The organism is Sphingomonas flavida (assembly GCF_036663655.1).
In the GTDB taxonomy this organism is placed as follows: Bacteria; Pseudomonadota; Alphaproteobacteria; order Sphingomonadales; family Sphingomonadaceae; genus Sphingomonas.
Genome location: NZ_JAXOJH010000016.1, coordinates 1 through 57,671, shown reverse-complemented (window position 1 = coordinate 57,671; position 57,671 = coordinate 1). Strand labels below are relative to the sequence as shown.

41 protein-coding genes and 4 pseudogenes (1 of these 45 running past the window's edge) are annotated in these 57,671 nt (G+C 64.6%); 28 read left to right on the top strand and 17 right to left on the bottom strand.

The annotated features are described in order from the left end of the window. The 10 genes from U1703_RS15740 to U1703_RS15695 all read left to right on the top strand — a co-directional run. On the top strand, positions 1–488 hold the 3' portion of the coding sequence (locus tag U1703_RS15740; RefSeq protein WP_332786445.1) for a glycosyltransferase family protein. Its footprint begins 466 nt before the window's first position; the window shows 488 of its 954 coding nt (coding positions 467–954); its start codon lies beyond the left edge, outside the window; the stop codon is at positions 486–488. Next, on the top strand, positions 475–1,842 hold the full coding sequence (locus tag U1703_RS15735; protein ID WP_332786444.1) for a flippase: 1,368 nt from the start codon (positions 475–477) through the stop codon (positions 1,840–1,842). Before U1703_RS15740 ends, U1703_RS15735 begins: the two co-directional genes overlap by 14 nt. A 138-nt stretch (positions 1,843–1,980) precedes the next feature. Further along, complete coding sequence (locus tag U1703_RS15730; protein ID WP_332786443.1) at positions 1,981–3,279, top strand: O-antigen ligase family protein; 1,299 nt, start codon at positions 1,981–1,983, stop codon at positions 3,277–3,279. 55 nt (positions 3,280–3,334) lie between these two features. Further along, on the top strand, positions 3,335–4,045 hold the full coding sequence (locus tag U1703_RS15725) for a polysaccharide biosynthesis/export family protein (protein ID WP_332786442.1): 711 nt from the start codon (positions 3,335–3,337) through the stop codon (positions 4,043–4,045). Positions 4,046–4,054: 9 nt separating this feature from the next. Beyond that, positions 4,055–6,238, top strand: a complete 2,184-nt coding sequence (locus U1703_RS15720) for a GumC family protein (protein WP_332786441.1) — start codon at positions 4,055–4,057, stop codon at positions 6,236–6,238. Positions 6,239–6,303: 65 nt separating this feature from the next. Then, positions 6,304–7,488 (top strand): tetratricopeptide repeat protein, encoded by a 1,185-nt coding sequence (locus U1703_RS15715; protein ID WP_332786440.1) that lies wholly within the window; start codon positions 6,304–6,306, stop codon positions 7,486–7,488. 277 nt (positions 7,489–7,765) lie between these two features. After that, the gene (gene gmd, locus U1703_RS15710) at positions 7,766–8,893 is read left to right on the top strand and encodes a GDP-mannose 4,6-dehydratase (RefSeq protein ID WP_332786439.1); all 1,128 of its coding nucleotides are present in this window, start codon (positions 7,766–7,768) and stop codon (positions 8,891–8,893) included. Between the two features lie 11 nt (positions 8,894–8,904). Then, positions 8,905–9,858, top strand: coding sequence for a GDP-L-fucose synthase (fcl, locus tag U1703_RS15705; protein WP_332786438.1), 954 nt, complete (start codon positions 8,905–8,907; stop codon positions 9,856–9,858). A 52-nt stretch (positions 9,859–9,910) separates the two neighbouring features. Then, on the top strand, positions 9,911–10,282 hold the full coding sequence (locus U1703_RS15700) for a hypothetical protein (protein WP_332786437.1): 372 nt from the start codon (positions 9,911–9,913) through the stop codon (positions 10,280–10,282). Positions 10,283–10,684: 402 nt separating this feature from the next. Beyond that, entirely contained in the window at positions 10,685–10,984 is a 300-nt protein-coding gene (locus U1703_RS15695; RefSeq protein WP_332786436.1) for a hypothetical protein, read from the top strand. Positions 10,985–11,096: 112 nt separating this feature from the next. Here the strand turns inward: U1703_RS15695 and U1703_RS15690 are convergent, their stop codons facing one another. Beyond that, complete coding sequence (locus U1703_RS15690; protein WP_332786435.1) at positions 11,097–12,578, bottom strand: ArnT family glycosyltransferase; 1,482 nt, start codon at positions 12,576–12,578, stop codon at positions 11,097–11,099. Between the two features lie 206 nt (positions 12,579–12,784). Here U1703_RS15690 and U1703_RS15685 point away from each other — a divergent pair, with 206 nt between their 5' ends. The 3 genes from U1703_RS15685 to U1703_RS15675 all read left to right on the top strand — a co-directional run bounded on the left by U1703_RS15685 (position 12,785) and on the right by U1703_RS15675 (position 17,579). Beyond that, positions 12,785–13,951 carry a glycosyltransferase gene (locus tag U1703_RS15685; RefSeq protein ID WP_332786434.1) on the top strand — a complete coding sequence of 389 codons (1,167 nt, stop codon included), beginning with the start codon at positions 12,785–12,787 and terminating at the stop codon, positions 13,949–13,951. A gap of 183 nt (positions 13,952–14,134) precedes the next feature. Beyond that, positions 14,135–16,786: a TonB-dependent receptor domain-containing protein gene (locus U1703_RS15680; RefSeq protein ID WP_332786433.1), complete on the top strand. Its 2,652-nt coding sequence runs from the start codon at positions 14,135–14,137 to the stop codon at positions 16,784–16,786. 259 nt (positions 16,787–17,045) lie between these two features. Next, positions 17,046–17,579 carry a GNAT family N-acetyltransferase gene (locus U1703_RS15675; protein ID WP_332786432.1) on the top strand — a complete coding sequence of 178 codons (534 nt, stop codon included), beginning with the start codon at positions 17,046–17,048 and terminating at the stop codon, positions 17,577–17,579. Positions 17,580–18,020: 441 nt separating this feature from the next. Here U1703_RS15675 and U1703_RS15670 read toward each other — a convergent pair whose 3' ends face one another. The 6 genes from U1703_RS15670 to U1703_RS15645 form a co-directional block, all read right to left on the bottom strand. After that, positions 18,021–19,187: a nucleotide sugar dehydrogenase gene (locus U1703_RS15670; RefSeq protein WP_332786431.1), complete on the bottom strand. Its 1,167-nt coding sequence runs from the start codon at positions 19,185–19,187 to the stop codon at positions 18,021–18,023. A 283-nt stretch (positions 19,188–19,470) separates the two neighbouring features. Beyond that, the gene (locus U1703_RS15665; RefSeq protein WP_332786456.1) at positions 19,471–20,481 is read right to left on the bottom strand and encodes a phytase; all 1,011 of its coding nucleotides are present in this window, start codon (positions 20,479–20,481) and stop codon (positions 19,471–19,473) included. A gap of 5 nt (positions 20,482–20,486) precedes the next feature. Further along, positions 20,487–23,285 (bottom strand): TonB-dependent receptor, encoded by a 2,799-nt coding sequence (locus U1703_RS15660; RefSeq protein WP_332786430.1) that lies wholly within the window; start codon positions 23,283–23,285, stop codon positions 20,487–20,489. 274 nt (positions 23,286–23,559) lie between these two features. After that, complete coding sequence (locus U1703_RS15655) at positions 23,560–24,399, bottom strand: tyrosine-protein phosphatase (protein WP_332786429.1); 840 nt, start codon at positions 24,397–24,399, stop codon at positions 23,560–23,562. Beyond that, on the bottom strand, positions 24,399–26,765 hold the full coding sequence (locus U1703_RS15650) for a TonB-dependent receptor (protein WP_332786428.1): 2,367 nt from the start codon (positions 26,763–26,765) through the stop codon (positions 24,399–24,401). The genes U1703_RS15655 and U1703_RS15650 overlap by 1 nt, the downstream gene beginning before the upstream one ends. A gap of 152 nt (positions 26,766–26,917) precedes the next feature. After that, positions 26,918–34,354, bottom strand: coding sequence for an autotransporter outer membrane beta-barrel domain-containing protein (locus tag U1703_RS15645; protein WP_332786427.1), 7,437 nt, complete (start codon positions 34,352–34,354; stop codon positions 26,918–26,920). 376 nt (positions 34,355–34,730) lie between these two features. Here U1703_RS15645 and U1703_RS15640 point away from each other — a divergent pair, with 376 nt between their 5' ends. Further along, positions 34,731–35,717: a helix-turn-helix domain-containing protein gene (locus tag U1703_RS15640; protein WP_332786426.1), complete on the top strand. Its 987-nt coding sequence runs from the start codon at positions 34,731–34,733 to the stop codon at positions 35,715–35,717. Here the strand turns inward: U1703_RS15640 and U1703_RS15635 are convergent. From U1703_RS15635 to U1703_RS15615, 5 genes are all read right to left on the bottom strand, one after another. After that, the gene (locus U1703_RS15635; protein WP_332786425.1) at positions 35,714–36,964 is read right to left on the bottom strand and encodes an MFS transporter; all 1,251 of its coding nucleotides are present in this window, start codon (positions 36,962–36,964) and stop codon (positions 35,714–35,716) included. The genes U1703_RS15640 and U1703_RS15635 overlap by 4 nt on opposite strands. A 42-nt stretch (positions 36,965–37,006) precedes the next feature. After that, positions 37,007–37,684 carry an SOS response-associated peptidase family protein gene (locus U1703_RS15630; protein WP_332786424.1) on the bottom strand — a complete coding sequence of 226 codons (678 nt, stop codon included), beginning with the start codon at positions 37,682–37,684 and terminating at the stop codon, positions 37,007–37,009. Between the two features lie 17 nt (positions 37,685–37,701). Continuing rightward, positions 37,702–37,893 carry a hypothetical protein gene (locus tag U1703_RS15625; RefSeq protein ID WP_332786423.1) on the bottom strand — a complete coding sequence of 64 codons (192 nt, stop codon included), beginning with the start codon at positions 37,891–37,893 and terminating at the stop codon, positions 37,702–37,704. A 166-nt stretch (positions 37,894–38,059) separates the two neighbouring features. Continuing rightward, positions 38,060–39,421 carry an ABC1 kinase family protein gene (locus U1703_RS15620; protein WP_332786422.1) on the bottom strand — a complete coding sequence of 454 codons (1,362 nt, stop codon included), beginning with the start codon at positions 39,419–39,421 and terminating at the stop codon, positions 38,060–38,062. Further along, positions 39,411–40,673, bottom strand: coding sequence for an ArnT family glycosyltransferase (locus U1703_RS15615; protein ID WP_332786421.1), 1,263 nt, complete (start codon positions 40,671–40,673; stop codon positions 39,411–39,413). Before U1703_RS15615 ends, U1703_RS15620 begins: the two co-directional genes overlap by 11 nt. Positions 40,674–40,945: 272 nt before the next feature. On the opposite strand from U1703_RS15615, the gene U1703_RS15610 reads away from it, so the two are divergent. After that, on the top strand, positions 40,946–41,665 hold the full coding sequence (locus U1703_RS15610) for a tetratricopeptide repeat protein (RefSeq protein WP_332786420.1): 720 nt from the start codon (positions 40,946–40,948) through the stop codon (positions 41,663–41,665). A gap of 73 nt (positions 41,666–41,738) precedes the next feature. Here the strand turns inward: U1703_RS15610 and U1703_RS15605 are convergent, their stop codons facing one another. Beyond that, the gene (locus U1703_RS15605) at positions 41,739–42,149 is read right to left on the bottom strand and encodes a MerR family DNA-binding protein (RefSeq protein WP_332786419.1); all 411 of its coding nucleotides are present in this window, start codon (positions 42,147–42,149) and stop codon (positions 41,739–41,741) included. A 63-nt stretch (positions 42,150–42,212) separates the two neighbouring features. On the opposite strand from U1703_RS15605, the gene U1703_RS15600 reads away from it, so the two are divergent. The 6 genes from U1703_RS15600 to U1703_RS15575 all read left to right on the top strand — a co-directional run bounded on the left by U1703_RS15600 (position 42,213) and on the right by U1703_RS15575 (position 48,502). Then, the gene (locus tag U1703_RS15600) at positions 42,213–42,950 is read left to right on the top strand and encodes a MauE/DoxX family redox-associated membrane protein (RefSeq protein ID WP_332786418.1); all 738 of its coding nucleotides are present in this window, start codon (positions 42,213–42,215) and stop codon (positions 42,948–42,950) included. 182 nt (positions 42,951–43,132) lie between these two features. Further along, entirely contained in the window at positions 43,133–44,281 is a 1,149-nt protein-coding gene (locus U1703_RS15595; RefSeq protein ID WP_332786455.1) for an AAA family ATPase, read from the top strand. Positions 44,282–44,337: 56 nt separating this feature from the next. Continuing rightward, positions 44,338–45,381, top strand: a complete 1,044-nt coding sequence (locus U1703_RS15590; protein WP_332786417.1) for a ParB/RepB/Spo0J family partition protein — start codon at positions 44,338–44,340, stop codon at positions 45,379–45,381. Positions 45,382–45,602: 221 nt separating this feature from the next. Beyond that, a complete protein-coding gene (locus U1703_RS15585; protein ID WP_332786416.1) occupies positions 45,603–46,121 on the top strand; it encodes a hypothetical protein in 519 nt (172 codons plus the stop codon). A gap of 197 nt (positions 46,122–46,318) precedes the next feature. Further along, entirely contained in the window at positions 46,319–47,263 is a 945-nt protein-coding gene (locus U1703_RS15580) for a replication initiator protein A (RefSeq protein ID WP_443025824.1), read from the top strand. A 420-nt stretch (positions 47,264–47,683) separates the two neighbouring features. Continuing rightward, the gene (locus U1703_RS15575; RefSeq protein ID WP_332786415.1) at positions 47,684–48,502 is read left to right on the top strand and encodes a helix-turn-helix domain-containing protein; all 819 of its coding nucleotides are present in this window, start codon (positions 47,684–47,686) and stop codon (positions 48,500–48,502) included. A gap of 170 nt (positions 48,503–48,672) precedes the next feature. Here the strand turns inward: U1703_RS15575 and U1703_RS15570 are convergent. Next, positions 48,673–48,936 (bottom strand): annotated as a pseudogene (locus U1703_RS15570) (Tn3 family transposase); the annotation flags it as partial. Here U1703_RS15570 and U1703_RS15565 point away from each other — a divergent pair. The 3 genes from U1703_RS15565 to U1703_RS15555 all read left to right on the top strand — a co-directional run bounded on the left by U1703_RS15565 (position 48,936) and on the right by U1703_RS15555 (position 50,457). After that, entirely contained in the window at positions 48,936–49,097 is a 162-nt protein-coding gene (locus U1703_RS15565; RefSeq protein ID WP_332786414.1) for a hypothetical protein, read from the top strand. The pseudogene U1703_RS15570 and the gene U1703_RS15565 sit on opposite strands and share 1 nt — an antisense overlap. Positions 49,098–49,288: 191 nt before the next feature. Continuing rightward, positions 49,289–49,510 carry a hypothetical protein gene (locus U1703_RS15560; RefSeq protein WP_332786413.1) on the top strand — a complete coding sequence of 74 codons (222 nt, stop codon included), beginning with the start codon at positions 49,289–49,291 and terminating at the stop codon, positions 49,508–49,510. Next, positions 49,510–50,457 carry an AAA family ATPase gene (locus U1703_RS15555; protein WP_332786412.1) on the top strand — a complete coding sequence of 316 codons (948 nt, stop codon included), beginning with the start codon at positions 49,510–49,512 and terminating at the stop codon, positions 50,455–50,457. Before U1703_RS15560 ends, U1703_RS15555 begins: the two co-directional genes overlap by 1 nt. 272 nt (positions 50,458–50,729) lie before the next feature. Here the strand turns inward: U1703_RS15555 and U1703_RS15550 are convergent. Then, positions 50,730–51,583: pseudogene (locus tag U1703_RS15550) on the bottom strand (transposase). A gap of 161 nt (positions 51,584–51,744) precedes the next feature. After that, a pseudogene (locus U1703_RS15545) lies at positions 51,745–52,536 on the bottom strand (DUF4158 domain-containing protein). A 107-nt stretch (positions 52,537–52,643) separates the two neighbouring features. Between U1703_RS15545 and U1703_RS15540 the strand changes: the two are divergent. Then, entirely contained in the window at positions 52,644–53,270 is a 627-nt protein-coding gene (locus tag U1703_RS15540) for a recombinase family protein (RefSeq protein ID WP_332786411.1), read from the top strand. Positions 53,271–53,277: 7 nt separating this feature from the next. Here U1703_RS15540 and U1703_RS15535 read toward each other — a convergent pair whose 3' ends face one another. Beyond that, on the bottom strand, positions 53,278–54,561 hold the full coding sequence (locus tag U1703_RS15535; RefSeq protein WP_332786410.1) for a hypothetical protein: 1,284 nt from the start codon (positions 54,559–54,561) through the stop codon (positions 53,278–53,280). 141 nt (positions 54,562–54,702) lie between these two features. Here U1703_RS15535 and U1703_RS15530 point away from each other — a divergent pair, with 141 nt between their 5' ends. From U1703_RS15530 to U1703_RS15520, 3 genes and pseudogenes are all read left to right on the top strand, one after another. Then, the gene (locus tag U1703_RS15530) at positions 54,703–55,395 is read left to right on the top strand and encodes a response regulator (protein ID WP_332786409.1); all 693 of its coding nucleotides are present in this window, start codon (positions 54,703–54,705) and stop codon (positions 55,393–55,395) included. Positions 55,396–55,421: 26 nt separating this feature from the next. Next, the gene (locus tag U1703_RS15525; protein WP_332786408.1) at positions 55,422–56,756 is read left to right on the top strand and encodes a sensor histidine kinase; all 1,335 of its coding nucleotides are present in this window, start codon (positions 55,422–55,424) and stop codon (positions 56,754–56,756) included. A gap of 491 nt (positions 56,757–57,247) precedes the next feature. Further along, positions 57,248–57,671 (top strand): annotated as a pseudogene (locus tag U1703_RS15520) (transposase); the annotation flags it as partial.

The window sequence follows — 57,671 nt, the reverse complement described above, 5'->3', positions numbered from 1 at the left end:
CTATATTGAAAAGATGGCCTAATCTGGCGAAAAGCCGGTGGTTTCATCTTTTTGCCCGATCCCCCTTGCGACGATTGTTGCGTCGAAACTTCAACACCACGAAGGGGGGGCGGCGCGTCGTCATGTTCACGGACGGCTTTGGGCTGGGTTTGAGCCGAAGCGAATATGGCATGATGCTTGCCGACAGTCAGATCGTGCTGGCGCCACGGGGCTTTGTCAGTGCGGAAACCTTCCGGCATCTCGAGGCGCTGCGGGCCGGCAGCGTCGTCGTGTCCGAGCGTCTTCCCGATACGTTTCTGTATCGCGACTCTCCAATCCAATGTATCGACAGTTGGGCGCAAGGCTTGCGGCATATCGATACGCTGTTGCGCGACCCCGCACGACTGCAGGCGCTGCAAGACCAAGGCTTGCGGTGGTATGAAGACGTGTTGTCCCCACGGGCCGCAGCGCTGCGGATGATCGAAACGGTGCGCAATGTCGACGCTTGATGAGGAAACCGGCGGGACGCCCACGGGATTGGCGGCGCAGTTGGCTCGCTTGCGGCCCAGCGCGTTGCGCGCGATGTTCATGGAGCGCGCCGTGTTGCGTAGCCTGATCACCAATGCAAGTTGGCTGGTTGCGGATCGCGTCGTCCGGCTTGGGGTCGGCCTGTTCATCAATATCTGGATCGCCCGTTATCTTGGACCAACCAAATTCGGTTTGTTCAACTATGCGCAAGCGATTGCCACCATGTTTTCGTTCGCATCGACTCTCGGATTGCCGGAGATTCTCATGCGGGATCTGGTGGGGTGGCCCGATCGCAAGCGACTGATCCTCGCCAGTGCCTTCATCCTGCGCGTCGGTGGGGCGGTAATAGTATTGATATTGTCGATGGTTTTCATCGTCGGTACGCGTCCAACCGAACCGTCGACCTGGTTGATAATGGCATTTTTGGCAAGTGCGCAGATCGCGCAGGCAATGGATGTTGTGGATTCCGAATACCAAAGTGCCGGTAAAGTCAGCCGGATTGTCCTATTGCGCAACCTGAACTTTTTATTCTTCTCGGTGGTCAAGGTCGTTGCAATCCTGATGGGGGCAGGGGTAATTACTTTTGCGCTTTTATACTCTCTAGAGCTGTTTATCGTTGCCTTATTGATGTATATTGTCGCTATCCATGATGGATATGGCTTTTCGATCAGTGATGCCAAGACCGAAGAAATGCGACGCTTGTTTCGAGAGGTCGCGCCTCAAATACTGCGCCTTGCGATCATTGGCGTCTATATGCGTGCCGATCAACTGTTGATCGGTCAGTTTTTGGGCGACACCGAGGTCGGAATTTATACCGCAGCTACCCGTTTGATCGAGGCCTGGTATCTGGTCATCACCGCGGTCATGCTGGCAGCGACGCCCCGTCTGGCACATACGTTCCACTTCAACCGGGAGCGCTATGACGCGGCATTGACCTTGGTGGTCCGGGTCTTGGTATGGGGATCGGTAGCGGTGGCTTTGGTCGTCACTGCGGTGGCACCGACAGCAGTCCGAATTCTTTATGGCAATGCGTTTGTGGCGGCTGGCCCGGTGCTGATGGTCCATGCTTGGGCGACGGTCTTCAGTTCGCTAGGCCAGGCGGTGAGCGGCGCCTTGGTCAATCGCCGTCTTCTCCACATCGGCGTTTACCAGGCCCTCGTCGGGGCGGCGGTGAATGTCGGTGCGTGTTTGGTGTTGATCCCGCTGCTCGGCGTGATCGGGGCGGCATTGGCAGCCGTCATGACCCAGGTCGCAACTGGGCTGCTGCTCAATGCCTGCTTCCGCGAGACGCGGCCGATTTTGAGGGTTCAGCTCCGGGCTATTTTCTTTCGCTAGCTTCGGGATTTGTCATTTGGATCTGCTCTGCAGTTTGGATTTTCGGGGCGATGGGGTAACGGGATTGGCATGATGTCTTCGCGATCGGCCCGCTGGCCGTCTTTCCAGGCCAGCCTATCCTTCATACTCGCAACCGCGATGATCGTGCTCTTGTGGATCGCGGGCGGTGCCTCGCGCGCCGAGGTGATGGGGCAGGTCGTCGTGCGGGCCGGGGCATGGGCGATCTTGGTCGTCCTGCTGCTCGCGGGGCCACGGCCGACGCTGGCGAATGTGCGGCCGGTCCTGTGGCTGCTCGCGGTGACGGTGGCGTTGCCGCTGCTCCAGCTGATCCCGCTGCCCCCGGTTATTTGGCAGGCTTTGCCGGGTCGGGAGATACTGGTCATCCCTGGAGAATCCTTGCCATGGCGACCTTGGACCATGACACCGGGAGCCACGCGCAATGCGCTATTCTCGTTGATCGTTCCGGCAACCATGTTTGCCCTGCTGGTGACGGCAAATATCCGATTGTATCGCTGGCTACCGGCCACTTTGCTGATCATGACAGGCGCAGCGGTCCTCCTTGGACTGTTGCAGTTTTCTGGGGCAGGTTTCAACAGCCCTCTGCTCAACGACACGCCTGGTACGGTCAGCAGCACCTTTGCCAATCGCAATCACTTTGCCTTGTTTCTGGCGATCGGGTGTCTCATTGCACCGGTGTGGGCGTTCCTGGACAGCCGGTCGTTGCGTTGGCGTGGCCCGCTGGCCGTCGCGCTCGTGCTGCTGTTTATCCTGATGATCCTGGCAACGGGATCGCGCAGTGGGATGCTGCTGGGTGGCCTGGCGCTCGCGCTTGGTGCGGTGCTCACCGGCAAGCGCCTACGCCGACAATTGCGGCGAGGGCCACGATGGCTGCTGCCTGCCCTGGTCGTCCTTGGGGTCCTGATAATCCTGACCTTTGTTGGATTGAGCGTCGCCGCCAATCGGGCCAATGCGATCAATCGTCTGATCGCCCTTGAGGGGGTAGAGGATTTGCGCGCACGGGCGATGCCGACGATAATGTCTATGATCGGGCACTATATGCCGTTTGGATCCGGGCTCGGTGGTTTCGATCCGGTGTTTCGTATTCACGAACCGCTGAACCTTCTTCGGTTGAGCTACCTCAACGAAGCACACAATGACTTTCTGGGAATCGCCCTCGACGCCGGAGTTTTCGGAATTGCGGTGCTGATGGCGGCTATGCTCTGGTGGGTGGTAGCGACGATCAGGGTTTGGCGCGCTGATGCCGACGACGATATGTACCTGGGGCGCCTCGGCTCTACGATCATTTTCCTCGTTCTTGTCGCCAGCGTCACCGATTATCCGGCACGGACGCCGACAATCATGGCTATCATCGTCATTGCTGCGGTCTGGCTGGCACGGGCGTCGGCCATCTCCAAGCAGCCCGCTTTACCGTTATGATCTCCAAAACTATAGAGCTACGGCCTTCTCACCCATTTCGCGGAATTTTTAGCGCATGCGCCTGACGATATCTGCCCTATGCCTTGCGCTCCTGACAACCGGCTGTGCCTCTCAGACGCCGATCCAGTCGAGTAGCCGCCTGACCGTCGTCGAAGGGACGGGCGTGTTGCCGCCACCGAACCGCGGAGACTTGACCGCGGCCGACCGGCCCGCGCTGATCGGTCCACTCGATACGATCGATGTTAGTGTCTTTGGTATCCCCGATCTGGACCGCGAGATGCAGGTGGATGCCAGCGGTCGGATTGCAATGCCACTGGCTGGTACGATCGACGCACGGGGCAAAACGGCCGAAGAGCTGGCAAGCGTGATCGCAGCGGCGCTGAAGGCGCATTATGTCCGCAATCCTCAGGTGATCGTGAACATCAAAAGCTCGGTCAGTCAGGTTGTGACCATTGACGGGGCGGTCGTCGAACCGGGTCTTTATCCGGTCACCAACCAGATGACGTTGATGCGCGTCGTGGCATCGGCCAAGGGCCTTACCGAATTCGCGCGACAGGAAGACGTGGTCATCCTGCGTACCGTCGGCGAAAAGCATATGGCGGGCCTTTACAATATCGCCGAGATCCGCCGTGGAGCCTATGGCGACCCGCCGGTCTACGCGAACGATGTTATCGTCGTCGGTGACTCGCCGCAGCGTCGCCTGTTCCGTGATTTCGTTTCGCTGTCGCCGCTTATCGCGGCACCGCTGATCGCCGTGCTGCAATAAGGCTTATCGATGAACACGCTCAGTTCCCCGCTCCGTCCCGGTATGCCGCCTGCGCTGACGGCGACGGCCAATATCGACAAAATGCCGATCATTCGCCAGTATCTGCGCATTGCCTTGCGGTGGCGCTATGTCATCCTCGGTGCGATCGCGACCTGTGTGGTGATCGGTCTCATCGTCACGCTGTTGATGACGCCCAAATTCACGGCGACATCGACGATCGAAATATCGCGTGAATCCAGCCAAGTCACCAACTTCCAGGGGGTCGAACGGGAGGCCGGGGTGGCCGACCAGGAATTCTACCAGACGCAATATGGCCTGCTGCGCTCCCGGATGTTGGCCGAACGTGTCGCTAACCAGCTTCGACTTATAGATGACAAAGCATTTTTTGAACGTTTCGGTGTCAATCAGGATGCTCCGGCATTCCGACAGGTCAACGGGCGCTATGCCGCTGCAGGCCGTGCCGAGCGTCAGCGTATTGCGGGTGAGATCCTTCTCAACAGCCTCGTCATCGCGCCTGCACGCCTGTCGCGGCTCGTGGAGATTCACTTCACGAGCCCGGATCCCGTGTTTTCGCAAAAGATCGCCAATGCCTGGGCCGAAAACTTCATCCAAACCAATCTAGAACGTAAGGTTCAGGCAACATCCTATGGCCGCAATCTTCTGCAGCGGGAGTTGACCCAGGCCAAGGAGCGACTGGATGAATCGCAGCGGCAGCTCGTCGGGTATGCCGAAAAGCAGCGGATCATCAATCTGCCGGCTCAGGGGAGTGGTGAAAATCAGACGAGCGAACGGTCCATCATTGCCGATGATCTGGCGTCTCTGAACAGCGCCTTGTCCCAAGCGACCGCTGACCGAATTGCTGCAGAAGCAAAATATCGGGGTCCTGGAAACGGTGGTGCTTCGAGTGAGGCGCTGAGGAACCAGGCAATCAATTCATTGCGTCAACGTCGTGCCGAATTAGCAGCTGAATATCAGCGGCTGCTGGTGCAGTTCGAGCCCGGTTATCCGGCTGCACGTGCGATCCAATCGCAGATCAATCAGTTGGATGCGTCGATCCGTCGCGAGGAAAGTCGTGTAGTCGGCGCGGCTCAAGCCGAATATCAGCAAGCCACCCAACGTGAGGACGCGTTGCGTCAGCGGGTGGAAGGGCTGAAGTCCAATTATCTCGATCTACGCCGTCGCAGCATTCAATATAATATCTATCAGCAGGAAGTGGACACGAACCGCGCTCTGTACGACGGGTTACTACAGCGTTTTAAGGAGATCGGTGTTGCTGGGGGCGTTGATGTCAACAATGTCTCGATCGTTGATCCGGCCGATGTGCCCCAGAAGCCGTCAAGCCCTCGCCTGATATTGAACCTCTTCGTCTCGCTGCTCGCTGGCGTCGCGATTGGTTGCATCCTTGCCTTTGCCTTGGAGCAAATGGATGAGGCTATCGCTGATCCAGGTGAAGTCGAGCGGCGGCTCGGCCTGCCGCTGCTTGGTTCCGTACCGTTAGTCGGGGATATCGAGCCGCGCGATGCTCTGCTCGATCGCAAATCTGATCTCGTCGATGCCTACTTGGCAATTCAGACCAGTCTGGGCTTTACTACGGAACACGGCGTGCCTCGTTCGCTATCCGTCACCTCAACACGGCCGGCGGAAGGCAAATCGACCACGGCGCTCGCCATTGCCACGCTGCTGGCCCGTTCACAGAAGAGGGTTATTCTGGTTGACGGTGATATGCGTTCTCCCTCAATCCACTTTCTTGGCGGAGTCGATCATGATCATGGTCTTTCGAACTTCCTCGCCGGGCAGGACGATATCGAACGGCTGACCTTCGAAATGCGTGATCTAGGCTTCACGGCAATGTCGGCGGGGCCGATTCCACCGAATGCTGCGGAGTTGTTGACCAGCCATAGGCTGGAATTGCTGATCGCACGCCTGCTCGAAGTCTATGATCACGTCATCATCGACAGTCCCCCTGTCATGGGTCTGGCCGATGCGCCGCTTATTGCGAGCCGGGTGGAAGGTGTTGTCTATGCCGTCGAATCTCACGGCATCCGATCCAGCTTGGTCAAGACCGCCCTTCAACGCCTTCTTGGCGCGAATGCGCACATATTGGGCGGCGTCCTTACAAAGTTTGAGGCACGTAAGGCGCATTACGGCTATGGCTATGACTATGGCTATGGCTATGGCCGCGAAAAAAAATGAAGTCGAAGGTCCAGCCCATCCGTCGTTCAACAAAGCGATCTCGCTTTGAGTGGACTATTCGCTGTGTGCTGGCCATCGCTGCAGTCGCGCTCGGCGGCCTATCGACCACGCAGACAATCGCCTTCGCGTTGCGCAAGGTGAACGCCGAGCGCGCCTATGCGCTTGCACCCTATGACGGACGGGTCGCGGGCGAACTGGCGCAGCACATCGCGGCTGGCGATGTCTCGACCGAACAGCGGGCGAGGGCGACTGCGATTGCACAGCAGGCCCTGGTGGATGAACCTCTCGCCATTCCGGCGCTGACGGCCTTGGGGATCAATACCCAGCTTCGGGGCGATACCGTCGAGGCCCGTGAGCTGTTCGCACATTCCGACGCTCTATCGCGCCGCGAGCTCGGTACCCGTCTTTGGCTCATCGAAGATGCGGTCGGTCGCGGCGATACCGCCGGTGCATTGCGAAATTACGATATTGCATTGAGGACGGAAAAGGGAGCATCTGAACTACTGTTTCCGATTCTCGCGCAGGCTATTTCCGATAGCAGACTGGCTTCGGCCTTGGCCGATACGATGGCTGCCCGACCTGCATGGAGCGAGCCGTTCATTGGCTATCTGGCTGCGGTTAGCACAACGCCGGACATAAGCGCGCCGTTTTTGCAGCAACTCGCAAAACGCGGCGTACCCATTTCCGAAGCTGCGCGGATCAGCATGGTCAATGCCCTTGTGAACATAGGCAAGATGGATGCAGGCTGGTCCTATTACGCGTCTTTTCACAAAGGGGCGGCACGCGACCGCTCACGGGATCCGAACTTTGCATTCAGTCGGGAGACGCCAGCGGCATTCGACTGGGTGCCAGTGACGAGCGAAGCCGGTATCAACGCTTCCATACAGAGCACGTCTACGGGCGGAGTTTTTGACTTTGCCGTATCCTCGTCTGTCGGGGGGACGGTTCTTCAGCAGACCCAGCTCCTGCCCCCGGGGCGCTATCGGCTTGAGGGTATCAGTGCCGGTATCCAGCAGGCACCCAGTACGCGGCCTTATTGGCAACTTACCTGCAGCGATGGGCATGAAGCCGGGCGGGTCGAGCTTCCTAATTCCACCGAGAACGGCGGCAGGTTCACCGGAGAGGTAACCGTCGGCGCTGGCTGTCCCACACAGGTTTTACGCCTCGTCGTAAGACCTTCACTGGAAGTCGGCGGGGTCGGCGGTCAGATCGAACGCGCTGCTCTTGTTCCCGTCGCGGCTGGCCGATGAGTATGATTGTGAAACAAGTGGACGTCAGCCAGATGGAATAACGCCACGTTGGCCTTCCGATTTGCGATTGGCGGAAAAAAAGCGTGCCATTGTCGGCCACAAGGCGATTATTCGCTTGGCAAAGGTCACCAAGCGCATTCATTCCGGCTAGGAAGGCAGTTGTTGATAATTGTCTCGATACCGCTATCGAGCGGAGCGAGTAGATGATTTGTGCGCATTCCTGGTCGGTGGCGGGGCAGGGCATAACGGATCACGAGATACGCAAAGGGAATGTACGTTGAGCGGTAAAAAAGTCGCACTCATCACCGGCATCACGGGCCAGGACGGTTCTTATCTGGCCGAACTGCTGCTCGAAAAGGGCTATGAGGTACACGGGATCAAGCGGCGTGCATCGCTGTTCAACACACAGCGTATCGACCACATTTACCAGGATCCCCATGCGCCCTCACCCGATCTGAAACTGCATTATGGTGACTTGTCGGATACGTCCAACCTCACCCGGATCATCCAGGAAATTCAACCGGACGAGGTCTACAACCTCGGCGCGCAAAGCCATGTCGCGGTAAGCTTCGAGGCTCCAGAATACACGGCGGATGTCGACGGCTTGGGCACCTTACGCCTGTTGGAGGCCATTCGCTTCCTAGGCCTGGAGAAGAAGACGCGGTTTTATCAGGCATCGACCTCGGAACTGTACGGGTTGGTGCAGGAAATCCCGCAGCGTGAGACGACGCCATTCTATCCGCGCTCACCCTATGCGGTGGCCAAACTCTATGCCTACTGGATAACGGTTAATTACCGCGAAGCCTATGGGATGTATGCCTGCAACGGAGTGCTCTTCAACCACGAGAGTCCGCGCCGCGGGGAGACGTTCGTAACCCGCAAGATTACCCGTGGACTTGCCAATATCGCACAGGGACTCGAGCCCTGCCTGTATATGGGCAATATCGATTCGCTGCGTGACTGGGGGCACGCGCGTGACTATGTCCATATGCAGTGGTTGATGCTTCAGCAGGACGTCGCCGAGGATTTCGTGATCGCCACGGGCGTCCAGTATTCGGTGCGGGAATTCATCACCTGGTCGGCAAAGCACCTGGGCATAACGCTGCGTTTCGAAGGTGCAGGTGAAGCCGAGATTGGCATTGTCGAGGCCATCGAGGGCGACGAGGCGCCGGCGGTGAAGGTAGGCGACGTGATTGTGCGTATTGACCCGCGTTACTTCCGTCCGGCCGAAGTCGATACGCTACTGGGCGATCCGACCCGGGCTAAAGAAAAACTCGGTTGGGTTCCTGAAACCAGCGTGCAGAATATGTGTGCTGAAATGGTTGCGGAGGATCTCAAGTCCGCCAAGCGCCATGCCCTGCTCAAGCAGCATGGTTATCAACTGCCAGTTTCGCTCGAATCGTAAGGAAGCCTGTCATGCGGATATTCGTGGCCGGGCATCGCGGCATGGTCGGTGGTGCAATAGCGCGCAAGTTGACTGTGCGTGGCGTCACAGTAGTGACGCGCACTCGCACCGAGTTGGACCTGACCGATCAGCACGCAGTGCGCGAGTTCTTCGCTGCCGAGCCGCTTGATGGCGTCATCCTGGCTGCAGCGAAAGTCGGGGGTATTTACGCCAACAATACCTATCCTGCCGACTTCATCTATGAAAACCTCATGATTGAATGTAACGTCATTCATCAGGCGTTCGCTAGCGGAGTCCGCCGACTGCTGTTTCTAGGCTCTTCTTGCATCTATCCGCGCGCCGTAGCGCAGCCGATGCGCGAAAATGCCCTGTTGACGGGAATTCTCGAGCCGACCAACGAACCGTATGCGGTCGCGAAGATTGCCGGGATCAAACTCTGCGAAAGTTATAATCGCCAGCATGATACCGATTACCGTAGTGTCATGCCCACCAATTTATATGGTCCTGGCGACAATTTTCATCCTGAGAACAGCCATGTGATGCCTGCTCTTATCCGGCGATTCCACGAGGCGGTCCAGACGGGTGCGGAGCAGGTGACGATTTGGGGCACGGGAACGCCGAGGCGCGAGTTCCTGAATGTCGACGATATGGCCGATGCATCGCTCTTCGTTTTCGATCTGCCGCTCGATCAGTATCAGGCCAATACCGACCCGATGCTGAGCCATATCAATGTCGGCTATGGCGAGGACGTGACAATCGCCGAGCTTGCACACCTTGTGGCGAATGTGACCGGCTATGAGGGCAAGATCGTTTTTGATACCACCAAGCCAGACGGTACGATGCGTAAGTTGATGGACTCCAGCCGACTTGCCGCGATGGGCTGGACCCCATCGATCGGACTGGCCGATGGCGTCCGCAAGACCTATCGCTGGTTCCTTGATCACGTTGCAACGGCAGGGCGTTGAAAATGCTAAGGCTGATTAGTGCATAGCTAAGGCGACGAGTGTTGACTGGCCTATGATGATCTCGATGAATCCTATTCTGTCCATTGCGTTGTTCGCTGTCTCTGCATCTAACGTAGGGCAAGAGCGGGACCCTGAGCAGGAGCAAGCGCCGCTGGTTTCCGTTCAATCGACGCCCGTCCAGACGCGCCAGGGCGAAACTCCTCCTCTGGCGGCGGGGCAGACCGGGTTGCGGCAGAGCCGAGAGCAGGTAGCGGCCGATACAGGCATTATGCCGATGGGGCGGATTGATGCGCGGATACAGAACCGCGTACAGATGCGCATCCGTAACCGGATCGATCGCTATTACGATCCCACCGCCAATACGACTTCGCCATTTGCCGTGGCGGCCGAACAGGCAAATCAAGCCGGACGCTCCGCCCGATAGAAGAATTTTCGTAATGCATCATGCCCCAATATATATTTCGTTGCGGCATGATTTAAATTTTTATGAGTATAGCTTAAAGTGGTTCGAACAAATTTAAGATAAACAGCTTTTGGTTCGTTCAGCTATGGCTGTCGATTGCCGAATAGGATGTGGTATCACGCCGTTGTGTGGGGGCGCTGGCACAGCCGATACCGGTTTATGGAGAGGCTAATTTACCCAGGCGTGAGGGATGAACGGCGCTGAAGCGGTCTGCGGGCAATATTGGAACCGCTTTTTCCACCATTATAAACATAACACTTATTATCAATCTGGTCGAACGCTGTATCAGGAGGGGGGAGATAACGCTCCAGCGCTATGCATAATGGTGTTCGGTTCGGGTAGACGCTGATCGGAAGGAACACGGTGGCCAACCTATTCTCCGCCGGCCACCTGAAGCTGGTCCAGTTGGGCAGTGACAGGCTGCTCCAGTTCGACTGCGACGGCAGCACCGCCTCTTCCTACCGTCTGGCCACCCTCCTCACCCTATCCAAGACCATCGCCTCTGCCTTCACCGCCCAGGATCTGGGCTTTACGCTCAATGCGACACGGGCTGCTTTCGAAGATGACGGAGGAACGGATATGAGCCTATCGGACGGTCATGCCGCAGCGTATATGGATAGGCCGGTCCTACTGATGGCGGACATGGGCTTCATTCATGCATGATGGAGTTGGAGTGGCCGAAAGGCGGATGCGGAGGCGTCTTTGGAATAATGATGGGGACGACCGATTGCGCCGTGTAATCGGTCGTCAAATGACTTTTTAGGAGGGGGATACTCTACCGGTCCAGCATCTCGGACGTCGGACACCCCGAAGGAAACACCCCCGCCCCTGGCCGATAGACCAGCCGCACCCGCTCCGGCCCGGTCCGCACGCACGCCGCCAGGTGGTATTCCCGCGCCAGCACCTGCTGCAATACCCCCCGCGTCGCGGGGTTGCCGAAGGCGAAGCGGGGGTAATCGTCGACGATCGCGCCGGGCCGGGTCGCCAGGATGCGGCGGATCTCCGCGACCGGATCGACACCGATCGCGGCCGCGCTGGCTTCGTCGCGGGTGTTGAGGTGGCCGGGGAAGACCCATTTCGACGGCAGGCAGCTGTGCGTCAGCAGGTAGAGCGCCGGATAGCCGTCATAGACATAGAGGCACCCGCGTGCCGGTGTCGCGGCGCGGGCGACCGCCTGGGCCTCGGCCGCGCTGCCCTTGGCGCGTTCGCTCAAGGCCAGGACGATCTGCCCGGCCGCGACGATCGCCAGCACGAACGCGGCGATCCCGCCTTGGCGCCAGCGGGCCAGCGCGGGGGCGACGACCAGTGTGGCGGGGAGCGTAATGGGCAGCGCGTAATGCGGGCTGCCGAACCGGCCATAGGCCAGGACCGCGACGATGCTGACCGCCAGCCAGATCAGCAGGAAGCGGAACCCCTCGCGCCGCTCCGCCGGGATATATTGCCAGGGCCGCCCGAAGCCGATGACCAGCGCCAGCGGGAGGAGGATCCCGACACATACGGCCAGCCCCTCCAGCTCGTCGGCGAACGGCCGGGCCGCCTGTCCGCCGAGCGAGACGATATTGGCGAAGATCCACGCCTGCCCATGCCTTAACGCACCATAGGTGCCGAAGGCGGCCAGCGTCGGCAGAAGCGCCAGCGCCACCCAGGCCAGCGCCATTCCCGCTAGCCGCACCGGCGCCACCCGCCTGCGCCAGCCCTGCCACAACAGGATGCAGCCGAATGCGAACCCCTCGGGCAGCACGGCGTATTTGATTTGGAGCGCGATCCCCACCGCACCCATCGTCACGACGCCCTGCCCGAATAGCGACCCGCGCCGCTCGACCGCGCGGAGCGTTGCCGCCCCGGCGACCAGCATCAGCGCATTGTAGAAGACCGGCGACTGGCCCCCTTCCCCCTCCATCAGGTTCAGCCACAGGATATAGAGGATCGCCGCCACGGTCGCGGCAACCGGCCCAGTAAACCCGCGCGCCAGCCGCTGAATGCCGAAGGCGGTGCCCACCACGAACCCGGTCGCCAGCAGCTTATAGGCCAGGAACGGATCGCCCCCAAAGGCTTGCGCCCCGGCATAGAGCAGGAACAGCCCGATCGGCTTACGATCGAAAATATCGACATAGGGCAGCGCGCCGTCCCACATCCGGTTGCCGACCAGTAGATAGAATTGCTCGTCGAAACCGATCACCGGATTGCCGAACGTCTGCGCCCGCGCGACGAGCGCGACCAGAGTTAGCAGCAGCAGGAGGCCGCCTGCCCCCCGCATGGATGCTGCCCGTGCGCTGTGCCCCTGTCGTATCGTCATTGACCGCGCGCGTGGTTCGCTTTGGCGGTGAAGGCAAGCGCAAAGCGGAGCGGTCATGATGAATACGTCACGATGGGGTATATTTTCTGCCCCTGGCCATGCTATCGATCGGAAATATGGGCGGGATTTCGGTGCATACTCTGCTGCGATCGAGGCGATAGGCGGCTTTGCGCGTCCTGACCTTCCTGCACAGTTTCGAGCCCGGCGGGGTCGAGCGGATCGCGTTGCGGCTGGTGCGGCACTGGCGCGCGAGTGGTGTCGATGCGCCGCTGTTCCTGGGGCGGACCGATGGCGCGATGGCGCGCGATGTCGGGGACGATCTGGATTTCATCACACCGCGACGGCGCTGGCCGGGGATCGCGCATTGGGAGACGATCTGGATGATCGCCACCCTGCCGCGCATCGTGCGTGCGCTGCGCCCCGACATCCTGTTCTGCGCGGGCAATACCTATACCGTCGTGGCGGTGATGCTGAAGCTGGTGCTGGGGCGCGACTGTCCGCCGATCGTGGCCAAGATCAGCAACAATCTGGACCGCACCGACGCCTCATGGCTGTACCGCCTGTTCTATGGCTTGTGGCTGCGGATCCAGGGGCTGGCGATCGACCATTTCGTCGGCATGGAAAAGCCGATGCGTGCCGAGATCGTGCAGGGCGTGCGGGTGTCGCCGGCGCGCGTCGCGATCATCCCCGACCCCGCTTTGTCCGAGGCGCAGATATTGGGCTTGCGCGAACCCGTGGCGGCGCGGCCGGCTGAAGAGGGGCGGCGGTTCGTCACCATCGCCCGGCTGGCGGCACAGAAGAACCTGGCGCTGATGCTGCGCGGCTTTGCCGGTGGATGCCGCCCCGGCGACACGCTGACCCTGTTCGGCGACGGGCCCGAGCGCGCCATGCTGGAGGCGCTGGCGATGGAGCTGGGCATCGCCGACCGGGTGGTGTTTCGCGGCTATGTCACCAATCCGGCCGCGCTGCTGGCGCAGTATGACACGTTGTTGTTGTCCTCGCATTACGAGGGCGTGCCCGCGGTGATCCTGGAGGGGCTGGCCGCCAATATCGGTATCGTCGCCACCGATTGCAGCCGGTCGATGGCCGCGCTGTTGCAGCAGGGGCGGCTGGGCACATTGGTCCCGGTCGGCGACGAGGCGGGCTTTGCCGCCGCGATCGCGGCTGCGCGGCCCCAGGCGCAGGATGCGCAGCGTACGCTGCACCAGGCGCGGCGCTTTGCCATTGAACAGGGTGCGGACCATTATCTGCGGGTGATGCGCAGCGTCTTGCATCGCCGCGTCGCGCGCGCGCACGCGCCGCTGGTCGTCGATCCGGTCCTGCCGCTGCTCTGAAACGCCCGGCGGGGCCGATACGACGAATGGAGTGGGGTATAAACCCCTTGATCGGCGGTGAATTTCATCTGTGCCGATTAAAACCGATCAAAAAGTCAATCCTGCCTTAAAAATTCGCCTTAATTGCGACATCATTGCCACACTATCCTTGGCCTTCACGTCGGCGATGGGAGTGGCTGGACGATGCGATACGGGGGGAAGGCGCGGGCCAGGGCCGGCGCGGCAGCGATGGCGATCGTCTTCGGGACAGGCGGGCCGGGCACGGCGTCCGCACAGGAACAGCCGCCCTCCGCTACTCCGGTCCAGTCCGCCCCGGCCCCGGACGACGCCCCGCCCCCGACCCGCGACCTGCCCCCGGCCGAGGTGACGGTCACCGGCAAGCGTATCCCCGGCTCCGCGATCGGCGCGGTCGCGCCCGTCGCGGTGCTGGATGCCCAGGCGCTGGAAGCGATGGGCGCGACGAGCCTCAGCGACCTTCTGAAAAAGATGAAGGCGCTGACCGGTTCGTCGAGCGGGGGCGAACCGATCATGCTGCTGAACGGGCGGCGGATCGCGGGTTTCGCCGACATACAGGCCCTGCCCTATGAAGCGATGGAAAAGGTCGAGGTGCTGCCCGAGCAGGAGGCGGCGCGCTTCGGCTATCCGCCGACCGTGCGGGTGCTGAACTTCATCACCAAGAAGAAATTTCGCGCGGTCACGGTCAATGTGCTGCCCGGCCTGGCCACCGATGGGGGCGGGCAAACCAACATGGCCGAGGTGACCTCGGCGCGGATCGATGGCCCGCGCCGCCTGACCTTCAGCGCGTCGCATTTCCGCCAGAACCCGGTGCTGCAAAGCCAGCGCGCGATCGCGCCCGATCCCGATACGCTGTACGCGACGACGGGCAATGTCACCGGCGTGAACGGGGCCAGCCTGGATCCCCGGCTCGACGCGCTGGCAGGACGCAGCGTCACGCTGGCGGGGGTGCCGGGCGATCCGGCCGCGCGGGGTGTGCTCGGCGCCTATGCGAACAGCCCGGCGGGGATCACCGATCTGGGCCCCTATCGTACGCTCCAGCAACGGACCGACACCATCCATGCCGAGGCGGGACTGGCCTCGCCGCTAACGAAATCAGTGTCGGGGGCGCTAACGCTGTCGATGGATGCCACCCGGAACAAGGGGCTGAACGGTCTGGCGCCCGCCCTGTTGCGCGTGCCGGGCGGGCTGGGGGTGTTTCCCTTCGCCGACGATACGCTCCTCTATCGCTATCTGCCCGACAGCGTGCTGCATCAGCGCAGCACCAGCATGACGCTGCATGCGGGGGGCACGCTGACCGGGAATATCCGCCGCTGGAGCTGGGCGGTGACGGGCAATTACGACCGGCTGGTGGCGCGCAACACCTCGGAAACCGGGGTGCCGCTGGGCGGCCTGCAGGATGCGATCGCGGCGGGCGGCAATCCGATGGCCGCGATCGACCCCGTGACCGCGGCCTTGCGCACCCGCAATCGCAGCCGGGCGGCGTCCGACACGATCGGGATCAAGGCGACCGCCAACGGCCCCGCCTTCCGCCTGCCCGCCGGGGAGGCGCAGCTGACCGTCACCACCGATTACTCGCGGATCGACAGCAGCGCGACGACCAACCTGGCCCTTGTGGCAGGAGGGGCGGCTGCTGCACCGATCGAGGGCGTCGGCCGCACGATACGCGGGGCCAGCGTCAATGCCGCGGTCCCGCTGGCCTCGGCCCGCGAGGGTTCGCTGTCGTTCCTGGGCGAGCTTCAGCTGAGCGCGCTGGCCGGCGTGTCGCAGGTGTCCGATTTCGGACGGCTCAGCACTTCCAACCTGGGGCTGAACTGGACGCCGTTCCGGCCGCTGCAACTCAACGCCTCTGTCAATGTCGACCAGACTGCGCCGGCCGTGACGCAACTGGTCGCGCCGGTGCTGACGACGCCCAACACGCCCTTTTTCGACTATGTCACCGGGCGCAGCACGCTGGTCACCACGATCTTCGGCGGCAATCCCGACCTGGCGCCCGAAAAGCGCCGGATCACCACGCTGGGGCTGTCGGTCCAGCCGATCAAGGACAAGGAGATCCGGCTGGGCGTCGATTATGTCGACACCCGGATCGACAATCAGGCCGCCTCGCTGGGCGGAGCGACACAGGCGTTCCAGCGGGTCTTCCCCGACCTGTTCGTCCGCGACGCGCTGGGCCAGCTCACCAGCGTCGACCTCCGCCCGGTCAACCTGGCGTTCGAGCGTGAGCGCAAGCTGCGCCTGAGCGTCAATTTCAGCGGACCGCTGGGCAAGGTGCCCCCGCCCCCCGCACCACCGGCGCCGGGGGCCGCCCCGGCTGCGGCGAAGACGACACCCCCGCCGCGTCCGCCCAAGCGTCCACCCTATCTATGGGTGTCGGCGACGACCAATTACCGGCTGGAGGACCGCCTGACGCTCCGCACCGGGGGGCCGGTCCTCGATCTGCTCGACGGGGCGACGCTGAACGGCACGGGCGGGCGGCCGCGCTGGGACGTCGATCTGAACGCCAGCCTGTCCTACGGACCGATGAGCCTCGGCCTTTACGGCCGCATCCAGGGGCCGACGCGTATCCGCAGCGACATCGCCGCCTCCGACCTGCGCTTTTCGGGGCGCAACTGGCTGGTCGTCTATACCTCGGTCGACGTGCACAAGCTGGTCGACAAAGCATGGACCGACAAGATGCGGATCAACCTGACGGTCGAGAACCTGCTGAACGATCGGATCAATGTGACCGACCGAAACGGTGATATTCCCAATCGCTTCCAACCCGCCTTTATCGACCCCATCGGCCGCTCGATCCGGCTGGGGGTGCGCAAGCTGTTCTGAGGGGGGGCGATTTTCCAATGGTGGGCGCAGCGCTTCGCCGGGGTGCCCACCGGCGCTCCATCACCCGTCTGCGCGCTCCATAAAGCGTCCCGTTTAGTCATGTCGGGCGGGGCATTTTGGGAAAGCGCATACGGGAACAGGTTTTGGGAAAACCGGTCACTGGCAATGTACGCGATGAGCCGGATTTTCCCGTCGTCCCATAGGAGGTTCGTTTGCGGAACAGGTCGTGCCTGCTCGAAGACACAGTTATGAATGCATGATGCCCCTGCTCAATGCCGCCACTCACAATACGCCGTCAATCCTGACAGAGAGTGATGCTGGCGCGGTCGCCGATCTATATGCTCGCTGCACCGACTACTTCATGTTGCAGGACGGGGAGCCGGCAACGCTGGCGGATGCGATCGAGTTGTTCCGGGATATTCCTAAGGACAAGAATGCGGTCGATCAGACCGTAATGGGTTGGCAAGGCCAGAACGGTCTCATGGCTGTGGCTGCTATCCTGCGTGACTACCCACGCGACGGTATCTGGTATCTTGGCTTCATGATCATTGATGCTGCTGCCAGAGGGCAAGGTATTGGCCGGTCGATCCATGACACGATCGAGCAATGGGCAGCCAATCGCGGAGCGCATGAAATACGCCTTGCCGTGCTTGAGATGAACGGGGCAGCGGAGAGGTTCTGGCGGTCGCTCGGTTACACAGAGCTTCGGCGGGTCGGTCCTGACACGTTCAAGGCGCGAAGGCACCATCGTGTCGAGCTATGCCGGCTTTTGGGAAGCAATCTGCCAGCTTAGTTCACCGGGAGGGTGGCGGCCGTTATTCCCAATATTCGATTCTGATCGACACGGGTGTGGTGGCTGGCGCCAAGGTGTCGACTTGCCCCTTGAGCGCATCTTGACCTTGCCCAGGAACGATGGCGGCGGGCTTCGTAACACTGTGCCATGCCCTTTCATGGGCGTGGAGGGATGAGATGGAGGCGACGCGTATCCTTGTCGGTCTGGCGATCGCTACGCTGGGGTTCAGTGCCAGTGCGAATGCGCAGGAATGGGGACCGCCTCCACCCCCGCCGCCACCGAATTGGGGCGGGCCGCAATATGGTGGCTATGACGGCGGTCGCGGCTGGCGTGATGCGGGTTATGGCTACCGGCGCTTATCGGCCGTATCGCCCCCCTTTATCTCGCTGCCGGACGGAGTATCGCTGCTGGGAGCGGGTGCGGATCTGCCGTTGAGGGAACCTAGTCCGACCCGAAAATATCCCGCGTGAACAGCTTGTCCGCGACATCGGCCAGTTCCGCATCGTTGCGGTTGGCGATGATAACGTCGCTGTCCTGCTTGAACTGACCCAGGTCGCGGTAGACGCGCGATCCGAAGAACGCTTCGTCCTGCAGGGTCGGCTCGTAGACCACGACCTCGATCCCCTTGGCCTTGATCCGCTTCATGATGCCCTGGATCGAGGACTGGCGGAAATTGTCCGAGCCTGCCTTCATCGTCAGGCGGAAGATGCCGACACGCTTGGGCGCCCGCGCGATGATCCGGTCGGCCAGGAAATCCTTGCGCGTGCGGTTGGCGTCGACGATCGCGCGGATCAGGTTCTGCGGCACGCTGGTATAGTTGGCCAGCAGCTGCTTGGTGTCCTTGGGCAGGCAATAACCGCCATAGCCGAAGCTCGGATTGTTATAATGCGTGCCGATACGCGGATCCAGGCCGACGCCCTCGATGATCTGGCGCGTGTTCATGCCGCCCGCGATGGCATAGCTGTCGAGTTCGTTGAAGAAGGCGACGCGCATAGCGAGATAGGTGTTCGCGAACAGCTTGATCGCCTCGGCCTCGCGGGTGCCGGTGAACAGGACGGGGATGTCGGCCTTTTCGGCGCCCTGGACCAGCAGGTCGGCGAAGATGCGCGCCCGCTCCGACTGTTCGCCGACGATGATGCGCGACGGGTGGAGATTGTCATGCAGCGCGCGCCCCTCACGCAGGAATTCGGGGCTGAAGACGACCTGCTCGGTGCCCAGGCGCGCGCGGACATCGTCGATAAAGCCGACGGGGATGGTCGACTTGACGACCACGGTGGCTTGCGGAGCATGGGTCTTGGCCAAGCCGATCACCGCCTCGACCGAGCTGGTGTTGAAGCTGTCGGTGTCGATGTCATAATTGGTCGGCGTCGCGACGATCACATAGGTCGCGCCCGTCAGCGCCTCGGTCGCATCGGTGGTGGCGGTCAGGTCCAGCGTGCGGCCGGTCAGGAAATCCTGCAGCTCGGCATCGATGATCGGTGAGGTGCGCGCATTCACCATCGCCACCCGCTCGGGCGAGATATCGACCGCGACGACCTGGTTGTGCTGGGCCAGCAAGACGGCGTTGGACATGCCGACATAACCCAGGCCGAAAACAGCGATCTTCATTCCATGCACCCCAGCCAAGAGGAGGACGGGCCCGCCGGGCCGCCCCGCCATGCTTCATCGTAAGGCCATGCCCGAAGGGTCGGGTCAGGGCAATTGGCATGGGATAAGGACAAAGTGGCCTGTCCCGTTTCGCCACAGTATCGGGGCGTGCCTATTCCTCCCCTGGAAGGGGAGGTGGCAGGGCGCAGCCCTGACGGAGGGGTGTCCCGCCATCGAGAGGGTGACACCCCTCCGACGCGCGACGCGCGCTACCTCCCCTTGCAGGGGAGGAATAGCCGTGCCCCTACAACCCCAGCGCCGCCTTCACCTTGGCCCAGCTGACATATTTGAAATTCTGCGTGGCGGGTGCGTTGTCGCCGTCCTGGGCGACGAACAGGCCCTGGGGGTAGTCGGGCCCGAAATCGCCCAGCGCCAGCTCGATCCCGTCGGTATCGCTCGTCCCGTCGATCGCACCCCCGCCGATGCGGAAGCGCCCGGCATAGGTCATGCCGGGCAGGCGGTAGAGCGTATAGGCATTGTCGCCCTGGCTGGAGACGACCAGATAGCCGCCCTTGGCCCCCCTGGGCGCCAGTGCCAGCCCCTCGGCATCGTCGAACAGCGTGCGCCCGTCGACGCGGGCGATCGGGGTGGCGGTGGTCGGCGCGGCGGGATCGGCGGCAAAGCGCCACAGCCCGACATCCTCCTCGGCGACGTACAGTGTGCCCGTCCGGTCATCGACCACGCAGCCCTCGGCCTGGGTGCCCAGCTTCATGCTGCGCACGGTCTCGACGCGCGGGGTGGGGCCCGAGACGTCGATGCGCACCTGGTCGATCCGCCCGTCCTTCAGGACGACGAAGCCGAACAGCGCGTGATCGCGCGCGCGGATCCACAGGCACATGCCATAGGCCTCGCCCGCTCCCACCGGATAGCGGCCCATCGGCACCAGGCGGCGCTGGGCGGTGTCGAGGGTGAACAGCGCGACATGCGCGTTCGCCTTGTCCGCCCGGTCGCTGGCCGCAACGACGACGCGGCCCCCCGCCATCTCGCGCAGGTCGACATTGTTGAGCCGTGCGGCGGGGGTGAAGGACAGGCGCTTGCCCTTCAGGTCATAGACATGGATGCCCGCCTGCTTGTCGGTGCCGATGATCAGGCTGGCGGCCGGATCGGCCGCATTGCGCCAGATCGCGGGATCGTCCGCCGCGTCCGATATGCTGTCGACCGGATCGGTTTCGGCGGTCGCGGCAACCACGGGTGCCGCGACCGGGGCTGCGGCGGGCATGCTCGCGCACCCGGAGAGCAGCAGCGCGAGGAGCACCGCCCTCACAGCTTCACCCGCAGGCCGCCGAACAGCGTGTAGCCGAACTTCTCATATTCATAGGTCCGATAACGCTGGCCGAAATAGCGCACGCCCGGCGTGTTGGTCAGGTTCTTGCCCTCGGCGAACAGGTTGATGCCCTTGGCCAGCTGCACGCTGCCGGTCACGTCGAGCTGGCCGCGGCCTTCCCAATAGAGGTCCAGGCCGGGCACATCGGCGTTGATCTCGTCCAGATAGTTCGAGCGCTTGGTATAGGCGACGCGGACATTGACCGGCCCGCGTTCGTAGAAGACGCTGGCATTCCACATATGCCTGGACTGACCCGGCAGCGCGAAGCGGCTGCGCCCGGCAAAGGCGGTGTCGAAGGTCGCGTGGCCCTGAGTATAGGTATAGTTGGCGAACACGCCGAACCCGCCCAGCACGCCCGGCAGGAAGCTCAGCTGCTGCTGCCAGTTGAGCTCGACGCCGTACAGCTCGCCCTTGCGCGCATTGACCGGACGGCTGAGGATCGCGCCGCCCACGCCGTTGTAGATGCCGGTGCTGGTCAGCGTGTAGCGATAGTCGGACAGGTCCTTGTAGAAGGCATTGACCGAGACGACGCCCAGCGGCCGGATGTAATATTCCAGCCCCGCATCGGCATTGTTCGACAAGGTCGGTTTCAGGTCCGGGTTGCCGAAATCGACGCGCACCGTGTTGCCCTCGGTCGTCTCCAGCACGCGCGGGGCGATCTGCGGGAAATTGGGGCGGTTGATCGCACGGCTGAGCGCGGCGCGCAGGATCAGGTTGGGGGTGAAGGCCTGGCGCAGCGTCAGGTTGGGGAAGAAGTCGGTATAGCCGTTGCTGCCCCGCGCGGTCGTGACCGCGCCGGTGCGCGAGACGCTGGGCGCGCGGCTCTCGAAATCGGTGGTCTCGACGCGAAGCCCGGCGATCAGGGTCGTGCCGTCCTTCACGTACTTGGCCATGCCGAACATGCCGAAGATCTTCTCCTCGGCGACATAGTCGGCGGTCAGCGACTGCGGCAGGCGGCGCTGCGCGGCGGCCTTGGTCGCGTCGAAATAGGCGTCGGCCAGCCCGGTATCGAAACGCTGGCCCAGCTCATAGCCGAAGTTGCGCGACTCCTGGTCGGACAACAGCCCGGCCAGGTTCCGGGTCGGCGCGGCGGACGCGCGGCGATCGCGGAACCGCTCCTCGTCGGCATTGATGTGCCGCTCGCGATATTTGCCCCCCGACGAGAAGGTGACGAGATCGCCCACCGGCAGGTCGGATCGTACCGCGACCGTCAGTTCGTCATTCCTGGTCGTGTTCGACCGATAGGCATTTTCCTGAAAGCCAAAGGTACCGAGCTGGAGATGCTCCTTGCTCGTGAACAGCGAATAGCTCGGCAGATCGGCATTGCCGAAATCATAGGAGAGCGTCGGGCGCAGTGTGGAGCGGAACAGCAGCTCGTCACGGCGCGGATAGGTCTGCGAGCTTTCGCTATACGCCACGTCGGCGCGGATCGTACCTTCGCCCAGCCGCTGCTCGATGCCCGCCGTGGCCGACCAGATCTCGTTCACCTGTTTGCGGTGGCGGACCTGCTTTTCGATGCGGGTGTTGCGATAGGTGGCGGCGGTGTCGGTCGATCCGGCCTGGATCGTGCCGTCGCCCCACAGGATGCCGATGCGGTCACGAAACTCGTCATCCTCGAACCGAGCATAGGTGCCGCGCACCCAGGCATGGGTCGCGTCCGACGGCCGCCACTCGAACGCACCGGTGCCCGCCATGCGCTGGCGCTTGGTGTCGTAATCCTTGAACAGCGTCTCGGTGACGCGCGGGCCGTTCGCGGTCTGCGTCCAGCTATTCTCGACATTGTCGGGGCGGCGATGGGTGCGCGAATAGCTGCCCGAGAACAACAGGCCGAACTGGCGGTCGGGGCCGAAGGTGTCGCTGACCGCGGCCGACCCGCGATAGTCATGGCCCTTGCCGTACTGGTTGTAGCTGGTGCCCGCCATGCCGGTCAGCGCAAAGCCCTTGCGGTCGAAGGGCGAGCGGGTGGTGATGTTGACCGCGCCCGCGATCGAGTCCGCATCCTGATACGGCAGCAGCGACTTGGTCACCTCCAGATTGGCGACGATGTCGGAGGGCAGCGTGTCCAGGTCGACCGCGCGGGTCGTCGGGTCGACCGAGGGAATCTGGATGCCGTCGACCGAGATGGCCGACCATTCGCTGGGCGCGCCGCGCACGTTGATATAGCGGCCCTCGCCCTGGTCGCGCTCGATACCGACGCCGGGTGCACGTTGCAGTGCCTCGGCGATATTGGGGTCGGGGAAGCGGCCGATCGCGTCCGACGAGATGATGGTGACGGTGTTGTCGGCGGTCCGCTGCTGGTTGAGCGCGCGCGCGGTATTGTCGAGCAGCGAGGCGCCGAGCACGACGATGTCGCCCGACTCTCCGCTGGCGGCGGGCAGGGTCAGCGAGATGTCGCGACCGCGATCGGCCGCCGCCACGACGCGGGTGACCGGCGGGCGGCCGAGATAGTCGATCAGCAGGGTGATGTCACCCGGTGCCTCGGGGGTGACGATGCTGAACTCGCCCTGCAAATTGGTCGTCGCCTGGATCCCTGTCCCCTCGACCACCACCCGCGCGCCGGGCAGCGCGACGCCGGTCGCGTCATAGATGCGCCCCGACAGGATCGGGCCCGAGGCCGGTACGCCTGCCGGTGTTGCGGCATCGCTGGTGGTGGCGAAGACGGGCGTCGCGGCACAGCCCAATGCGATGAGCGAGGCCCCCGCGAGACCGCGGATGCCGGAACGGATGGCGAGCATGATGATCCCCCTGGGTGATGGTCGTGCCGACACCCCCCGGCGCCGGTCGTTGCCGCTCCCGTGGCGGGGCTTTGTTACGAAGCGATGCGATTGGGATGACGACTTGATGACGCTGGCGTCACAATCGTTATCGGCACCCCCATTCCTCTCCGGTACGGGGAGGGGGACCATGCGAAGCATGGTGGAGGGGGACCGCCGCAAGCCATGTCCTGTGTGGCAAGCCCCCCTCCGACAGCGCTGCGCGCTGCCACCTCCCCGTGCCGGGGAGGATTGTTTACCCCTTCGTCAGGTACAACCCGCGCAGCTTCGCAATCGCGCGCGGGCCCAGGCCCATCTTGTCCTTCAGATAGCCCATCGTCCCGCCGGGATACCGGTCGGTCACCGCGAACACCGCGTCGATATAGCGGCGGTCGACCCCGGCGAAGGTGCGCGCGGCCTCGGGCGAGAGTTTCGCCCAAAAGCCGGTCGGGTGGGCGGGCGGCGGGGCCATGTGCTGGTTGGAGAGGAGATAATCCTCGACGATCGTCGCGCGCGGCACGCCCAGCGCGGTTAGCAGCAGCGCGGCCGCCACGCCGGTCCTGTCCTTGCCCGCCGTGCAGTGAAAGGCGAGCGGCGCGTCGCCCGCCAGCAGCTCGGCGAACATGCGGCGGTACTGGCCGTTGAACTGGTCGAGCAGCTGCGGATAGGTGGCGGTCATCGCCGTCACCACCTGTTCGTGGGTCCAGGTCGCCGGATCGCCGGGGATCTTCATCGCGCTCATGTCGAGCGCATAATCGTCGCTCAGCACCTTCGGCTTCTGCCCGGCGGGCCACAGCGTCGGCTCGCGGGTCCGCTCGGCCGTGTCGCGAAAGTCGCAGACGGTGCGGATACCCCGCTTTTGCAGGTACGTGTAATCCGCTGGCGTCAGGTCGTGCATCTGGCCCGAGCGGTAGAGCAGCCCCCATTTCACCATCCGCCCATCGACGGTGCGATAGCCGCCCAGGTCACGGAAATTGCGCCCGCCCTGCAAGGGAAGAACGCGGGTATGCGCCGGCGCCGCAACAGGGGCAGAGGCCGAAGCCCCCACCCCCGCCGGAACCGCGACCAGCAGCGCGAGCGCGATCGTCCCGCGCATCAGAACTTCACCGTCGCTTCCAGGCCATAGGTGCGCGGTTCGTTGAAAAAGCCCGACAGGCCGGTCAGCGTGTTCAGCGACTTGTAGAAAAGATGCTGCTCGTTGAACAGGTTGCGGGCCCATGCGGCGATGCTCAGCCGGGCGCCGGTGTCGTTCAGCGCGATGTCGGTGATGCCGATCCGGCCGTTGACGATGAAGCCCGGATCGCCCTTGGGCTGGCTGATCCCCGGCGCGGGGTCGTTATAGTTGGAATAGAAGCCGCTGTCGTAACTGGCATCGAGATGCGCGACCAGGCTGTAGTCGCCCATCGGCCGGTCGTAATCGATCGACCCGCTGGCGGCGTGCGCGGGCGTATAGACCGGATAGATGCGGATCGGCGTCGTCACGATCACGCCGCTCGCCCCTTGCGGGAAGGGGTTCACCGTCGCCGGGATCGTCACGTCGTTATAGGAATAGCTGGCGCCCAGCGTCAGCCCGGCCATCGGCGCGAAGGTCAGCTCGGCCTCGAACCCCTTGGCGCGGCCGGTGCCGGGCGCGTTGGTGGTCTCGATGGTGGTACGGTTGGTCTGGAGCACCTGGCCGTTGACGATCTGGATGTAATTGGCCTGGAAGTCGATCTGGATCGACTTGTACGCACCGGTATAGGCGGCCAGGTTCAGGCGGGCGCGGTGGTCGAGAAACTCCGTCTTCGCGCCGATCTCGAACATCGACAGCGTTTCCGGGTTGAACGGCGCATAGCGCAGCGAGCGCGAATTGGCACCGCCCGACTTATACCCCTCCGACCATTTGCCATAGACGTGCACGGCGTCGGTCACGTCATAGGCCAAAGTCAGCAGCGGGTCGACGCGCGACCAGGCGGCGTCCAGTCCGCGCGGCGCGACCACGCCGTCGACATTGGGGGTGGCGCCGTTGACAATGAACAGCAGGCCCTTCTTCATGTCGCGGGTATAGCGCGCGCCGCCCGTGACGTGCAGCCGGTCGGACAGGATCGCCGGGGTCCAGGTCGCCTGGCCGAACGCGCCGATGCTGCGCGTCGTGATCCGGCTGGCGCGGTCATAGGGGACGGTGGCGATATTATAGGTGGCGACCGTGGCGGCGGTGCCGTTGGCGTTCCACACCATCGTGTTGAACGCCTGGGCATTGTCGGTGGTATGCTCGCGATACGCCATCGCGCCCGCGACATATTTCAGGCGCGGGGTGTCGCCGATCAGCTGGATCTCCTGGCTGAACTGGTTCTGCGCGAACATCGCCAGGCTATAGCGGCTGAAGCTGCCGTTCGGCTTGTAGGTCGAGCTGTTCTGGCCGCCATTGTCATACTGGCTCTGGTCCAGCTCGCGATAGGCGGTGATCGACTTCAGCTGGAGCCCCGGCGCCAGGTCGAGGCCGAGCGTCAGGCGGTGGCCATGCGTATCGCCGATGCTGTCCTGCTGCGGCACGCCGATGCTGGCGGTGCGCACCCGGTCCGGCTGGAGCGGCAAAGCGGGCGCACGGGCCAGCGTCCCCGCCGTGATCGACTGGAGATAGAGCGGGGTCGAGGCGTCGTGCGAGGTGTCGAACGCATAGTCGGCGCTGACGCCGCCTTCCGGTTTCCACAATATCTCGACATGCCCACCGCGCCGGTCGAAGCCGTTGAAATTCGCCTGTCCGGGCAGCGGGTTGACGACCAGCCCGTCACGCTTCGTGACGATGCCGTCCAGCTTCACGCTGAAATTATGCCATTCGGGCAGGTTCAGATGCGCCTCGGCCTTGCGGCTGCCGTAATTGCCGATGCCTGCGGTCGCGGTGAGGCCGAACTCGCCGGTCGGCTTCTTGGTGACGATGCTGACCGCGCCGCCCTCGGTATTGCGGCCGAACAAGGTGCCCTGCGGCCCCTTGAGCACCTCGATGCTCTCGATATCGTAGAGCGCGGTGCCCAGCCCTTGCGCACGGCCCAGATACACGCCGTCGATATAGACGCCGACGCCCTGGTCGCGCGCGGGCTGGTTGCTGTCGGCCAGCACGCCGATGCCGCGGATGTTCATGATCAGCGCCGAGTTGCGCGAATAGAAGGGCGCGACACGGAGGCTGGGAATCGCGCCGTCCTGCAGGTCGACCAGCGACTGGACGTGGCGGTTCTTCAGGTCCTCGGCCGACAGGACCGAAATCGCGATCGGCGTCTTCTGCAGGCTCTCGGGCCGCTTCTGCGCGGTGACGATGACCTCGTTCAGCGCGCCGTCGGCCGTGGTCTTCTGGTCGTCGGGCGCGGTCGTCTTGGCGGGGTCCACCGCGACCACCGGATCGGCCGCGAGCGCAGGCGTGGCAAACAGAAGGGCAAGCGCGCTGGACGCGAGGAAGCGCCCCGCAAAGCGCGGGTCGAACGAGATCATGATATGGATTCCCCCCAAAGGATTATGCGGCCGTCCCTTGGTCAGGGATCGTTGCGGCTTGATGACGTTCTGGGGGAATTATGCCGGTTTCATGATGACAAATATGTCATCATGGGGTGGAGCGGCCCGTGCCGCCCCACCCCGAGGGTTGATCAAAAGCGCAGGCGGACGCCCGCAGTGATCGTTTCCTGATGGTCGTCGCGGCCGCTCTGCGCGCTGCCGGTGGCATACAGGTCCACCCCGCCGTTGAAGCGATAGGCGACGCCGCCCGTCGCGGTGGCGACCAGCGGGGTGCGCGCCGCACCCAGCGCGACGAGGCCCAGGCCGCCGCCCGCATAGCCGCCCAGCGCCAGGGCGCGGTTGCCCTCGATCTGGTAGCGCGCGCCCAGCGTCACGAAGGGGCGGAAAGGTGCGTCCGACGCATCGCTGCGCCCGACGGTCACCCCGGCATCGGCAAAGCCCGCGACCAGGCGGTTGCGCGCGACGTTCAGCGCGAACGGGCTGCCGCCCGTCTCGGCGACACCCTGGCGGGTCGTGCGCAGATAGGTCAGCCCTGCACGCGGGGTCAGCGCCCAGCCGTCCGCCATCTCGGCCGTGTAATGGACCGACACGTCGCTGGTCCAGGTGGTCAGGTCGTAGCGTCCGAAGCCCGACGCCGTGCCCGGCAGCGCGCGGGTGGTGCGGCCTCGCGCACCGTCATAGACCACCGATGCCGCGAAGCCGAAGCCGTTGGGCATGGAATAACGGCCATGCACGCCCGCCACCACGCCGTCCGCCTTGGTCGAGGCGGCGAGCGGGGCGATCGACTGGCGCGTGTCCAGCCAGCCACCGAACGCGCCGATCATCCACTGGCGATCGCCGTAGCCGACGCCGCCCAGGAAGCCGTAGCCGCGCGTACGCGCCTCGCTGGTCCCCTGCCCCCGGTCCGCGCCCAGCGTGTGCCACTGGCCGAGCGTCTGGCCGAAGGTGAAGGGGCCGGCCTCGTCCCGCGTGGTCGCGAAGGCCGGACCGCGCGCCGCCTGGACCAGGCCTAGGGCATTGTCGACGCCGATCTGCGATGCCGAGGCATAGGCCTCCGGGCTGATCTGCGCGAAGCCACGGGGGTTCGACGCGCCCGAGGCGGTCAGCAGCGACGGCAGGGCGGCGAACAATGTGCTGGTCGCGGGCTGCTGGGCCAGCGTGGCGTTGGCATAGGCGATGCTGCGCGAAACCTGCGGGGTGAAGGCGGCGTCGCCCAGGAACTGGCCGAGCAGCTGGATGCGGTCGGCACGCTGCACGACGAAGCCGAACAGGTCGCTGGGCTTCTGGACGGTCGCATAGCTGCCCGTGATCCCGCCGCTGGCGACGATCAGGTCATACGAAGTGCCGGGGCGCAGTGCGCCGCTCGACACGATCTGCAACGTCGAGCCGCTGCCGATCGCCAGCGCGCCGTTCACGATCAGCTTGTCCGACACGGTCGGGGTCAGCTCGAAGAACGACAGCGAACCGCTGTTCAGCGTGACATTGCCGTTCACCGTCATCGTGCCCGGCGACGCGCCGGGGCTCAAGGTTCCCGCGACCGTCACATTGCCGTTCACCGTGCCCGCCGAGCCGAAGGTCGCGCCCTGGCGGACCAGGAACTGCGTGGCCGCCATCGTCGATCCGGCCAGGCCGACCAGTCGACCACTCGACATGTCGACCGAGCCGAACGCCGCATTGCCCGACACCGTGGCATAGCCGCCGGTCATCGCCAGCGCCTCGACATTGGCGACGTTGGTGAAGGCGACTGGCGCATTGGCCGTGCCGCCCGACAGCGCGATGGTGTCGGTGCCCGCGCCACCATCGACGGCCCCGGCAAAGGTGCCCGCGATGGTGAAGCGCTGGTTGCCGCCGGTGAAGGCCACCTGCCCCGCGGTCAGGCTGCTGCCCGAGGCGATGCTCAGGTCGGTCGCCGCGTTGACCTGATTATAGCTCTGCGCGCCGGTCAGCGACAGCGTGCCAGTGCCCTCGGTCGCCAGCGTCTCGAAGCCGTTGAGCTGGCCCGACGCCAGCGTCTGATCGCCCGCCAGCTCCAGGGTAACGCGGTCGGTGCCCGACCCACCGGTGACGGTGCCCTGCAGGACCGAGCCCGCCGCCAGGCGAAGCGCGTCATTGCCCGCGCCCAGGTCGATGACCCCGGCCAGCGTGCCGCCCTTGGCCACGGTCAGCGACAGGTCGCCATCACCGAAGCTCAGCGGCGCGCCTTGCGTGCCCAGCGAGCCCGTGACGGTCAGCGCGTTGCCGGTCAGCGCGACATTCTCGAACCCGGTCGCCACGCCGCTCAGCACGACGGGCGCGTTGGTGGTAAAGGCCAGCGTGTCGGTGCCGGCACCACCGTCGTAACGGCCCGCCGCATTGGTCGTGCCCAGCGCCAGCGTGTCGTTGCTTGCGCCCAGCGCGACGCTGGCGATGTCGCCGTCGACGCGCAGCTGCTCGGCCGCGTCCGTTCCGGTGACCGCGCCGATGCGGTTGCCCGCCAGCGCGACGTTCAGCCCGGTGCCCGCCAGCGCGACCGTGTCGAAGCTCTGGTCGAGGGTCAGCGACAGCGTGCCCGCGCCGGTCACCGCCAGCTGCTGGAAATTGCTGCGCTGGCCAAGGCCAGTGCGATCGCCGCTGAGCAGTGCGGTATAGAGGTTGGTCCCCGCCCCGCCATCGACGCCGCCCACCACGCGCGAGCCTGCGCCCTCGACGAAGCTGTCGTCGCCATCGCCCAGCGATACCGCGCCCTGCACGGTGCCGGTGTTGACGAAGCGGTCGTTACCGCCGCCCAGTGCGACCGACCCGGCGATGGTGCCGTTGTTGGTGACCGTCTCGGCCGCGTCGGTGCCGGTGATGGTGGTGGCGCCGGTGCTGGCCAGCGTCTGGCCCGCCGCCACCGTCACCGATCCGCCCGCCACGCCCAGCGTGTCGAAGTTGAACGCGCCCGCATAGGTGACGTTGCCCTGGCCGACCTGGCTGAAGCGTTCGAAGTTCAGGAACTGGTTGCCGTTGACGATGCCGCCCCCGGTCGCATCGACGATCAGGCTGTCGGTGCCCGCCCCGCCATCGACCGTACCGGTCAGCGTGGCGCTGGCGCGGTGGAGGAAGGTGTCGTCACCGGCGCCCAGGAACACCTCGCCCTGGATCTGGCCGGTATTCTCGATCCGGTCGTTGCCCGCGCCTAAGGCGATCGAGCCGATGATCGTGCCGGTGTTGACGATGCGGTTGTCGACCGCGCCGGTCGTGTGGATCGCGCCCGCCAGATAGGTGGTGCCCAGCGTGCCGGCGAAGCTGTCATTGTCGGCCAGCGTCGTGCCCACGCCGCCACGGATGGTCCCGGCATTGGTCAGGTCGATGCCGACGCCATTGGCGCGGATCGCGACCGACTTCGCGCCGGTCGCCTCGATCACGCCGGTCGCGGTGTTGGTGATCGTCGCGGTCGCGGTGTCGTCGGCATACAGCGAGATGGCCGCGGCGATGATGGTGGTGGGGGCGGTCCGATCGGTCGGGACGCTGGCGCCCGCATAGGGATCGACGATCGTCTGGCCGCCGCCATTGGCGCGGATCGTGCCGCTGTTGGCGATGGCGATGGTCTTGGCGACGGTGCTGGCGTCGGTCGTGTAGTCGCTATGATAGACCGTGGCCCGCACGCCGTAAGCCGACAGGCCGCTGCCATCGATCGTGCCGCTGTTGGTCAGGCTGATCGACCCGCCGACATCGCGCGCGTCGTCGAGAGTCAGCAGCGCGGCCGACCGCCCCTGAAGGTTGGCGGACAGTGTGCCGCTGTTGTTCACGACGATGCTGGACGCCTGGGGGGCGTCGGGCACCGGCGTGTCGGAATAGCGATAGCTGCCGACATAGGCGTTGACGCCTTGGGTGACCGAACCGCTGTTATCAAACCGGATCGACCCACCAAGGGCGCGCTGATCGTTGATCTGGAGCACGACGGCCGAGCGTCCCGGACCGGTGCTGGCGATGGTGCCGGTGTTGGTCAGGGCGATCGACATGGGCTGCGGCGTGACCGTCTCGTCCGTGCCGGAATAGTAATAACCGTTGCCGGACGCGATCAGACCTTGGGCGATCGTGCCGCTGTTGGTGGCGGTGATCGTCCCCTGGGTGACCGACAGGGACACGCTGCGGCGGGTTTCGTCGTTCAGGATGGTGCCCGAATTGGTGAAGGTCGTCGCACCGGTGCCATAGAGCGACACCGCCGTCCGCTTCAGGGCGGCATCGCCGATCGTGCCGCTGTTGGTGAAGCTCGAAACCTGGCCCGAGACGCCGCCCTTGACGATCGCTTGGTTGGTCAGCGCGGCGAGGATGGTCGGCGTTTGCGGCTGCGGATAATAATAGAACGAGTCGCCGATGGTCAGGTCGCCATCGACATTGGCGGTGTTGACCACCTGGCCATCGCCCAGCACGCCCAGCGAAGCCAGCGCGGTGCTCGCCCCAACGGTCACGACGGTATCGGCGCCGATCGCCTGGACATCCTCGCGCTCGAAATTGACCGCCGTCAGGCTGCCCAGCGTCGCGGTGCCCGACTTGGTGAAGGCGCGGCGATAGGTGTCGGTGCCCGCGCCCCCGTCGATCGTGCCGGTCACGCCGGTCTGACCGTCCGTCTCGACGAACACGTCGTTGCCGTCGCCGAAGCGCAGATTGCCGGTCAGCGTACCGCCATTGCTGGTATAGATGGCGCTGCTGTAGGAACGCCCGCCATAGCTGGCATAGCCCAGGTCGACGTCGCCAGTGATGGTGCCCGCATTGGCGACCTGGCCCCCGCCGAGCCGGATGGCGTTCTGCCCGGTCGCGCCCGCGATCGTGCCCCCGGCCAGATTGCGGATCACGGTGCCATAGCTGTAATTCTGGCTGATCGCGATGCCGCCGGTGCTGGCGATCCGGCCGCTATTGTCGATCGTGCCGCTCGAATAATCCATGACGACGGCGTTGCCCGCGACCTCGATCGTCCCGGTGTTCACCAGCGAGGTGAAGCCCGAGACACCGGTTGCGGCCCGCCCACCCGCCGCCTGGACGATACGGCCGTTGTTGGTGATGGCCCGGGCGGATTGAATACCGGTCGCGCCGTTCAGCGTGATCGTGCCGTCATTGACCACGGTCTTGCCGCCCGAAATCGCGGCGAGCGTGTAGTAATTGTTCGACCGCGTGTCGGTGACGCTGATCGTGCCCGCATTGGTGAAGCTGTCGTCGCTGCCCAGCGAGACGGCATAGGCACCGTAGACATCCGTGCTCGACACCGCGAGCGACAGCGCGCCGCGGCTGGTGACCGTCAGCGCATTGGCGGCATAGGTTTCGCCCGGCGCGACGCTGCGCGTGGTCAGCTGGATGACCGAACCGGCGGTGCTGGCGATGTCGGCGGTCAGGTCGACCGTCCCCTGCCCCGACAGATAGAGCGGCCGGGTCGAGGCCGCGCCGGTCAGGGTCAGGGCCGCCTTGTCGAACAGCTCGTAACCGACGGTGGCGAACGCGGCGGTCGGCAGCGTCGCGGTTGCGTCGCTCCGCACGCGCAGCCGCAGATTCGCCAGTGCGCCCGACACCGTGCCGGTGATGCCGGCGAAACGGTTGCCGCTGGTGCCCGTCATCTCGGCGACCAGCAGGTCGCCGCTGGTCAGCGTCAAGTTGCCGTTCAGGACGCCGCCCGCCAGTGCGTAATAGGCGTTGTTGTTGCCGTAATAGCTGCTCGACGAGGACGAGCCGAAGCTCACGTCGCCGTTGATCGTGCCCGCATTGGCAATGCGCGCGTTGAACACGCTGAAATTGCCGTTCGGGGCGATGGCGCGCGTACCCCCGGTGACGATGCCGCCCGCCGCATTGGTGAGGTTGCCGTAAGAGCCGATGAACACGCCGGTGCCGGTTGCGGTAATGGTGCCGCTATTGGTCAGGCTGCTCGACAGCTGGAGCCCGGCGGTTGCGCCCTCGATCCGGCCGCTATTGGTCCAGGTCGACCCCGACGAACCCGACAGGGTCGCGCCGATCCCGCCGGTCGAGCGGATCGTGCCCGAATTGGCAAAGCTCGGCCCGAACAGCGAGACGGCGGTGCCGGTCGCGGTGATCGTGCCCGAATTAACGAAGGCACCTTGTGAGCTAAACGAGACGCCGTTCTGGCTGGCGGTGACGGTACCGCTATTCTCGAAGCGGTTCGCAGAGCTCAGCGAGACGGCATAGATACCGCTCTGCGTGCCCGTGCCGGTGATGCTCCCGGCATTGGTGAAGCTGGGCGAGCCGGACGAGGTATATTCGTCGGCCAGCACGGTGCCGGTGCCGCTCAGCGCGGTATTGTTGACGACCGTACCGCTGCCGCCGACGCGCAAAGGCCCTGCGACCGTGAAGCCGCGCGCCAGCGTCGTCGTCATCTTGGCATCGGGCGCCAGGGTCAGCTGTTCGAAATTGGTCGGCAGTGCCAGGCCTGAGGACAGGGTGGCGTCGCTGGTGAAGCGGACGCGCAACGTGTCGGTGCCCGCCCCGCCGTCGATCGTGCCGCTGATCCCGGTGCGCAGCGCGCCGTTCGCATAGCCGACGACCAGCGTGTCATTGCCCCCGCCCAGGCGGACATTGCCGGTGATCGTGCCCGTCGTGTTGTCTATCGTGCTGTTATAATAACTGAACTGGCTTGCGGTCGACGCGATATCGCCGACGACGGTGCCGCTGTTGACCAGGCTGATGCCGCTGTCGCCCTGAATGGCGGTCGTCCCGGCGGTGGCGATCTGGCCACCGGCCTGGTTGACCAGCGACAGGCTGTAGCCCGAGGGCGCGACGATGACCGCGCCGGTGCCCGCATTGCTGATCGTGCCGCTGTTGGTCAGCGTCGATCCGCGATAATTGGCCAGCGTCGCGGCGGTGGCGTTGTTGCTGATCGTGCCGGTGTTGGTCCAGCCATAGCCATAGACGGCCGAGCTATAGGTCGTGCCGCCATCGATCGCGCTGCGGCTGCCGCCATTGATGGTGCCCGCATTGGTCAGCGTGCCGACCGCGCCGCTGATCGCGCCGATCGTGCCGCCCGCGCGGTTGGTGATCGACTGGAAGCCGGCATAATTCTGGTTGGTCGACAACAGCGCATAGCCGTTCGCGCCGGTCCCCGTGCCGCTGATCGTGCCGCTATTGTCGATCGACGCGGTCGTCTGGCCATAGTCGGTGCCGGTCTGGCCAATGACGACGCCGTTCGCGCCGCTGACGCTGCCGCCCGATGCGACCGTCATGGTCAGGTTGAGGCTGCCATAGCCGTTGTTGCTCGACTGGCGCAGCAACTGCACGCCGGTCTGGCTGCCGCCATCGACGCGGCCGCCCACGGTCAGCGTCGAATAGGCATAGCTGCTGTTCGATACCGGGATGGCGTAGCGGATCGCTGGTGCGCCGGTGTTCGTCACGCTGGCGCCCGCCGCCACGGCGACCGTGCTGTTCGAAGTCGTGACGACGAGGCCGTTGCTGTCGGTGCCGGTGCAGGTCGTCGTCACGCCCGTCTGGGTCGGATCGGGGGCGCACTGGGCGAAGGCGGGACCCGCGACCATGACCGCGAGCAGAATGGCACTCGATTCCAGAGCACGCGTCTTTACCTGCCGAGCGCGCGACATTGCCTTCACCATGTTTGAAACCCCCAATTAGCAGGCCATCCCTATGATGAAGCCGGTGTCATGTCACGTGAAATCATGACAGGGCCGTCATGGCCAAGAATTGTGGCCGTTCCTGTCCGGCGAGCAACAGTGTAGTCATTGTATCTTTGTTTACGCTTCGCTAACCGAACCGGCATGGGGTGCGCTTACCACTTGATCGATCAAGCATCTTGGGGAGCGCCCGGAATGAAATCGGCGTGGCCCAAGACGTGACGCCGGAGCCCGGATCGTTCTCCCCCACCGCGCATGATAGGAACCAACCATGGCAAAGCATCGCTATCCGCTTATGGTCGATGGCTGACCGGCAGCGACCCGGTGGCAAGAGGATGCGGATGATCGGAAGCGCAGGGTGAAGGAAGAAATCCGCTTTTCGAGCGACGGCCTGGCCGAGGACGAGGCGTTCCTGCGTTATCATCGGCTTTATGCGCAAGGGGCTGATGTCGTGCGGCTGGACGGGCCGTTCCGGGCCAGCGTCACCGGCTGGCGCTTTCGCCACATGCTGCTGTTCGACCGGCATCTGTCGGGCATGGCCCATGCGCGCGAGGAGCGGGTGCAGGCCGACGGCTTCGACCATATCGTCCTCCACCATGTCCTGTCGGGCACGCTGACCGGGGGACCACGCAGCGGGTTCGAGCGGGCGGGGCCCGGCGACATCGTGTTCCTCGACACGCGGCGCGGCCACCGGACTGAGGCGCGCGACCTGGATCTGATCACCGCCAGCGTCTCGCGCGACCTGGTGCTGGCGGCGCTGGGCAGCCTGGGCGCGCTGCACGGCTATGTGGCGCAGGCGCCCGACACCGCGATGCTCAGCGACTTCCTGCAATCGCTGGTCCGCCATGCGCCCACCTTGGACGACCGGCATGACGGCGCCTTTGCCCGTGCGCTGATCGAGCTGCTGCCGACCGCGTTGGGCGGCCCGCGCGACGTCGCGGTCGAGGCGCGGCGGCAGGACCATCTGCGGCGCGAGGCGGTCGAGCAGCTGATCGAGCGGGAGATCGCCAACCCCAAGCTGACCGGCGCGGCCATCGCCGAGCAGGTCGGCGTGTCGCGCGCGACGCTTTATCGCCTGTACCAGCGCAGCGACGGAATCGCGCGCCATGTCCGCCGTCGCCGGATCGACGCGGTGCGCCGCGCGCTGGAGGGGGCGGCAGAGCGCGATCTGGGCGAACTGGCCCAGGCGTACGGGCTGGGCGATGCGACCGCGCTGGTCCGCGCGTTCCAGGCCGATCAGGGCATCGACCCCGCCACCTACCGCGCCCGCGTCCGCCAGGGTCGCGGCGATCCGGTCGAGACCGGCACGCGCCGCTGGAACGGCTGGATGCAGGAACTGGATTAGGCGCCCGGCCGCATCCTGTGCGCCGCGATCAGTGCCGCGCCGCATCCGACCAGCCCGGTCAGGCCCAGCACCCCGCCCACCGCGTCGGCCAGCCCTGTCGGATGCGCGATCGCCTGGCTCGCCATGCCGACCGCCCAGGGGCCCATCGCGGTGCCGAGCAGCGTGACCAGCGTCAGGAAAATCGCGCTCCCCTCGACTCGCAGGGCGGCGGGCATCCGGTCCTGAAAGCCGATCATGCCGTTCGCCAGCGCGATCGACAGGCCGACGACCGCGACGACCAGCGCGGCCAGCGCCGGGACCAGTCCTGGCGCGCGGGTCAGCGGCCAGAGCGCCAGCGTCCCCACCGCCAGCCCGGCCAGCATCAGTGCCGGAATACTACCTCGCCCGCCCCTGCCCCGGCGATCGGCGAGCAGGCCGCCCAAGCCATGGCCGAACACGCCCGCCAGCATCATCGCGACGCCGACATACAGGCCCGCGCGCGGCGGGGTCAGGTGGTGGAGCCGGATCAGCAGGCTGGCCGACCAGCTGGTCAGCGACTGCGCCATCAACACCGCGCATAGGGTCGCGGCGATATGGGGGAGCAGCGAGGCCCGGTCGCCGATCATGTGGCGCAACGCGGCACCGATCCGCCGACGGTCGTCTCCCCCGCCCTCTGCTCCGGCCCCGGTTCCGACCGGGTTGCGCAGCCGGGTCAGGATCAACGCGACGGGCAGCCCGATCGCACCACCCGTGACGAACACCATCCGCCACGGTGCGACGGAAACCGACAAAGCGGCGAACACCGCCAGCAGCGCCCCGCCCCCGATCATCGCAAGCCCCCGACCCAGCGCGGCCCCGGCGGTGAACAGGCTGATCCCGCGCCCGCGATGCGTCGGCGTCATGGCCGCGACGATCAGGCCGAGCGCGGCGGGACCGATCGCCGCCTGCACCAGCCCCAGCACCATGCGCGCGGCGGCCACCGCCTCGCCCGATCCCGCCAGGCCGCAGGCGATCGTCGCCACGCTGGACCCCAGCATGGCCACCGCCAGCAACCGGGCGAGCGGCCAGCGGCGGGCGAGCAGGGTCATCGGCACGATGGCCAGCCCATTGAGCACAGCGAAGGCGGGGCCCTGCAACACGCCGATCATGCCGTCGCGCAAGGCCAGATCGGCCTTGATCGGTTCGATCAGGATCGACAGCAGGAACCGGTCGCCCACCGCCAGCATATGGACCAGCGCCATCAGGATCGCGACGCCGTAACCCGTCATGCGCGGTGATGGCGTCAAAGCGGCATCCTGTCCTTCCTTGCCTTAGCTACCCGCAGCGGTTCGGGACCGGTCCCACAGGCTGTTGCGATCGGCCATGGCATAGGGCGCGGCGGGCATATCGCAAAGCCCGATCCGGATCGGCAGGGCGGGCGACGGCACCTGCAACGCGGTCAGGTCCGTCCAGTCGCCCTCCAGCCAACGCGATCGATCGCAGGGCGCGACGATCATCGGCAGGGTCGACCAAGGCCCCTCACCTCCCGGACAGGCAAGCGTCGCAAAGCAATGCGCGCCGGCATTGCGACGCCACAGCCCCGCCACGGTGAAGATCGGCTGATCGTCGAGCGTGAACCACACCGACCGGTCTGCCCGTCCATCCCGCGAGAACAGCGTGCCGCGCGCCGCAGTCATCGGGATCAGGCAACGTTGCGCAGGAACCTCCGCCAGCCGTCGCCACCAGGGCAGCGACAGGCTGAAGATCTGGGTGGTCGGCCAGCACGTCTCACCCCCGTTGATATCCCAGCGCTGGGTGTCGAGACCCAGTCCCTGTGGCCCCTGGCGAAGGACGAAGGCGGGATGACCGGGAAGGAGGTCACGCAGATGCGGCCACGCGCCCCAGGATCCTTCGTGAAAAGTCCGGGCGATCCCGAACATCGCGCACAGCTCGTCCGCGCTGCAGTCCAGCATTGCATGGTCGGTGACGGGGGACGCCGTCCGATCCATGGGGCCGGGCATGGCGATCATGGCAGGCTGGCCCACAGCCACTTGCGAAAGGTCGGCGAGTAGCGACGCCGCACCGTCTGGCAGATCAGGATATGCCGACGATGGTCGTCCTGCAGCGTCACGACCCGGAAAAGGACGAACACCGTCTTCCACTGGCGCGTCCGGGCGAACGGACGGGGCGGCGGCATCTTGGGGAAGCGCAGGATCACTGTGATTTCTTTTATCTGGTCGAACAAGGCCGAGCGGGATGACGTAACGACAAGTGTCCCCGACCCGACCATGACAATCTAGTTCAGGCGCGCAGGGCTGACTATGACGGAATTGTCAGTGTCTTACGGTTGAGACAATCGGGTCCGGAACCGGATCGAATGACGGCTATATCGCCTCCGCCGCCAGCCCGCGCACATCGACCCGTGCCTTCAACCGGGCGCACAGCAGCGCGCTGCCGCTGATCTTGCGCTGGACGAACAGCGTCTCGACATGCGGCACGTGCCAGGTGTCGCGGTCGGCGATCATCGCGCGGGTTTCCTCGCGCACCACCGGCACGAAGGCGCGGTCGCCGAAGTCGAAGGGGCCTGCCTTCGCCATCGTGTCGTCGATCGCGGCGATGATCCGGTCGACCGCCGGGCGATGCGCGGCGACCGCCGCCTCGCCCAGGAACCCCGTCTCCACCGCGATCTCGCGGATGCGGTCGCGGTCGTGCGCCAGCCCCGCCTCGATCAACCGGCGATAGGAGGCGACCGTTTCGGCCGGTACGTCGCGCGTCGCGCCGAAGTCGAGCAGCACCAGACGCCCCTTCCCCTCGGCCGTATCCGCCTGCCAGCGGTAATTGGCGAAATTCGGATCGGTCTGCATCATGCCGAAGTCGAACAGCTCGGCGAGCACCAGCTCGATCAGCGCGGTCATCGCGCGGTCGCGGGTGTCCTGGGGCGCGTCCGTCAACGTCTCGATCGACTGGCCGGGGATGAAGTCCATCGCCAGCACCAGCGGCGTGGTCAGCGACAATTCGGGGCGCGGCACGACATAGCGCGGATCACCCGCCAGCCGGTCGGCATAGGCCTGCATCCGCGACGCCTCGCGCAGATAGTCCGCCTCCTCGGCCAGCTGGCGCTTGGCCTCCGCCAGCAGCGGCTTCAGGTCGATCGAGGGGGGCACCAGGTTCGACACGCGCAGCAGCGTCGCGACATTGTCGACGTCCGACCCGATGCTGTCGCGAACGCCCGGATATTGCACCTTGATCGCCAGCACCCGGCCGTCGGGCAAAGTCGCGCGGTGGACCTGCCCGATTGAGGCAGCGGCCATGGGTGCCGCCTCGAAATGGCGGAACTTGCGCCGCCAGTCAGGGCCCCATTCGGCCTTCAGCACCTTGTCGAGCTGTGCGGGCGGCATCCTGTACGCCTGGTCGCGCAGCCGCGCGAGGATGGTCTGCAACTCGGGCGGCAACAGGTCGCCCGCGTCCATCGAGATCATCTGTCCCAGCTTCATCGCTGCGCCGCGCAGATGCGACAATCGGTCGGCGACGCGCGCGGCGTTGCCGGGGGTCAGGATCAGGTCGCCGAGCTTGGGCCGTTCGCCATTGGCCAACCGTCTGGCACCCTCGGCCAGCATCCCGCCCGCGACCCCGCCAGCCAGTCGCCCGAACGCACCCGCCCGCGCGAAACGCCCGCTGGGGACGGCCCGGTGGGTAACGTCGGGTGGGATTATGTCGGGGGCGGGCTTGTCGGGATCATCGGCCATGTCCGGGCATAGCGGCGGGCGGACCGCTTGGTTCCGTGACGCGGGCGATCGCCCGGCCCACGACCCAGGCGGCCAGGATCATGACGAAGGGCATGGCGGGATAATGATAGCGCGTCTGGCCGGTAAAGCCGAAGGCCAGCGCGGTGCAGAAGAGGGGCACGACCGCCGCGACGAGCATCGCCGCGCCCGCACGCCTGCCCCACGCGGCGCGCGCGGCCAGCCCGGCACCGACCACCGCCAGTGCCACCACGACCATGTAGAAAAGCTGGTTCGCCGCTTGCGCCGCCTTCCACACCAGCCCCTGCCCCGGATGGCTGGCATCGAGGGCCCAGAAGCCATCGCTGTCCTTCAGCCAGAGCAGCGCGACCTTGCGGAACCCCAGCAGCCCCCAGCGGACCGGATGCCGCTCGATCCAATCCATCGCCATCGCCTTCAACCGGCGGTCGATCCCGACCTGGCGCTCGACCCGGTCGGCAAAGGGGATGCCGACCTGGGCCCAGAGCGGCGAGCGCTCGACCTGGAAATAACCGCCACCGGCCAGGTCGTTGGCCCCGGCCTGCAACGCGATACCGCCATTGGTCGACACCGGCACGGCCGCGCCCAGCACCGCCTGGTTGCGAAGCGTCCAGGGTGCGACCGCCATCGCCAGCCCGGCATAGACCAGCACCAACGTCACCAAGGTGCGCCGCCAGGCGACCTGCCCTGCAAGCCACAAGGCGCCGACCAGAAACGGCGGGAACAGCATCACCTGCGGCCGCATCAGCGTGGCCAGGCCCAGCACCAGCCCGCCCGCCAGCGCCCAACCGATACGCCCCCTCGCCTTCACGACCAGCGCGATCCCCGCCATCATGACCAGGGTCGCGGTCGGCTCGGCCGCGGTGTCGCCGGTGCCCGCGATATGCGCAGGGTAGAGCGCGTAGAGCAAGGCGGCCAACCGCGCGGCCCCCTCCACCGCCCCCAGCTTTCGCGCCAGCCACAGGATCAGTACGATGGTCAGGACTTGTGCGACCAGGTTGAACAGGATCGGCCCGAACAGCGTCGGCCCGAAGATCCCGGTCGCCAGCGCAATCAGCGCCGGATAGCCGACCGGCCAGAAGGCGGTGGGAAAGCCCCCCTCCTGATAGCCCATCCCGGCCGCGATCTCGCGTCCCCGCTCGAGATACCAGAGTGAATCCGTGCGCGGGCTGATCGGAAAGGCTAGGATCACCCCCAGTCGCAGGACGATGGCGAGCAGCAAGATCGTCGGGATCACGTGCCGCGCGGTCACGAAGCGCGCCCATGGCCCGGCAAGGACGCGGGAAAAGGATGACGGGCCGGACGACATGATGGGCTCCCCTGGGCTTCGCGCACCCCCGGGCCCGCACGCGGCCACGCTAGGCCGGATCGCCTCGGCGACGAAAGAGGCAAAAGCGCTGCGGTCGCAAGGTGCGAGCCGGTGTCATCGGCCTGTCACTGCCGTGCCGGATTTTGCGCGTTACTGTGCGACAATGGGGGCATGAGGCTATGTCCCGCAGGGGGTGTTCCATGTTCCATCTGATCGCCGCGCTGGCCCTGGGGATACAGGCGGCCCCTGTTCCAGCCCCCATCCCGGCGAACACCGCATCCTCCATCGACGATCGCATGACGCCGCAGCTTCAGGCCGCCGCACGGGCCGTGAAAGGCGGCCAGCCGCAGGTCGCGCTCGACACGCTCACGCCGGTGATCGCGGCCTATGAGGCGGACCATGCCACGGAGACGCGGCGCCTCTATTGCGGTATGTCGATCCAGGAGACGCTGCTCTACATGGGGATGGCGGCGAAGGACAAAGTCTCGGCCGTGGCCCTGACGCCCGGCTATTGCACCGCGCTGTATCTGAAGGGTTATGCGCTGGTCGATCTGGGCCGGGTGGCCGAGGCCAAGGCGATCTATCAGCGGCTGGTGACACTGGCGCCCATGTATGCGCAGTATCAGACCGAATATGGCCAGCTGATCCGGCTGGAAAAAGACTGGCCGCAGATGCTCGCGGTCTGCACCAAGGCCGCCGATGCCGCCAGGATCGCCGACCCGCAGATCAGGCCGTTCCAGGAGGGCGCGGCACTGCGCTGCCAGGGTTATGCGCTGATCGAGTTGCAACGGTGGGACGAGGCGGAGAAACGCTATCGTCAGGCGCTGGCGATCAACCCGAACGACGCCAAGGCGCAAAACGAGCTGCGCTATATCGCCGAACAGCGGGACAAGGTGAAGGGTACGGCCGGGACCGGCTGATCCGTCGTCGCCCGCAAGCCGCGATGTTTCCCTGGGGAAACATCGGGCCCGCCGCCACCCGGACCCGCACGGGTCACCCCTCCCGGTCGAACGCCAGCAGGATCGGGCATGGTCCCGCCCCGCCGCCCCCGCATTCGCGTGCCAGCCGGTCGAGCGAGGCGCGTGCCTTCTGAAGTGCGGCGATCTGCGTATCCAGTGCGGCGATCCGTGTCGTCGCCAGTTCGCGCACCCGCCCCCGGTCGTTGGTCGCGTCGAGCGCCAGCAGCTCGCCGATCTGCTCCAGCGTGAAGCCCGCCGCCTGGCCCGCGCGGATGAAGCGTAACCGCCGCACATCCTGCGCGCCATATCGCCGGATGCCACCTGCCCTGCCCTGCCCAACGGTGCGCTCGGGTATGCCCAGCAGCCCGCGCCGCTGGTAGTAGCGGATCGTCTCCACCCCCACCCCGCCCGCCTGCGCCAGTTCGGAAATGGTTCGTTCGGCCATGTCTTGACTCCGTACCATGGTACGGACCCCATATGGGCCGTGGACCCCAGCCGGAGAAGGACCATGACCGCCACCCGTACCGCCATTCTCTACCGCATGGTCATGCCCGGCCACACCTGCCCTTATGGCCTGAAGGCCAGGGACCTGCTGCGCCGCCAGGGTTACGCGGTCGAGGATCATTGGCTCCGCACCCGCGAGGAGGTCGACGCCTTCAAGGCCGAGCATGGGGTGAAAACCACGCCGCAGGTCTTCGTCGGGGGCGAGCGGGTCGGCGGCTATGACGATCTGCGCCGTTTCTTCGGCAAGCGGGTCACCGATCCCAAGGCGACGACCTATCGCCCGGTCGCCGCGCTCTTTGCGATGACCGCGCTGATGGCGCTGGCCGCATCCCAGGCGGTCTATGCCACGCCCTTCACGGCCCGCGCGGCCGAGTGGTTCATCGCGTTCAGCATGACGGTCCTCGCCCTCCTGAAGCTCCAGAATGTCGAGAGTTTCGCGACGATGTTCCTGAACTACGACCTGCTCGCCAAACGCTGGGTCCCCTATTCCTACATCTACCCCTTTGCCGAGGGGCTGGCCGGGGTGCTGATGATCGCCAGGGTCGCGACCTGGGCCTCGGTGCCGATCGCGCTGGTCATCGGCGGCATCGGCGCGGTGTCGGTGGTCAAGGCGGTCTATATAGACCGTCGCGACCTGAAATGCGCCTGTGTCGGGGGCGCCAGCAACGTACCGCTGGGCTTCCTGTCGCTGACTGAAAATCTGATGATGATCGGCATGGCGGTGTGGATGATGGTGTCCTGATGCCTCCCCGTCCCGGGGCGGAAGTGTTTCCCCGGGGAAACATGCCCCCATTCCTACTTCGCCTTGTCGAATTGAATGATATTTGCCATTAATCACCGCCAAATACTTCAGGGGGTGAGTGGGTGGTAGAAGATCATGCAATACCGAGCCAGATCGGTGATCTGGCGAGTGCGGGCGAGCGGATGATCGAGCGGTTGCGGCGCAAGGCGTTCCTGCCCGAGAGCCGCAAGGGCCTGCATGTCCGCTTCGGTATCGCCGAGGCCGCACAGTTGCTGGGCTGTTCGACCAACCGCATTCGCATGGCCGAGGAGGATGGCCGCCTTCCCCCTGCCCCGGTCGCCGAGAATGGCCGTCGGCTGGGCTATAGCGTCGAGCAGATGCTGGTGATGCGCGACGTGCTGGGTGCTTCGCCCGCACGAGGGGCGCAGGACGTGCCCGCGATCATCGCGGTCCAGAACTTCAAGGGCGGCGTGGGCAAGTCGACCGTGACCACCCATCTGGCGCATTATTTCGCGGTGCAAGGCTACCGCGTGCTGGTCGTCGATTGCGATAGCCAGGCGACGACGACAACGCTGTTCGGCTTCAACCCGCATTTCAACATCACGCGTGAGGAAACGCTCTACCCCTATCTGTCGATCGACCCGACGCAGAGCGACCTGGCCTATGCGGTCAAGCCCACCCCCTGGCCCAATGTCGACCTGATCCCGTCCAACCTGGAGCTGTTCGACGTCGAATATGAGCTGGCCGCGGCGGGCAGCGACGGCGGATCGGTGCTCGCCGCGCGCTTCCGCAAGCTGAAGGCGGGGCTGGCCGATCTGGCGGGGAATTACGACGTGGTGCTGCTCGACCCGCCGCCTGCGCTCGGCACGATCAGCCTGGCGGTGATGCAGGCGGCCAATGCGCTGCTGGTGCCGCTAGCCGCGACGACGCCCGATTTCTGCTCGACCGTCCAGTTCCTGTCGATGATGGACCAGGTACTCCACCAGCTGACGGGTGCGGGTATCGCGGTCGATTACCGCTTTGTCCGGCTGATCTGTTCCAAGTTCGACGGCAACGACCCCAGCCATGCGATGGTCCGCGCGATCATGGAGCAGAGCTTTGGCCCGGCGCTGTTGCCGGTCCCCATCCTGGAGTCCGCCGAGATCAGCCATGCCGCGATGCGGATGATGACCGTCTACGAACTCGACAAGCCGATCGGCACGCCCAAGACGCATAAGCGCAGCCGCGCCAATCTGGACGAGGCGATGCGCCAGGTCGAGCAGCTGGTCCGCCAAGGCTGGGGCCGGGTCGAGCCGCTGAGCGAGGAGGCGGTGATCCATGCGGCGGTATAAATTCATGCTGTCCTACAGCCTCATGTTTCATCAATGTTCTGCCGGGGATACGATCCATGGCGCGTAAGCAATCCGATTATCTGGCCGATCTGCTGGCGGAGGAAGGCGAGGGGGCGATCCCGGCGAACGACCGGCCCGCGCCCGAGACGCGCAGCCGCGGCACCACGCTGCTCGGCCGCGAGTCCGCGCTCGCCCGTGTCGCCAGCGGCGAGGTGCGCCAGGTCACGCAGCTGCTGCTCGATCCGGCACGGGTGAAGATCTGGCCGGGCAATGCGCGCCATTACGATTTGCTGAGCGAAGACCAGTGTCGCGAGCTGATCGACTCGATCATCGCCGAAGGGGGCCAGAAGGTCCCCGCCGTGGTCCGCCGGATCGAGGGCGACCCCGATCATGATTTCGAGGTGATCGCGGGCACGCGGCGTCACTGGTCGATCAGCTGGCTGCGCGCGAACAGCTATCCCGACATGGCCTTTGTGGCGCAGGTCGCACAGCTGGACGACGAAGCCGCATTCCGCCTGGCCGACCTGGAGAACCGCGCGCGCGCCGATGTGTCCGACCTGGAGCGGGCGCGCAATTACCTGTCCGCGCTGCGCACCCATTACGGCAACCACCAGACGCGCATGGCCGAGCGGTTGAAGTTGTCCAAGGGCTGGTTGTCCAAGATGCTGAAGGTCGGCGCGCTGCCTGACGCGGTCATTGCCGCCTTCGCCTCACCGCATGAGGTGCAGCTCAAGTCCGGTTACGCGCTGGCCCAGGCGATGCAGGACGAGGCCGAAGCGTACGCGATCACCGGCATGGCCAAGGCGATCGCGCGTGAACAGGCCGAGCGGCGCGAGCATGGCAAACCCGCAATTCCGGCCGCCAATGTCGTGCGCCGATTGCTGGGCGCGCGCAAGATGATGATGGGCGAGGCCGGCGGGGCGGCGCCGTATCGCTATGCGAACGGCCATGGCCGCGACGTGCTGTCGATCCAGGCGATCAACCGCCACGGGGTGACGGTGCGGCTGCACGCCGATGCCACGGATACCGAGGGTTATGTCGACGCGCTGCGTCACATGCTGGCGCATCTAGAGGCGACGGGGCAGGGCCTGAAACGCTGAATGTTTCCCCGGGGAAACACCGGTTTCTAGCCGCCCCGGCGCGGGGAGGGGGATCGTGCGCAGCATGATGGATGGGGCTCTTCGCGGAGGCCATCCCTTGTTGCAGCTCCCCTCCGTCAGCGCCTGCGCAACACCACCTCCCCGTACCGGGTAGGAATGGATTTGCCTGGAATGTTTCCCCGGGGAAACATCGACGCATTGCCCCGCTTCTCCTGTCATTCATGAGTTTTCTGAATCACCGCGACTTTGCGCTTCCGTTCCCCTCGCCATCGATTCAGGATGGCGTCATGCCGATCGCGCGCGAACATCGCTGGCTCTATCCGATCGACTGGCGCGAATTGTCGGCGCTGATCAGGTTCGGTCGCGCCAAGGGGCGGTGCGAGCATTGCGACCGGCCGCACGGCCGGGTCGTCGTGCATTTGGGCGACGGGCGCTGGTGGGATGACAAGCGCTCGGGCTGGCGCGATGCGAAGGGGCGCAAGGTGAGGGGGCTGGTCAGTCCAGCCGCCATGCTGGATCGGCAGCCGGGCCTGGCCGGGATCGCGCCGCCCTTACCCTATCGCGTAACGCGCGTGACGCTGGCCAGTGCGCATCTCAACCATGATCCCGGCGACAACCGGCCGCGCAACCTGGCGGCGCTGTGCCAGGCCTGCCACATGCGTCACGATGCGCGCGAGCATCGCCGTCGACGGCTGCGCAATCATTTCCGGGCCAGCGCCATCGGCGACCTCTTCGCCTGATCGCGCGGGCGGTCGAGGCTGTCGGGACACGCCACGCCCTATGCGATGCCCCGGTTTCACCTCGCCCAGAAAGGGTTGTGTCACCGTCGACGAATTCATACTCGAAAGCACGAACTCAGACGTGGTTTGGCCGCTATTCCCATCGGCATGGCCGGGTCCCCTCCCCAAAGTTCGTGCTTTCGAGTATGAAATCCAACATGACGCGAACCACCATGCCCGCCCGTAAAAAAGACGCCATTCCCGCCCGCTCGGGTGGTCGGCCGCAAGGCGATCTGTTCTATCTCGACAGCCCGCTCACCAGCGAGATCCGCGGCGAGCGATCGCTGATGGCCTTTCCCTTTTTCGCGCTCAGCAAGACCGCCTGGATGAAGCCGCTGACCTATTCGCACGCCAATGTCGCGATCGAGGTGCGTCCCTCGGCCAAGGGGGTGGCGACCATTTATGACAAGGAGATTGTCCTCTATATCGCCAGCCTGATGGCCGGAAAGATCGAGCGCGGCGAGGAGGTGGGGCAGGACTTCATCTTCACCGCGCACGACCTGTTCTCGGTCACCGGCTCGAACCATTCGGCGCGCTCGTACCAGCGTTTGTCCGAGGCGCTGGAGCGACTGCAGGGCACCCAGATCAAGACCAATATCGAGGCGGGCGGCGAGGGCGAGGAAGGCTTCTTCTCGTGGCTGTCCGAGGCAAGGCTCCATTATTCCAAGACAAAAACCGGCGAGCGCCGTCTGAAGGCGGTGAAGGTGCGGCTATGCGACTGGCTCCACCGCGCGATCCTGCGCGACAAGCAGGTGCTGGCCTATGCCGCGGCCTATTTTCAGCTGGGGCCGGTCGAGCGGCGCATCTACGAGGTGGCCTGCGCCACCGCCGAGGACGGGCGGCTGGAGATCGACTTGGCCACCTTCCGGCTGCAGGTCGGCTATCAGAACCCGCTGGCCAATTTCCGAGCCGCGATGAAGGCGATCGCGCAGGCCGATGCCATCCCCGACTTCCAGGTCGCGATCATTGAGGATGCCGAGGCCGGACCGACCGAGGGCCGGGGGAGGGGGCGCCGCGCGCCGTCCGCGCGGGTGATCGTCACGGCCCGTCCCAGGACGCTGGAGGACCTTGCGGAGGATGATGCGAATCACGCCGATCCGTGATTCGCGGACGAGCAATCAATTCATACCCGATAGCACGAAGTCTTCGCTGAATTCATACTCGATAGCACGAATGATGTTGTCGATTTCGACCATTATCTTGCAGTTTTTTTGATTTCCTACTCGAAAGCACGAATCGTGACTGCTTTCTTTGTTGGAAATTACCTGCAAGGTTGCCCCCTATCGCGGGTCGCAGATCTGCGAAGGCAGCATATGGGAGCGGTCGTGACCACATAAAGGAAAGCCCGGCACGAAGGCCGGGCATCCCAGGTATTACAGGAGCGACGTCGCCAAACGTCGATCCGGGGTTTCACTCACCCTCTCCTGATACGCCTGTCGCCCCTGCGGTTCAAGGATGCGCGCTTCGCGCCACACCCTTTCTTTGTCTTTTTTGGTCCGGCCCCGGATATAAGGGGAAGGAAAATGACGGCGTTCACCTTTGGTGAAGCGACGACGCGCGTGCTTGCGCAAGTGGCGAGCGGGCAGGGGGTACGACGCTCCCGCCCGTCGGTTCGGCGTGACAGTATCGAGGCGGGAACCTTCGAGGAGACGTTCTTCGCCAAGCCCGCCAAGGGCGAGTGCGACCGGCTGATCCGCATGGCGCGCATCGCACTCGACACCGGCCGCCGGGTGAAGCGCGAGGCGCGCGGGCAGGGCAGGGCGCTGACCGGTCCCGAACATCTGCTGGCCAGCCTGACGGCCGGTGCCGTGCGCGTTTATGAGGAGCTGTGCACGCTGGCCCGGCTGAACGGCGGCAAAGTATATCCCAGCTATGACCGGCTGGCCAGGGTAACCGCGCTCGGCCGCGCTACCGTCGCCCGCGCGCTGACCATCCTGGAAAAGGCCGGTTTCTTGGTCCGCCAGCGCCGCTTCCGCCGGATCGAGGGCGAAGGGCCGGGCCCGCGCTTCGAACAGACCTCCAACGTCTATCGCCCGGTCGCGCCAAAGCGGCTGCTGGCGCTCCTCCCCTGCTGGCTGCGCCCCGCCCCGGTCCCGGAGGATATGCTACAGCATGTCGCCGACCAGGCCGAAGAACAGGAACAGCTGAGGGGCCAGCTATCCTGTCGCGAGTTGGCGCAACTGACGGTTGGCGGAACGCTTGGTCGTGTCCTAGCCCGACTAGGTGCGACCCTCGACGGTGTGTTGCAACAGCGAGAGTCTCATTCCCATCCTGAATCCCCCCTGTATTCATATAAAAGAGGAGGTAATGCCCCAGTCTTAACGACTGACACGCTTCTATGACATTCGTCGCAGAGCAGAAAACAACACGGCCCCGATACACCCTGCGGCCAATTTAGGAGACACCGATTACACCGTCGCCATGCTCTCTAAGAGAAGCAAACGGATCCGTCAGCCAACCCTCGCGAACCATAATCTTAGAACATCCAATACCCGGCCTTGGATCACGACGTCAGCCGACGACAGAAGGACAAACGGAGGCGGTGGCCAGCTCCACGCCCATGATCGGAAACGCCGCCCGCATCGGTATGATAGCGCTCGATCGCGAGCTCCACGCCGTCATGGAGCAGGCCGTCGAGGACATGTGCCGTCTCGCTCGCACCAGCGGAGATGACTCTGGAATGGAACGGCGCGTAACGGTCAGAGATGTGCCTGTAGAAGGAAACGGCGGGATCGCTGCCCTTGTGCGGGTTGATTGCACCGGTAGCGCTATTACGTGTTCGCGCGCGAACCCGAACGCCGCAAGGTCGGCCTCAATTGCCGAATGACCGTCGCCGGCGTCACCTATGAGGTTACGCCCGAAATAGCCGGCGAAACGATCGTCGTCTGGTGGGGGCTATTTGACCAGGAACTATGGGTCGAACATGGCGAAGAGTGATACGGCCCGTTCGATCCGATCGGAGGGCCGGTGCCGCTGCATCGCTATCGCAAGCATCGCAAGAGCCGACGCCAGTTTCGCGCGGATTTCGTCGATGCGCTGGCGACGAAGATCGGGATTCCCCGCTCGGTCCTGACGAGTGAGGACAACATCGTGGTGATCGTCGCAAGCCTGCCGATGGGATCACACCTGTGCCGGCCCGGCCCTTTGCCGATCCAGATCCGTTCGCCGAACTCACCTTCGCCACGCCGCTCAAGGCACGCTTTGCCATATCCGAGGAACTGCGCCTGCCGCTGGGCGGCCTTTGCGAAGAGGACCGCGACTTCATCGACGCGCTGCTCGGGCGCAAGCTGTCCAGGCCCGAGGTAATGAATGAAATCCGCAGGCGATTCCCACCCGGTCATAGACGCTGATGCAGACCAAAGTGATGCGCTATTACGGCTTGGTACCGCCCCCGGTCGATCTCGGCTTCTTCGAAACCGAGCATCATGCCCAGCTCACCCATGATCTGAAGACCGCCATCACGGGCGGACGCCTGATCGCACTCACCGCCACCATCGGCTCGGGCAAAACCGTGCTAACGCGCCGGTTGAGGGAGGAACTGGAACGCGGGGGTCGCGTAAGCGTGTCGCGGGCACTCAGACTAGAGGAGGCCAAGATATCGGTGCCGCTGCTGATCGCTGCGCTGTTCTACGACCTGTCGTCGGAAAAGACCGTTTCGATACCCAGTCAGTCGAAACGACGCGAACGCAATTTGCAAGAGCTGTTCCGCAAGGCCAAGCGGCCGGTCGCTCTGTTTGTGGACGACACGCACGATCTCCACCCCAAGACACTGCCTGCGCTCAAGCGCCTCGTCGAGCTTGTCACTGAGGGCGGCGGTCAACTGGCCGTGATCCTCGTCGGCCATCCCAAACTGTGCAACGACCTGAAACGCCCGTTGATGGAGGAAATCGGCGACCGGACGACCGTGTTCGAGTTCGGCGGCCTGCGCGATCGACAGCCCGACTATATCGACTGGGCGCTGCGCACCGCGCTGTCGGCGGGGATCGAACCGGACGCGGTACTGACCAAGGATGCGCCGATCCTGCTCGAGACCCCACTCCAGATCGGCCACCATCTCGTCCGCGCGTTCGAAGCCAGCGTGAAACCGATTGATGCCGCAACCGTCGAGGGTGTGCTGTCACATCAGATCGACGACCTCGAACCTCAGCTCACCCGCCACGGCTACGATACGAAGAGCCTGGCGGACCAGTTTGACGCCAGGCCGGCGGAAATCCGGCAACTGTTCCGGGGTGGCCTTGATCCGGCTCGTGCACGCGAGCTGACCGACGATATGCGCGCGGCAGGACTACCGCTTTGACCGCCGAGTCCGCGATCTCGCGCCACTCGGTGAATATCTCGCGTCCGTCGCACCGAACATGATTCTCGTCTCACCGAACGTGCGACTGCCGATCGCCAGCGTCTCACATAATCCGAGCGGGAACGACCCCTCTATCGCAGTTCCAGGCGATCATCATTGCGAGCCGCTAAACCTATGATGCCATTGAGGGTGAGGGTTTGGTAAGACCCGGTAGAGCGATCTCATCCTAAGATCCAAGTAGGTGAGCTGCTGCCGGTTTCGTGGACACGAGGTTAAGCTACCTGCGCCTGCCTCTCGAAGTCCATGGGGCTGAGGTAGCTCAACGTCGAGTGGCGGCGCGTCGGATTGTAGAAGCGCTCGATATAGTCGACCACATCTGCCTTTGCTTGATTGCGCGTGCGGTAGGTTTTACGTCCGACCCGCTCGGTCTTCAGCGAGGAGAAGAAGCTCTCCATCGCCGCGTTGTCCCAGACGTTGCCGGACCGGCTCATCGAGCAGGTCACGCCGTTGTCGGCGATGACAAATCGCAGACCGTCGTCCTTCGGCAAACCACGACGCCGGGGTCGAGCCTTCAGGCCGTGAACACGCATCAGCCGCTCGACGCGATGCAAACCAGATGAGAGGTCTTCGGCCAGAAGGTCGTGCCAGACGCGGCGTGCACCGTACGTCCGATAGCTGGAGATGAAGCTGGCGCCGAATTCCTCGTCGCTCCGAGCACGCGCACTGGGCGCCCGAACCAGCCAGGTGTGAAAGCCGGTTGCCAAGAAACACCGAGCGCTTCGCAGATCCACGACACCGGCCAGATCCCTCGGTGCTTCGCGATGAACTCGAACCTCATATCGAGTCCCTGGCGAAGTAGGCCGCCGTTTTTTTTAGGATGTCGCGCTCCGCCTTCATCCTGGCTAGCTCGCGGCGCAGCCACTCAATCTCCTGCTGCTCTGGCTTCATCACGCCGTGCCTAGGGAACGCGGACCCCGGGTCCACCGCCTGCTCCCGCACCCACTTGCGCAGAACATTCTCGTGCAGGTCCAGATCGCGTGCGACCTATGGTACAGATAACCCCGCGTTCCCGAACCAGCTTCACCGCCTCGAGCTTGAACTCACGGCTGAACTTACGTCGTCGCATCTCCTTCCTCCGGTCTCAAAAACACCCTATCTCGGTGTCCACGAAACCGGCAGCAGCCTAGGGCAGCGTTCCTTGGGTTGCCGCACGCTCCACCTCGTTCATTCGCTGGCGAAGCCTGTCCCGGTGTACGGTAATCCAATCGGGCGCACTGCCGCTCACCGTCAGACCGAGATGTCCTTCCGTGCGCATGGTCCCGAAGGCCGCCGGCCTTCGAGCCGGGTCAGATGCTGGGCGGTCATGATCGTGGCTTCGCGCGCGATTACCGCATAGCGACTGGCATGGATACGCCGCGCCCGTTCCGCCTCGATACCCGGGCCACGGACATGAGCGAGCCGTTCGAGGATCGCCTTGAGGTTGCCGGCACCCGGCGCTTCCGACCAGTCGCGTATCCACGCCAGGGACGAACGGCTGGATGTTCCCCCGATCCGTAGCAACGCATCGAGCTGCTCCACTTGATCCGGTATAAGGTCGCGGCCGAGCCGGGCGAACGCCTGCTGTCTCGCTTCCGCACGAGCGACCAGCGCGATCCGTTCCAAGATGGCCGGCACCGGCAGCACGACACCCGCCCCGCGCAGCCGCTCGACCATGGCATCGCAGCGATCGGTAGAGGTCGCCACCTCGCTGGCAATCGCGAAGACCATTCCGCGATCGGCGCGCTCGAAGGCACGCAATCCAAGCCGGCATTCGATCGCGGTGCGATGCTCGCGCAGCGTCGTGTCGCGCGCGGCCTAGTCGGCGAAAGCGTCGGGCGAGCAGCCGATCTGCGCGGCCAGCACCGTGAGCATCGCGGCAGGTGGCACCTCACCGGATTTGATCGCCCGACCGGGATGGCGGAGATAACCGATCTGCATCGCATAGCCGATCTGGTTGGCGGGTCGAATAGCCCGACGCGCTGCGCCGGCGGCAGGATGTGTGCGACCATCTTGACACTGTTCTTCCCTGTCGTCACACAATCATACTGTGATGACGTTGACGCGACATAGTCAAAGTGACAGGTTAAGTGACATAATGGTGCCGCTATGCGGTGCTGCCTTCATCTGTCACGTAGACGCTCGTTAAAGTGACGGCGCTAATCGGCTATGCGCGGGTGTCCAAGGCTGACGGCAGCCAGGTCATCGACCTCCAGCGCGACGCGCTGGCGAAGGCCGGCGTCGATCTGGACCATCACCTTTATACCGATGCGGCATCGGGAAAGCGCGACGATCGACCGGGACTGGATGCGTGCATCAAGGCGCTACGCCACGGCGATACGCTGGTGGTATGGAAGCTGGACCGGTTAGGACGCGACCTGCGCCACCTCGTCAATCTGGTCGGCGACCTGACCAAGCGCGGCATCGGGCTGAAGGTGCTCGCCGGTGAGGGTGCGTCGATCGACACCACCACTGCGAACGGCCGGCTCGTCTTTGCGATCTTCGCAGGCCTCGCCGAGTTCGAGCGCGAGCTGATCGTCGAGCGCACCAAGGCCGGGCTAGCCGCAGCGCGTGCCCGCGGGCGGAACGGCGGTCGTCCGTTCAAGATGACACCCGCCAAGCTGCGCCTCGCCCAGGCGGCGATGGGCAAACCCGAAACCAAGGTCGCCGAGCTATGTGCCGAACTCGGCATCACCCGCCAGACGCTCTACCGACACGTTACGCCAAAGGGCGAGATCAGGCCTGATGGTGAGAAGCTGCTGGCAAGGAAGCGATGATCCGCCGTCATCGACGTCGGGCGCGGCCGTTCGACATGATCCAGTCCGGCGAAAGCTTGAGTGTCCATCCAACTCCGACATAGTCTTTGCCGTGGGCACTGCTGGGACCGGCGATCGACGCCGACTTCCAGTCCTGCGCGATCAGCACGCCCTGCTCCACCGTCAGTGTGCCCCACGCGTCGCGGATGGTGGCTGTCGGATAGACGGTGCCTGATGGCGGCAGCGCGAAGACGTTCTGCGGATTGAACTCGATCTGCATATCAATCAGTGGCAGCCGCAGGACGGGACCGTCGATCAGCGCAGCCCGCCAGTGCGCGGCCTGGCGGGCATGGGCCTGTGCCTTCACCGCTTCTTCCGACCGGATGCCGGTAAAGTCGTAACGATCGCGGACCGCCTCCACCGCGGGCAAGGCACCATCGCCAATGGCATGATGCAGCAAGGCCCCCAGATCGCTGTCCGGTCGCAAGTCGTTCCGCCACCCTGGAGACAGCCAGTCGAGCAATAATCCATAGGCGGGACCGGACGCATAGGCGAAACTGCGCATATATCCGTCGCGCCGATCGTAATCGGCCAAGGTGCCGATTGTCGAAGTCACTGCATCCTTACCGGCGCCGAGACGCTTGCCGGTGTATTCGGCAATCCCTTCGTTGATCTCCAGCGCGTTCTCCCGCCCGGCCGCCTCAGTCGCCAGATTGCGCCGGTGCGCGCGAAACGCCAGCGCATCACGTATCGCCGTGCATTGCTGCTCGCCTTGCGTTCGCAGCGCGTGGGCCAGTGCCCGCCATTCGAGGCGCAAGAGCAGGCGCCCGTCAAGCGTGTCGAGATGATCCGGCAAAGCCGCCACGGGCGGGGGAAGGCGATCGGGCTGGATGCGGTGGAATGCCTCGTGCATCAGCAAGGTTTCGCGTCTGTCGCGATCGGATGGCAATGGTAGCATCACCATCGTCCAACGGGTGCCTGCCCAGTCGATCGCGGTGTTCGCCATGCCAATGTCCTGAGGCAGCGTTCCGATGAACAGCGCGCCGGAGGGCCGGAGATCATGGCCGGTCGTATTCCTGTCAGCGTAGACGGTTCGTGTCTCGGGATCGACCAACATGATCGGCCCGCAAAGGCTCCTGCCCCACAATCGCCCGCCATCGCGACGGCACAGGATGCGATATTTCGTGATGGCTTCGCTGGCGGCCTTGGCTTGCTGAGCGGAGAGAGGCTGCGCCGGCGCGGAGGTGGAAAGGACGCATTCCGCCATCATGCCGATCGTAAGCCACAGACGGCGATGATGCTTGACGGGCATTGCGTGCGATCCCTGCCTTAACTGCGAGGAGGGCTTTCTGGCCGACGAACGTATCGCCTTCATGGCCTCTTTGTATCACGGACAGCGATCATGACATGAACGCGATACGTTCCGTCGATAGGGGAAGGCATGACGAACAGCGTGGCGCGGATCATCGTAGTGGAAGACGACGACAGCGTGCGCGACGCGATCGTCGGCTATCTGTCGCGGCATGATTTCGACGTCATGGGCGTACCTGATGCGCGGGGCTTCGACGCACTGGCGCACGGCACCCGTGCCGACCTGATCGTTCTCGACGTGATGCTGCCGGGAGAGGACGGACTGTCGCTTTGCCGTAGATTGCGTGATGCTCCTCCTCCCATCCTCATGCTCAGCGCGTTGGGGGATACGACGGACCGTATCGTCGGGCTGGAGATCGGTGCAGCGGATTATCTGGCCAAACCCTTCGATCCGCGTGAGTTGCTCGCCCGCATCCGAGCAATCCTCCGGCGTGAAGCTGCGCCGGTCACGCAACCCCCTCAATCCTATCACTTCGACGGATGGCTGTTCGAGCCGGATAGCGCACGCCTGACAGCACCGGACGGCGCGCTCGTGTCACTAACCGCGGGCGAACTGCGGATGCTGCGCGCGTTCGTCCGTCACCCGGCACAGATTCTCGGTCGCGATCGGCTACTCGATCTGACCCATGGCGCGGATGACGGTCCCTTTGACCGGGCGATCGATCTGGCTGTCAGCCGGTTGCGACGGCGATTGTCCGACGCGGGCGGGACAAGCCTGATCGAAACCGTGCGGGGGCTCGGCTATCGGTTTCGGGCCGCAGTTACCCGTCGATGAGGTGGTCGCCCTCCATTCTGGTCCAAGTGGCGACGCTGGCGCTGACCACGCTGGTGCTTGCGTTCGCCCTGAGCCTGAGCATCGTGTTGCTGACGCCCACCCCTGCGCCGGTGCGGATGACGGTTCGCGATGCGGCAAGGATATTGGGAGGCGAGCGGAACGGCGCCTTTGGTCTGACGATCCGGTCAGCGCCGCCCGCATTGCCCCGAGTGGCGGAGGTCGAGGCTTCGCTGGCGCGGATGTTGCGCGTCGGTCCCGATCGGGTTCGCGCGCGCTGGCTCGACAGTGATGGTGCCGGCAAGGGCAAAGCGACAGGACAAAGCGTCATTTTGGTTGGTGACCGGACGTTGCTTGTCGACAGCGGTATCGGCGGGTTTCGGATGCGATTCGGCGATGATGTGCGGATCGGCCCCGACGTGGAAATGCCAGCGTTCGAAGCAGCCGTTCGGCAATACGATGGCCGTTGGCGCACCGTCACGCCAACCGACCGGCAACTCGCGACGTGGCGACTGCGACTGCTTGTGGCGTTCGGCTTGGCCCTCATGCTTTCCGCAGTCCCGGTGTGGATCGCAGCACGTCGGCTGTCGACACCCGTGCGCAATCTCGCGGAATGTGCGGCGCGAAGCGACTTGGCCAGCGAACCACCGTTTCAAGATAGCGGCCCGGCCGAGATCAGAGCGGTCGCCGCAGCGATGAACGCCATGCACCAGCGCCTTGCCGATCAGGCGGAGGAGCGCTTCCAGGCGTTCGTCGCCATAGCGCATGACCTTCGCACGCCCCTGACCGGGCTGCGCATCCGTGCGGAACTGGTCCCGCCGGGCGAACGCGAACGTATGATCCATGATCTCGACCGGATGGCGGTGATGATTGGCGAGGTGCTTGATTTTGCGCAGATCGATCGGCATCGGTTATGTCCGCAAGACACCGATCTTGTCGCCTTTCTCACCGCAATCCGGAATGATCGGCGCTCGCTGGACCAGGATGTCGATCTGGCCGGCCAGATCGATGATGGCTGGGCCATGGTCGACAGACACCTCCTACACCGCGCTCTAGATAATCTCATCGACAATGCCGTACGCTATGCGGGGAATGCCATCCTGTCGATCGAGCATCGCGACACGCAGGTGTGCATCCATGTCGATGATTCCGGGCCCGGCATCCCTCTGAACGACGTCGGTGGCATCATCGCACCGTTCAGAAGGCTGGAACCATCGCGAAGCCGCGCGACGGGTGGGGTAGGCCTCGGGCTGGCGATCGCGGATCGTATCGCCGTTGCGCATGGCGGCAGACTGATATTGGAGAATCGACAACCTCACGGCCTCCGCGCAACGCTCAGTCTCCCGTCACGCCCTTTCGCTTAGCGTACGCTCGTGCAGACATTCTGCGATGACCCCTAGAGGCTTTCGACGATCCACTTCGGATAGGAAGCTTGAGGTCCGTAGCAATCACAACATGGCCGATATTGCCTACGGCGTTCACCAGTCCATGAGACCTGGGGCGGGGGATCCAGACTGCCGTGGCGGATATGCTATAGCGGCGACAGAATAAAGGGCAGATCGATTACACCAGCCGCAGTGCGGCGATATGCGATTCAACGCGATTATCTCCGAAGCGGGAGCAACTCTGCACCATCGTCGCATACGTGGAGATGGCAAGATGTGTGTTGTAGCCATACACGCTCACGCGCGTACGCCTACAACATGGTCCTTACTCGCCTGCGGCTCGACGTTATTTTGCTCTGCGAGGCGGACGAACGCTGCCGCGTTTGACAGTTGACGTCCCCCCTGTTTTTTCATCCATCTTGAGTGAGAGTTTTCCAGCCCTTTGAAGCCTGCGGTCAAGAAGCTGGGACATGAAAAAGTCGAGGTACACGGAAGAGCAGATTGCGTTTGCGCTGAAGCAAGCGGAGATGGGCACGGCCGGTGGCCGAGGTCATCCGCCGCATGGGCGTGTCGGAGCAGACGTTCTACCGCTGGAAGAAGGTGTATGGCGGGCTGGGCGTCGGTGAGCTGCGGCGGGTCAAGCAGCTCGAGGACGAGGATCGCAAGCTCAAGCAGCTCGTCGCGGATCTGAGCCTGGACAAGCATATCCTGCAGGACGTGCCCGCAAAAAGCTCTGACGCCTGGGCGACGGCGCGAGATCGTCGCGCACGTCCAGGCGTCCCACGGCGTCAGTGAGCGGCGCAGTTGCCTCGCGCTGGGTGTCGACCGCTCATCGGTGCGATACGTGTCGCACAAGCCGGACCAGGCGCCGCTGCGGCTGCGCATCCATGATCT

Excerpts from the sequence above, each read along its gene's own strand:
- U1703_RS15595 (WP_332786455.1), top strand. The coding sequence starts at position 43,133 with ATGATCGAGCGGTTGCGGCGCAAGGCGTTCCTGCCCGAGAGCCGCAAG.
- U1703_RS15735 (WP_332786444.1), top strand. The coding sequence starts at position 475 with ATGTCGACGCTTGATGAGGAAACCGGCGGGACGCCCACGGGATTGGCG.
- U1703_RS15645 (WP_332786427.1), bottom strand. The coding sequence starts at position 34,354 with ATGGTGAAGGCAATGTCGCGCGCTCGGCAGGTAAAGACGCGTGCTCTG.
- U1703_RS15630 (WP_332786424.1), bottom strand. The coding sequence starts at position 37,684 with ATGGATCGGACGGCGTCCCCCGTCACCGACCATGCAATGCTGGACTGC.
- U1703_RS15670 (WP_332786431.1), bottom strand. The coding sequence starts at position 19,187 with ATGAAGATCGCTGTTTTCGGCCTGGGTTATGTCGGCATGTCCAACGCC.
- U1703_RS15610 (WP_332786420.1), top strand. The coding sequence starts at position 40,946 with ATGTTCCATCTGATCGCCGCGCTGGCCCTGGGGATACAGGCGGCCCCT.
- U1703_RS15700 (WP_332786437.1), top strand. The coding sequence starts at position 9,911 with ATGATGATCTCGATGAATCCTATTCTGTCCATTGCGTTGTTCGCTGTC.
- fcl (WP_332786438.1), top strand. The coding sequence starts at position 8,905 with ATGCGGATATTCGTGGCCGGGCATCGCGGCATGGTCGGTGGTGCAATA.
- U1703_RS15660 (WP_332786430.1), bottom strand. The coding sequence starts at position 23,285 with ATGCTCGCCATCCGTTCCGGCATCCGCGGTCTCGCGGGGGCCTCGCTC.
- U1703_RS15580 (WP_443025824.1), top strand. The coding sequence starts at position 46,319 with ATGACGCGAACCACCATGCCCGCCCGTAAAAAAGACGCCATTCCCGCC.
- U1703_RS15690 (WP_332786435.1), bottom strand. The coding sequence starts at position 12,578 with ATGCGGGGGGCAGGCGGCCTCCTGCTGCTGCTAACTCTGGTCGCGCTC.
- U1703_RS15585 (WP_332786416.1), top strand. The coding sequence starts at position 45,603 with ATGAGTTTTCTGAATCACCGCGACTTTGCGCTTCCGTTCCCCTCGCCA.
- U1703_RS15675 (WP_332786432.1), top strand. The coding sequence starts at position 17,046 with ATGCCCCTGCTCAATGCCGCCACTCACAATACGCCGTCAATCCTGACA.
- U1703_RS15730 (WP_332786443.1), top strand. The coding sequence starts at position 1,981 with ATGATCGTGCTCTTGTGGATCGCGGGCGGTGCCTCGCGCGCCGAGGTG.
- U1703_RS15725 (WP_332786442.1), top strand. The coding sequence starts at position 3,335 with ATGCGCCTGACGATATCTGCCCTATGCCTTGCGCTCCTGACAACCGGC.
- U1703_RS15605 (WP_332786419.1), bottom strand. The coding sequence starts at position 42,149 with ATGGCCGAACGAACCATTTCCGAACTGGCGCAGGCGGGCGGGGTGGGG.
- U1703_RS15680 (WP_332786433.1), top strand. The coding sequence starts at position 14,135 with ATGCGATACGGGGGGAAGGCGCGGGCCAGGGCCGGCGCGGCAGCGATG.
- U1703_RS15655 (WP_332786429.1), bottom strand. The coding sequence starts at position 24,399 with ATGCGCGGGACGATCGCGCTCGCGCTGCTGGTCGCGGTTCCGGCGGGG.
- U1703_RS15575 (WP_332786415.1), top strand. The coding sequence starts at position 47,684 with ATGACGGCGTTCACCTTTGGTGAAGCGACGACGCGCGTGCTTGCGCAA.
- U1703_RS15650 (WP_332786428.1), bottom strand. The coding sequence starts at position 26,765 with ATGATCTCGTTCGACCCGCGCTTTGCGGGGCGCTTCCTCGCGTCCAGC.
- U1703_RS15590 (WP_332786417.1), top strand. The coding sequence starts at position 44,338 with ATGGCGCGTAAGCAATCCGATTATCTGGCCGATCTGCTGGCGGAGGAA.
- U1703_RS15535 (WP_332786410.1), bottom strand. The coding sequence starts at position 54,561 with ATGCCCGTCAAGCATCATCGCCGTCTGTGGCTTACGATCGGCATGATG.
- U1703_RS15720 (WP_332786441.1), top strand. The coding sequence starts at position 4,055 with ATGAACACGCTCAGTTCCCCGCTCCGTCCCGGTATGCCGCCTGCGCTG.
- U1703_RS15620 (WP_332786422.1), bottom strand. The coding sequence starts at position 39,421 with ATGGCCGATGATCCCGACAAGCCCGCCCCCGACATAATCCCACCCGAC.
- U1703_RS15555 (WP_332786412.1), top strand. The coding sequence starts at position 49,510 with ATGCAGACCAAAGTGATGCGCTATTACGGCTTGGTACCGCCCCCGGTC.
- U1703_RS15635 (WP_332786425.1), bottom strand. The coding sequence starts at position 36,964 with ATGACGGGTTACGGCGTCGCGATCCTGATGGCGCTGGTCCATATGCTG.
- U1703_RS15600 (WP_332786418.1), top strand. The coding sequence starts at position 42,213 with ATGACCGCCACCCGTACCGCCATTCTCTACCGCATGGTCATGCCCGGC.